This window comes from Pigmentiphaga daeguensis (assembly GCF_039523035.1).
In the GTDB taxonomy this organism is placed as follows: domain Bacteria; phylum Pseudomonadota; class Gammaproteobacteria; order Burkholderiales; family Burkholderiaceae_B; genus Pigmentiphaga; species Pigmentiphaga daeguensis.
Map to the genome: position 1 here is coordinate 1 of NZ_BAAAEN010000025.1, position 54,340 is coordinate 54,340.

General features: G+C 69.0%; 57 protein-coding genes and 1 pseudogene (1 of these 58 cut by a window edge). 38 read left to right on the top strand and 20 right to left on the bottom strand.

The genetic code is table 11. The annotated features are described in order from the left end of the window. Positions 1-373 precede the first annotated feature (373 nt). From ABD104_RS24145 to ABD104_RS24180, 8 genes are read left to right on the top strand one after another with little or no spacing between them, the layout of a single operon-like run. Positions 374-1,234 carry a branched-chain amino acid ABC transporter permease gene (locus ABD104_RS24145; protein WP_087838901.1) on the top strand — a complete coding sequence of 287 codons (861 nt, stop codon included), beginning with the start codon at positions 374-376 and terminating at the stop codon, positions 1,232-1,234. Further along, positions 1,231-2,196 carry a branched-chain amino acid ABC transporter permease gene (locus ABD104_RS24150; protein ID WP_343928358.1) on the top strand — a complete coding sequence of 322 codons (966 nt, stop codon included), beginning with the start codon at positions 1,231-1,233 and terminating at the stop codon, positions 2,194-2,196. The genes ABD104_RS24145 and ABD104_RS24150 overlap by 4 nt, the downstream gene beginning before the upstream one ends. Further along, positions 2,193-2,960 carry an ABC transporter ATP-binding protein gene (locus tag ABD104_RS24155; protein WP_087838903.1) on the top strand — a complete coding sequence of 256 codons (768 nt, stop codon included), beginning with the start codon at positions 2,193-2,195 and terminating at the stop codon, positions 2,958-2,960. The genes ABD104_RS24150 and ABD104_RS24155 overlap by 4 nt, the downstream gene beginning before the upstream one ends. Then, on the top strand, positions 2,953-3,672 hold the full coding sequence (locus ABD104_RS24160) for an ABC transporter ATP-binding protein (protein WP_087838904.1): 720 nt from the start codon (positions 2,953-2,955) through the stop codon (positions 3,670-3,672). The genes ABD104_RS24155 and ABD104_RS24160 overlap by 8 nt, the downstream gene beginning before the upstream one ends. A 54-nt stretch (positions 3,673-3,726) precedes the next feature. Next, positions 3,727-4,887: an ABC transporter substrate-binding protein gene (locus ABD104_RS24165; RefSeq protein WP_087838905.1), complete on the top strand. Its 1,161-nt coding sequence runs from the start codon at positions 3,727-3,729 to the stop codon at positions 4,885-4,887. Positions 4,888-4,898: 11 nt separating this feature from the next. Beyond that, positions 4,899-6,314: an amidase gene (locus tag ABD104_RS24170; RefSeq protein WP_132979698.1), complete on the top strand. Its 1,416-nt coding sequence runs from the start codon at positions 4,899-4,901 to the stop codon at positions 6,312-6,314. Further along, entirely contained in the window at positions 6,307-6,711 is a 405-nt protein-coding gene (locus ABD104_RS24175) for a RidA family protein (RefSeq protein WP_132979697.1), read from the top strand. Before ABD104_RS24170 ends, ABD104_RS24175 begins: the two co-directional genes overlap by 8 nt. A 9-nt stretch (positions 6,712-6,720) precedes the next feature. Continuing rightward, positions 6,721-7,230, top strand: a complete 510-nt coding sequence (locus ABD104_RS24180; RefSeq protein WP_087838908.1) for a 3-hydroxyanthranilate 3,4-dioxygenase — start codon at positions 6,721-6,723, stop codon at positions 7,228-7,230. 73 nt (positions 7,231-7,303) lie between these two features. Here ABD104_RS24180 and ABD104_RS24185 read toward each other — a convergent pair whose 3' ends face one another. The 3 genes and pseudogenes from ABD104_RS24185 to ABD104_RS24195 form a co-directional block, all read right to left on the bottom strand. Next, positions 7,304-7,732, bottom strand: a complete 429-nt coding sequence (locus ABD104_RS24185; RefSeq protein WP_087838909.1) for a Bug family tripartite tricarboxylate transporter substrate binding protein — start codon at positions 7,730-7,732, stop codon at positions 7,304-7,306. Positions 7,733-7,745: 13 nt separating this feature from the next. Beyond that, positions 7,746-8,747, bottom strand: a pseudogene (locus ABD104_RS24190) (amidohydrolase family protein); the annotation flags it as partial. Positions 8,748-8,920: 173 nt separating this feature from the next. Next, positions 8,921-9,754, bottom strand: a complete 834-nt coding sequence (locus ABD104_RS24195; RefSeq protein WP_087838910.1) for an IclR family transcriptional regulator — start codon at positions 9,752-9,754, stop codon at positions 8,921-8,923. 184 nt (positions 9,755-9,938) lie between these two features. Between ABD104_RS24195 and ABD104_RS24200 the strand changes: the two genes are divergently transcribed. The 7 genes from ABD104_RS24200 (at position 9,939) to ABD104_RS24230 (ending at position 15,704) form a co-directional block, all read left to right on the top strand. Then, positions 9,939-10,913 carry a Bug family tripartite tricarboxylate transporter substrate binding protein gene (locus tag ABD104_RS24200; protein ID WP_087838911.1) on the top strand — a complete coding sequence of 325 codons (975 nt, stop codon included), beginning with the start codon at positions 9,939-9,941 and terminating at the stop codon, positions 10,911-10,913. Between the two features lie 132 nt (positions 10,914-11,045). Beyond that, on the top strand, positions 11,046-11,195 hold the full coding sequence (locus tag ABD104_RS24205) for a hypothetical protein (protein WP_165963137.1): 150 nt from the start codon (positions 11,046-11,048) through the stop codon (positions 11,193-11,195). A gap of 35 nt (positions 11,196-11,230) precedes the next feature. Continuing rightward, positions 11,231-11,986, top strand: a complete 756-nt coding sequence (locus tag ABD104_RS24210) for a maleate cis-trans isomerase family protein (RefSeq protein ID WP_087839104.1) — start codon at positions 11,231-11,233, stop codon at positions 11,984-11,986. Between the two features lie 10 nt (positions 11,987-11,996). Further along, positions 11,997-12,632, top strand: a complete 636-nt coding sequence (locus tag ABD104_RS24215; protein WP_132979695.1) for an isochorismatase family protein — start codon at positions 11,997-11,999, stop codon at positions 12,630-12,632. Further along, positions 12,623-13,675: a 2,5-dihydroxypyridine 5,6-dioxygenase NicX family protein gene (locus ABD104_RS24220; protein WP_087838913.1), complete on the top strand. Its 1,053-nt coding sequence runs from the start codon at positions 12,623-12,625 to the stop codon at positions 13,673-13,675. Before ABD104_RS24215 ends, ABD104_RS24220 begins: the two co-directional genes overlap by 10 nt. 33 nt (positions 13,676-13,708) lie before the next feature. After that, positions 13,709-15,106, top strand: a complete 1,398-nt coding sequence (locus tag ABD104_RS24225; protein WP_338617053.1) for an amidase — start codon at positions 13,709-13,711, stop codon at positions 15,104-15,106. 70 nt (positions 15,107-15,176) lie between these two features. After that, the gene (locus tag ABD104_RS24230; protein ID WP_087839105.1) at positions 15,177-15,704 is read left to right on the top strand and encodes a P-loop NTPase family protein; all 528 of its coding nucleotides are present in this window, start codon (positions 15,177-15,179) and stop codon (positions 15,702-15,704) included. Here ABD104_RS24230 and ABD104_RS24235 read toward each other — a convergent pair. Beyond that, on the bottom strand, positions 15,667-16,932 hold the full coding sequence (locus ABD104_RS24235; protein ID WP_165963136.1) for an FAD-dependent monooxygenase: 1,266 nt from the start codon (positions 16,930-16,932) through the stop codon (positions 15,667-15,669). The genes ABD104_RS24230 and ABD104_RS24235 overlap by 38 nt on opposite strands. A gap of 213 nt (positions 16,933-17,145) precedes the next feature. After that, the gene (locus ABD104_RS24240) at positions 17,146-18,579 is read right to left on the bottom strand and encodes a DEAD/DEAH box helicase (RefSeq protein WP_343928384.1); all 1,434 of its coding nucleotides are present in this window, start codon (positions 18,577-18,579) and stop codon (positions 17,146-17,148) included. A 425-nt stretch (positions 18,580-19,004) separates the two neighbouring features. Here ABD104_RS24240 and ABD104_RS24245 point away from each other — a divergent pair, with 425 nt between their 5' ends. The 5 genes from ABD104_RS24245 (at position 19,005) to ABD104_RS24265 (ending at position 23,778) form a co-directional block, all read left to right on the top strand. Next, positions 19,005-19,541, top strand: coding sequence for a cupin domain-containing protein (locus ABD104_RS24245; protein WP_087838916.1), 537 nt, complete (start codon positions 19,005-19,007; stop codon positions 19,539-19,541). A 340-nt stretch (positions 19,542-19,881) separates the two neighbouring features. Beyond that, complete coding sequence (locus tag ABD104_RS24250; RefSeq protein WP_343928359.1) at positions 19,882-20,775, top strand: alpha/beta fold hydrolase; 894 nt, start codon at positions 19,882-19,884, stop codon at positions 20,773-20,775. Positions 20,776-20,777: 2 nt separating this feature from the next. Next, the gene (locus ABD104_RS24255; protein WP_087838918.1) at positions 20,778-21,578 is read left to right on the top strand and encodes an IclR family transcriptional regulator; all 801 of its coding nucleotides are present in this window, start codon (positions 20,778-20,780) and stop codon (positions 21,576-21,578) included. A 28-nt stretch (positions 21,579-21,606) separates the two neighbouring features. Next, the gene (locus ABD104_RS24260) at positions 21,607-22,413 is read left to right on the top strand and encodes an aspartate dehydrogenase (RefSeq protein ID WP_087838919.1); all 807 of its coding nucleotides are present in this window, start codon (positions 21,607-21,609) and stop codon (positions 22,411-22,413) included. Between the two features lie 360 nt (positions 22,414-22,773). Beyond that, positions 22,774-23,778: a Bug family tripartite tricarboxylate transporter substrate binding protein gene (locus tag ABD104_RS24265; protein ID WP_087838920.1), complete on the top strand. Its 1,005-nt coding sequence runs from the start codon at positions 22,774-22,776 to the stop codon at positions 23,776-23,778. Here the strand turns inward: ABD104_RS24265 and ABD104_RS24270 are convergent. Continuing rightward, a complete protein-coding gene (locus ABD104_RS24270; protein WP_343928360.1) occupies positions 23,765-25,030 on the bottom strand; it encodes a citrate synthase family protein in 1,266 nt (421 codons plus the stop codon). The genes ABD104_RS24265 and ABD104_RS24270 overlap by 14 nt on opposite strands. 83 nt (positions 25,031-25,113) lie before the next feature. Between ABD104_RS24270 and ABD104_RS24275 the strand changes: the two genes are divergently transcribed. Both ABD104_RS24275 and speE read left to right on the top strand, forming a co-directional pair. Further along, on the top strand, positions 25,114-26,205 hold the full coding sequence (locus tag ABD104_RS24275; RefSeq protein WP_343928361.1) for a citrate synthase/methylcitrate synthase: 1,092 nt from the start codon (positions 25,114-25,116) through the stop codon (positions 26,203-26,205). Positions 26,206-26,389: 184 nt separating this feature from the next. Then, entirely contained in the window at positions 26,390-27,628 is a 1,239-nt protein-coding gene (speE, locus tag ABD104_RS24280) for a polyamine aminopropyltransferase (RefSeq protein WP_132979693.1), read from the top strand. Positions 27,629-27,646: 18 nt separating this feature from the next. On the opposite strand, the gene ABD104_RS24285 is transcribed toward speE, so the two are convergent. The 4 genes from ABD104_RS24285 to ABD104_RS24300 all read right to left on the bottom strand — a co-directional run bounded on the left by ABD104_RS24285 (position 27,647) and on the right by ABD104_RS24300 (position 30,924). Further along, the gene (locus ABD104_RS24285) at positions 27,647-28,621 is read right to left on the bottom strand and encodes a tripartite tricarboxylate transporter substrate-binding protein (RefSeq protein ID WP_343928362.1); all 975 of its coding nucleotides are present in this window, start codon (positions 28,619-28,621) and stop codon (positions 27,647-27,649) included. Continuing rightward, a complete protein-coding gene (gene cnbZ, locus ABD104_RS24290) occupies positions 28,618-29,388 on the bottom strand; it encodes a 2-amino-5-chloromuconate deaminase CnbZ (RefSeq protein ID WP_343928363.1) in 771 nt (256 codons plus the stop codon). Before cnbZ ends, ABD104_RS24285 begins: the two co-directional genes overlap by 4 nt. A 95-nt stretch (positions 29,389-29,483) precedes the next feature. Further along, positions 29,484-29,828: a MarR family winged helix-turn-helix transcriptional regulator gene (locus ABD104_RS24295; RefSeq protein WP_087838926.1), complete on the bottom strand. Its 345-nt coding sequence runs from the start codon at positions 29,826-29,828 to the stop codon at positions 29,484-29,486. A gap of 151 nt (positions 29,829-29,979) precedes the next feature. After that, positions 29,980-30,924, bottom strand: a complete 945-nt coding sequence (locus ABD104_RS24300) for a LysR family transcriptional regulator (protein ID WP_243724502.1) — start codon at positions 30,922-30,924, stop codon at positions 29,980-29,982. 96 nt (positions 30,925-31,020) lie between these two features. Here ABD104_RS24300 and ABD104_RS24305 point away from each other — a divergent pair, with 96 nt between their 5' ends. The 4 genes from ABD104_RS24305 to ABD104_RS24320 are packed head-to-tail and all read left to right on the top strand — an operon-like array spanning position 31,021 to position 34,218. Next, positions 31,021-31,659, top strand: a complete 639-nt coding sequence (locus ABD104_RS24305) for an HAD family hydrolase (RefSeq protein ID WP_087838927.1) — start codon at positions 31,021-31,023, stop codon at positions 31,657-31,659. A 42-nt stretch (positions 31,660-31,701) separates the two neighbouring features. Continuing rightward, positions 31,702-32,679, top strand: coding sequence for a Bug family tripartite tricarboxylate transporter substrate binding protein (locus ABD104_RS24310; RefSeq protein WP_343928364.1), 978 nt, complete (start codon positions 31,702-31,704; stop codon positions 32,677-32,679). Between the two features lie 13 nt (positions 32,680-32,692). After that, positions 32,693-33,826 carry a DSD1 family PLP-dependent enzyme gene (locus ABD104_RS24315; protein WP_087838929.1) on the top strand — a complete coding sequence of 378 codons (1,134 nt, stop codon included), beginning with the start codon at positions 32,693-32,695 and terminating at the stop codon, positions 33,824-33,826. Then, a complete protein-coding gene (locus ABD104_RS24320; protein WP_087838930.1) occupies positions 33,826-34,218 on the top strand; it encodes a RidA family protein in 393 nt (130 codons plus the stop codon). The genes ABD104_RS24315 and ABD104_RS24320 overlap by 1 nt, the downstream gene beginning before the upstream one ends. 7 nt (positions 34,219-34,225) lie before the next feature. Here the strand turns inward: ABD104_RS24320 and ABD104_RS24325 are convergent, their stop codons facing one another. The 5 genes from ABD104_RS24325 to ABD104_RS24345 are packed head-to-tail and all read right to left on the bottom strand — an operon-like array spanning position 34,226 to position 39,100. Beyond that, complete coding sequence (locus ABD104_RS24325; protein WP_343928365.1) at positions 34,226-35,215, bottom strand: Bug family tripartite tricarboxylate transporter substrate binding protein; 990 nt, start codon at positions 35,213-35,215, stop codon at positions 34,226-34,228. A gap of 53 nt (positions 35,216-35,268) precedes the next feature. Continuing rightward, entirely contained in the window at positions 35,269-36,372 is a 1,104-nt protein-coding gene (locus tag ABD104_RS24330; RefSeq protein ID WP_343928366.1) for a cupin domain-containing protein, read from the bottom strand. Positions 36,373-36,412: 40 nt separating this feature from the next. Further along, positions 36,413-37,144, bottom strand: coding sequence for an alpha/beta hydrolase (locus tag ABD104_RS24335; RefSeq protein ID WP_140416863.1), 732 nt, complete (start codon positions 37,142-37,144; stop codon positions 36,413-36,415). Positions 37,145-37,200: 56 nt separating this feature from the next. Beyond that, on the bottom strand, positions 37,201-38,151 hold the full coding sequence (locus ABD104_RS24340) for a LysR family transcriptional regulator (RefSeq protein WP_087838934.1): 951 nt from the start codon (positions 38,149-38,151) through the stop codon (positions 37,201-37,203). A gap of 40 nt (positions 38,152-38,191) precedes the next feature. Next, positions 38,192-39,100: a LysR family transcriptional regulator gene (locus tag ABD104_RS24345; RefSeq protein ID WP_279818780.1), complete on the bottom strand. Its 909-nt coding sequence runs from the start codon at positions 39,098-39,100 to the stop codon at positions 38,192-38,194. 97 nt (positions 39,101-39,197) lie between these two features. Between ABD104_RS24345 and ABD104_RS24350 the strand changes: the two genes are divergently transcribed. Then, positions 39,198-40,412 carry an MFS transporter gene (locus tag ABD104_RS24350; protein WP_087838936.1) on the top strand — a complete coding sequence of 405 codons (1,215 nt, stop codon included), beginning with the start codon at positions 39,198-39,200 and terminating at the stop codon, positions 40,410-40,412. After that, the gene (locus ABD104_RS24355; protein WP_343928367.1) at positions 40,409-41,155 is read left to right on the top strand and encodes an SDR family oxidoreductase; all 747 of its coding nucleotides are present in this window, start codon (positions 40,409-40,411) and stop codon (positions 41,153-41,155) included. The genes ABD104_RS24350 and ABD104_RS24355 overlap by 4 nt, the downstream gene beginning before the upstream one ends. On the opposite strand, the gene ABD104_RS24360 is transcribed toward ABD104_RS24355, so the two are convergent. From ABD104_RS24360 to ABD104_RS24370, 3 genes are all read right to left on the bottom strand, one after another. Beyond that, the gene (locus tag ABD104_RS24360) at positions 41,113-42,102 is read right to left on the bottom strand and encodes an alpha/beta hydrolase family protein (RefSeq protein ID WP_087838938.1); all 990 of its coding nucleotides are present in this window, start codon (positions 42,100-42,102) and stop codon (positions 41,113-41,115) included. The two genes, ABD104_RS24355 and ABD104_RS24360, sit on opposite strands and share 43 nt — an antisense overlap. Before the next feature lie 24 nt (positions 42,103-42,126). Beyond that, positions 42,127-42,552: a Bug family tripartite tricarboxylate transporter substrate binding protein gene (locus ABD104_RS24365; protein WP_343928368.1), complete on the bottom strand. Its 426-nt coding sequence runs from the start codon at positions 42,550-42,552 to the stop codon at positions 42,127-42,129. A 126-nt stretch (positions 42,553-42,678) separates the two neighbouring features. After that, entirely contained in the window at positions 42,679-43,602 is a 924-nt protein-coding gene (locus ABD104_RS24370) for a LysR family transcriptional regulator (protein WP_087838942.1), read from the bottom strand. A 131-nt stretch (positions 43,603-43,733) separates the two neighbouring features. On the opposite strand from ABD104_RS24370, the gene ABD104_RS24375 reads away from it, so the two are divergent. The 9 genes from ABD104_RS24375 to ABD104_RS24415 all read left to right on the top strand — a co-directional run bounded on the left by ABD104_RS24375 (position 43,734) and on the right by ABD104_RS24415 (position 51,977). Beyond that, the gene (locus ABD104_RS24375) at positions 43,734-44,339 is read left to right on the top strand and encodes an NADPH-dependent FMN reductase (RefSeq protein ID WP_087838943.1); all 606 of its coding nucleotides are present in this window, start codon (positions 43,734-43,736) and stop codon (positions 44,337-44,339) included. Between the two features lie 19 nt (positions 44,340-44,358). Then, on the top strand, positions 44,359-45,528 hold the full coding sequence (locus tag ABD104_RS24380; protein WP_343928369.1) for an ABC transporter substrate-binding protein: 1,170 nt from the start codon (positions 44,359-44,361) through the stop codon (positions 45,526-45,528). A gap of 18 nt (positions 45,529-45,546) precedes the next feature. Beyond that, positions 45,547-46,431: a branched-chain amino acid ABC transporter permease gene (locus ABD104_RS24385; protein WP_343928370.1), complete on the top strand. Its 885-nt coding sequence runs from the start codon at positions 45,547-45,549 to the stop codon at positions 46,429-46,431. Next, positions 46,428-47,423 (top strand): branched-chain amino acid ABC transporter permease, encoded by a 996-nt coding sequence (locus ABD104_RS24390; RefSeq protein ID WP_343928371.1) that lies wholly within the window; start codon positions 46,428-46,430, stop codon positions 47,421-47,423. The genes ABD104_RS24385 and ABD104_RS24390 overlap by 4 nt, the downstream gene beginning before the upstream one ends. Continuing rightward, positions 47,420-48,202, top strand: coding sequence for an ABC transporter ATP-binding protein (locus tag ABD104_RS24395; protein ID WP_279818809.1), 783 nt, complete (start codon positions 47,420-47,422; stop codon positions 48,200-48,202). The genes ABD104_RS24390 and ABD104_RS24395 overlap by 4 nt, the downstream gene beginning before the upstream one ends. Next, positions 48,195-48,920: an ABC transporter ATP-binding protein gene (locus tag ABD104_RS24400; protein WP_087838948.1), complete on the top strand. Its 726-nt coding sequence runs from the start codon at positions 48,195-48,197 to the stop codon at positions 48,918-48,920. Before ABD104_RS24395 ends, ABD104_RS24400 begins: the two co-directional genes overlap by 8 nt. Positions 48,921-48,957: 37 nt before the next feature. Then, positions 48,958-49,485 (top strand): VOC family protein, encoded by a 528-nt coding sequence (locus ABD104_RS24405; RefSeq protein WP_343928372.1) that lies wholly within the window; start codon positions 48,958-48,960, stop codon positions 49,483-49,485. Positions 49,486-49,507: 22 nt separating this feature from the next. Then, positions 49,508-50,686: an alpha/beta hydrolase family protein gene (locus ABD104_RS24410; protein ID WP_279818815.1), complete on the top strand. Its 1,179-nt coding sequence runs from the start codon at positions 49,508-49,510 to the stop codon at positions 50,684-50,686. A gap of 163 nt (positions 50,687-50,849) precedes the next feature. Then, positions 50,850-51,977, top strand: coding sequence for a porin (locus ABD104_RS24415; RefSeq protein ID WP_343928373.1), 1,128 nt, complete (start codon positions 50,850-50,852; stop codon positions 51,975-51,977). A 30-nt stretch (positions 51,978-52,007) separates the two neighbouring features. Here the strand turns inward: ABD104_RS24415 and ABD104_RS24420 are convergent, their stop codons facing one another. Then, positions 52,008-52,991: a Bug family tripartite tricarboxylate transporter substrate binding protein gene (locus tag ABD104_RS24420; RefSeq protein WP_343928374.1), complete on the bottom strand. Its 984-nt coding sequence runs from the start codon at positions 52,989-52,991 to the stop codon at positions 52,008-52,010. Positions 52,992-53,021: 30 nt separating this feature from the next. Further along, positions 53,022-53,780, bottom strand: coding sequence for an alpha/beta fold hydrolase (locus ABD104_RS24425; RefSeq protein WP_343928375.1), 759 nt, complete (start codon positions 53,778-53,780; stop codon positions 53,022-53,024). A 75-nt stretch (positions 53,781-53,855) separates the two neighbouring features. Here ABD104_RS24425 and ABD104_RS24430 point away from each other — a divergent pair, with 75 nt between their 5' ends. Next, positions 53,856-54,340, top strand: partial view of a LysR family transcriptional regulator gene (locus ABD104_RS24430; protein ID WP_343928376.1) — the 5' portion only. The gene runs 427 nt beyond the window's last position; only the first 485 of its 912 coding nucleotides appear in the window; the start codon lies at positions 53,856-53,858; its stop codon lies beyond the right edge, outside the window.

Genomic DNA, 54,340 nt, shown 5'->3' on the forward strand with positions numbered 1-54,340 from the left:
TGCAGAACATCTACATCCGCAAGGTCGAACGCCGCGGCAACCACTTGTACAACGTCGAGTTCTCGCATCTCGACGCGGTCAAGGACCCCGGCAAGGCCAAGTAAACGCAGCACGCGCCCGGTCCGCCCGCTTCGGCGGGCCGGCATAAGTTTTTTAGACCGGTGAAAAAGCATACGCGGCTGGATCGGCCGCGGCCGGGCGCGGACAATGGCAACACCGCCCAGAAGGACCCTGCATGAAGCCGTCTTGCCGGTCTGCCATGGTCCCTGCGGCGGAGCGATCTGCAGGAGATCATGGACTGTCCTAACCGCATTCCGCGGCCCGCCTTCGTCCGGGCCGCCATCTTCCCCCCGCACGTCACCTGGAAGCACACATGGGCATCGTAATCTTCGACGGCCTGGCCTACGGCATGTTGCTGTTCCTGATCGGAGTCGGCCTGTCGATCACCATGGGGTTGATGAACTTCGTCAACCTCGCCCATGGAGCCTTCGCCATGGTGGGCGGCTACGTGGCCGCGCTGGCCATGAGCCGCCTGCAGGTACCGTTCGTCGCCAGCCTGGCACTGGCCTTCATCAGCGCGGCCGTGGTGGGCGCGCTGCTGGAGTTCGTCTTCTTCCGCCGGCTGTACCGCGCGCATCCGCTGGACCACGTGCTGCTGTCCATCGGCATCGTGTTCGTGTTCGTGGCGGGCGGCACCTACCTGTTCGGTCCCACCATGCAGCCCTTCACCGCGCCCGAATGGCTGCGCGGCCAGATCTCGCTGCTGGGCATGGACGTGGGCGCCTACCGGCTGTTCCTGATCGTCGTGGGTTTTGCCGTGCTGGCGGCGCTGCTGCTGCTCATCAACAAGACGCGCTACGGCGCCATGGTGCGCGCGGCGGTGGACAACCAGCGCGTGGCCGCGGGCCTGGGCGTGCGGGTGGACCGACTGTTCTTCCTGACCTTCTCGTTCGGCTGCGGCCTGGCGGGGCTGGGCGGCGCGCTGGGCCTGGGCATGCTGGGGCTGGATCCGTCCTTCCCGCTGAAATACATGATCTATTTCCTGATCGTGGTCTGCGTGGGCGGGGCTGGCACCATCGTCGGTCCCTTCGTCGCAGCCGTGCTGGTGGGCATCGTCGACGTGGGCGGCAAATACTACATGCCCGAACTCGGCGCCTTCCTGATCTACGTGTTCATGGTGGTCGTATTACTCGTACGCCCCCACGGCCTGATCCCCAAGAAGGGGCTCGTATGACCAAACTCAATCTGAATCCGCGCCAGATCGTGGCGCTGGAAGTGGTGTTCTGGCTGGCGCTGGCCTCGACCTACTTTCTCTTGCCCGAGAAGCTGGTCCTGATCACGCAGATCATGATCACCGGCCTGTTCGCGATCGCGCTGGACATCGCCCTGGGCTACGCCGGCATCCTGACGGTGGGCCATGCGGCGTTCTTCGGCATCGGCGCGTACCTGGCGGGCCTGCTGGCCAAGTACGGCTGGGGCGAACCGTTCTCCGGGCTGCTGCTGGCGCTGGCGGTGTGCGCGATGCTGGGCTATCTGCTCAGCTACCTGATCGTGCGCGGCAGCGACCTGACGCGGCTGATGATCACCATAGGCGTGTGCGTGCTGTTCTTCGAGCTGGCCAACCGCCTGACCCCCATCACCGGCGGCGCCGACGGCCTGCAGGGCGTGAACATGTGGCCGGTGCTGGGCCAGTTCCGCTTCGACCTCTGGGGCAAGACGGCCTTCATCTACACCTTCTGCATCGTGCTGCTGATGTTCCTGGCGGTGCGCCTGATGCTCAAATCGCCCTTCGGGCTGGTGCTGCGGGGCATCCACGACAACCGGCGGCGCATGCTGGCCATCGGCTCGCCGGTGGATTCGCGCCTGCGCCTGGCCTATTGCTTCTCGGCCGCCATCGCCGGCGTGGCCGGCGCGCTGTTGGCGCAGACCACGCAGTTCGTCGGGCTGGAGATGCTCAGCTTCAACCGCTCGGCCGAAATCCTCATCATCCTCATCCTGGGCGGCACCGGGCGTCTGTACGGCGGCCTGATCGGCGCCCTGCTGTACATGACCGTGCATGATTTCTTCTCCGACTTCGATCCGAAGTTCTGGATGTTCTGGCTGGGCATCTTCCTGATCCTGGTGGTCATGATCGGCCGTGGCGGCGTGCTGGGCGTGCTGTCCAAGGCCTTCAAGGTAAGGGAGCAACGCCCATGACGACCGCGACCCTCGCGACGCCCGCGCTGCGCACCCGGAACCTGACCAAGCGCTTCGGCGGCTTCACCGCCGTCAACGGCGTGACGCTGGACATCGCGCCCGGCTCGCGCCAGGCGCTGATCGGACCGAACGGCGCCGGCAAGACCACGCTGATCAACCTGTTGACCGGCATCCTGCGTCCGACCGAAGGGCGCATCAGCCTGGACGATGACGACATCACCCACCTGCCGGCGGACAAGCGTGTGCACCGCGGGCTGGTGCGCACCTTCCAGATCAACACGCTGTTCCCGCGCCTGACGCCGCTGCAGGCGGCCTCGCTGGCCATCTCCGAGCGCGAGGCGCTGGGCAAGGTCTGGTGGCGCACGCTGCGCAGCTGCTCGTGGGTGGCCGACGAAGCGCACGCGCTGCTCAAGCAGTTCAACCTGGCCCAGTACGCCCACGTCGACACCGCCGAGCTGCCCTACGGCAAGCAGCGCCTGCTGGAGATCGTGCTGGCGCTGGCCGCCCAGCCTCGCATCCTGCTGCTGGACGAGCCGGCCGCCGGCGTGCCCGAGGACGAAAGCGGCGAGTTGTTCGAGGTGATCGCCGGGCTGCCCAGGGAAATGACGGTGCTCTTCATCGAGCACGACATGGACCTGGTATTCCGCTTCGCCCAGCGCATCTCGGTGCTGGTGGCGGGCGCCGTCCTGGTGGAAGGCACGCCCGCGGAAATCGCCGCCGACCCGCAGGTGCGGGCGGCCTACCTGGGGAATTCGCGTGTCTGATTTCCTGCAAATCGAAAACCTCACGGCCGGCTACAACGACGCGGTCGTGCTCAGCGACCTGTCGGTCGCGATCGAACGCGGCCAGAGCCTGGCCATCCTCGGGCGCAACGGCGTGGGCAAGACCACGCTGCTCGAGACGCTGATGGGCAACACCACGGTCAAGCGCGGCCGCATACGGTGGCTGGGCGAGGACATCACCCGCCTGCGCCCGGCCGACCGCGCGCGCCGGGGCATAGGCTGGGTGCCGCAGGAGCGCGAGGTGTTCCCGTCGCTGACTGTGCGCGAGAACCTGGAAGTCATCGCGCGCGGCACGCACTGGACGCTCGAGCGCGTGTACGGGCTCTTTCCGCGCCTGCGCGAGCGCGCCGGCAACTACGGCGGGCAGCTCTCGGGCGGCGAACAGCAGATGCTGGCCATCGGCCGCGCGCTGATGACCAACCCGCAGTTGCTGCTGCTGGACGAGCCCATGGAGGGCCTGGCTCCCATCATCGTCGAGGAGCTGTCCGAGGCGGTGCGCCGCATGTGCGCCGACGAAGGCCTGACCGCCATCATCGTCGAGCAGCATCCGGTCCTTGCGCTGTCCATGTCGCAACACGCCATCGTGCTCGAGCGCGGGGTGGTGGCCTATGCCGGCGGCAGCGCCGAGCTGGCCGCCGACACGCAACTGCTGGACCAACTGCTGGGTGTCGGCAAGCGCGCCGCGGTTTCCTGATTCGAATCTCCGGCGCAGTCGGTGCCGGCTCTCACGGCAAGGAGTCGTCTGATCATGAAAGGTAGACAAGCGGGATTGCGCTGCGGGCTGGCCGCGGGCGCGTTGATGGCGGCCGCCTGCGCGCAGGCGCAGGGCGTCGTGAAGGTGGGCTTCATCGGCGAAATGTCGGGTCCGTTCGCCGAGTTCGGAAAGCAGATGGAAACGGGCGTGCAGCTCTACCTGAAAGAGCATGGCGACACCGTGGCCGGCAAGAAGGTCGTGGTCATCGTCAAGGACGTGGGCGGCCCCAACCCCGAGCTGGCCAAGCGCCACGCGCAGGAACTGGTGGTGCGCGACAAGGTGGACTTCATCGCCGGCTTCGCGTTCTCGCCCAACGCGCTGGCGGTGGCGCCGCTGGCCACCGAGGCCAAGAAACCCATGGTCATCATGAACGCCGCCTCGGGCAGCCTGCCGTCCACCTCGCCCTACATCGTGCGTACCTCGTTCTCGCTGCCCGCCATCGTGCCGCCCATCTCGCAATGGATGATCAAGCAGGGCTACAAGACGACGTACTCGATGGTGGCCGACTACTCGCCCGGCCACGAGGTCGAGGCGGCCTTCATGGATTCGTACAAGAAGGCCGGCGGCACGGTGGTGGGTTCGGTGCGCACGCCGCTCAGCACCATGGACTTCTCGGCCTACATGCAGAAGATCAAGGACCTGAAGCCCTCCGCGGTCTTCGCCTTCGTGAACGGGGCCGACGTGGCGCAATCCTTCATGCGCGAGTACCGCGCCCGCAACCTGGCCGAGGGCGGCATCGCCATGGTCGGCACGGGCGACATCACCGACGAACCCACCATCGATTCAATGGGCGACACGCCGCTGGGCGTGGTCACCGGCTATCCGTACTCCATGGACCACGACTCGCCGCTGAACAAGAAGTTCGTGCAGGCCTTCAAGGCCGCGCGCGGGCAGCAGGCCCGCCCCAACATCATGGCGGTGGCCGGCTACGACGGCATGGCGCTGATCTACGAGGCCCTGCGCAAGACCCAGGGCAAGACCGACGGCGACGCGCTGATCGCCGCGATGAAGGGCGTGAAGCTGGAAAGCCCGCGCGGCCCGATCGAGATCGACGCGGCCACGCGCGACATCAAGCAGCGCGTCTACATGCGCAAGGTGCAAAGGGTCGACGGCCGGCTGGCCAACGTCGAATTCGAGACCATCGAACCCCGATAGGAGGCTCGCCCATGTCCGCAGCGGACTCCGCCTGGCTGTCGAAGACGGCGGCCGAACTGCACGAGGCCTATCGCGCCCGCGCGCTGTCGCCGCTCGACCTGGCCACGGCGCTGATGGACGCGGTGGCCGACGATGCGCGGGAGCTGAACGCCTTCTGCCTACTGGACCGCGACGCCGCGCTGCAAGCCGCCGAGGCCTCCGCCCGGCGCTGGCGTAGCGGCACGCCCATCGGCCCGCTGGACGGCGTGCCCGTGTCGATCAAGGACCTGGTCGACGTGGCCGGCTGGCCCACGCGGCGCGGCTCGGCCATCACGGCCGGCGCGCCGCCCGCCGCCGCGGACGCGCCCAGCGTGGCGCTGCTGCGCCAGGGCGGAGCGGTGCTGTTCGGCAAGACCACCACCACCGAGTTCGGCTGGCTGGCCGACTCCGAGTCGCCCTATACGGGCATCACGCGCAACCCGCTGGCGCCGGACCGCAGCGCCGGCGGCTCGAGCATGGGCGCGGCGGCGCACGTGGCCAAGGGCTGGGGGCCGCTGGCGCTGGGCAGCGACGCCGGGGGCTCGATCCGCATCCCCGCCTCGTACTGCGGACTGGTCGGGCTCAAGCCCACCTTCGGCGCCATTCCGTCGGGGCCGCGCCTGAGCGCCTTCGCCGAGTACGCGCACCTGGGCCCCATCGCCCGCACGGTGGCCGATTGCCGGCTGGCGCTGCAGGTCATGGGCCGGCCGCACCCGCTGGACCCCCATTCGCTGTATGCGCGCGCGCAAGAGCTGCCGCCGCGCCGGCCCGCCATCGGCTACCTGACCGACGCCGGCCCCGATACGGGGCTGGATCCCCGGGTCGAATCAGCCGTCGAGGAACTGGCGCAGCGGCTGGGCCGCAGGGGCCATTCCGTCGTGCGCCTGCGCATGGACTGGATGTCGCTGGCCGAGAACGCCTGGGCCCTGTGGGAGAACCGTCTCTACGAGTCCTTCGTCGATGCCGCCCCTGGCCAGCGTGCCCAGCTCGACCCGCGCCTGCAACAGCTGTGCGAACGCGGCGCCGCGCACGGCGCCGAACGCCTGGCCCGGGCGCGGACGCAGTTGCGCGATGTGGCGACCCAGCTCACGCTGACCTTCGCCGACGTCGACCTGCTGCTGACCCCCGCCAGCCCGGCCGGCGCGCCGCGGGTGGGCGCGCTGTGCGCCGACGATCATCCGCTGCGCGACCACATCCGCCAGACCTTCAACTGGCAACTGGCGAACCCCTATACCTTCCCGTTCAACCTAAGCCAGCAGCCGGCCCTGTCCATGCCGCTGACCACCGACGCCGGCGGCCTGCCCGTCGGCTTGCAGATCGTCGGCCGCAAGTATCGCGACGACGATGTGCTCGACTTCGCGCAAATGCTGGAGTCCACTCATCTTTTCCAGGAGTCCGAACATGCCTAAGATAATCGTGCAGTCCGCGCAGGCCCCCGTCACCGGGTTCACCGACAAGAGCACCCCCTCGCCGCTGGCCCAGGGCATCCGGGCGGGCGACTTCCTCTACGTCTCGGGCCAGGGCCCGCTGGACCCGGTTACCAAGGAAGTCGTGTCCGACGACATCCGCGAGCAGACGCGGCGCACCTTGCAGAACCTGATGGCGGTGCTGGAGGCGGGCGGCGCCACCGCGGCCAACATCGTCAACATGCGGGTATGCCTGCGCGACGTGGCGGATTTCCCCGCGTTCAACGAGGAATTCCGCGCGTTCATGGGCGGCGAGAAGGTCACCCGCACCTGCATAGGCGGCACGCCGCACCGCCCGGGCGTACGCGTCGAGATCGACTGCGTCGCCTACTTCGGCTGAGGAGGTCCTATGTTCAAGATGCCCATCGTCGACCTGATGAAGCAGGGCGACGAGCTGGCCGCCAGCGGCAAGCGGGTGGCCGTGCTCTGGCAGGAACCCGAGTCCCTCGTGTTCCTGGCCCGCGGACGCGAGTACCGCAGCGAGTTCCACATCAACCCCAGCGACGAGATGATGTACATGGTCAAGGGGCAGATGAACCTGCACTACCGCACGCCCGACGGCAAGGAAGAGATCGCCGTGCTGCCGCAGGGATCGGTCATCTACACGCCGGCGGGCATCCCGCACTCGCCGCGCTTCCCGCCCGACGCCTACCTGCTGGTGCAGGAACGCAAGCGCAAGCCGGAGGAGATCGACCGCTTCCAGTGGTTCTGCCCCAGTTGCGACACGCTGCTGCACGAGGAATCCTGCCACGTCGCGGACTACAAGGCCGACCCCGTGTCCAAGGCCTACCAGCGCTTCTTCGACAGCGAGGAATTCCGCACCTGCAAGTCCTGCGGGACGGTGATGCCCAAGCCCTGAGCCGGACTTTTTTATTGCCCCCCTGGGGTGCAGCGCCGCCGCGATGCGGCAAGCGTGGGGGCTTTTTCCACCGTCAGTCGGGCTTGACCCCCGCCGCCTTGATGATGTCGCGCCAGCGCGCGGTCTCGGCGGCGATGAAATCGCCGAACGCGCGCCCGGTCAGGGCCTTGCCTTCGCCGCCTATCCCGGCCATGCGCTCCTTGAACTCGGGCATCCGGGTCACCGCTTCCAGCTCGCGCTCCAGCCTGGCCACCGCCTCCGGCGGTGTGCCGGCGCGGGCCAGCACGCCGAACCAGCCGCCGGCGACGAAATCGGGCACGCCGGCCTCGGCCATGGTCGGCACTTCGGGCAGCATGGGCGAGCGCTCGGCGCTGGTCACCGCCAGCGCGCGCAGGGATCCGTCCTTGATCCGCGGCGCGACCGCCGCCACGGCCGAGGGCATCATCTCGATCTGCCCACCCAGGAGATCGGTCACCGCCGGACTGCCGCCCTTGTAGGGCACGTGCGCCGAGGTCGCGGATCTCCTTGACCGCGCGTCCCGCCGACCGGTAGGGGAAGTCGCTGCCCATCAGGATCTGCGTGGCCGGCACCAGCTGGCGCAGCGCCGCCATCGCGGGCGGATTCAGGATGGCGGCCGTGTCGTAGTGCAGGCGCCGGAATTCGTCCATGGCGCGGGTCGGCCAGCGCGGCGCGGTGGGCGAGCCCGCGAACAGCGCGTCGATGCGGCTGGCGAAGCTGGGCAGCGACCCGCCGCCGTGCGACAGGATGAAGCGGATGTCCGGGCAGCGCGACAGCACACCGTTGATGTAGAGGCTGGCCGCGCAGCGTGTCGTGTCGGTCGGGTACTCCAGCGACACCTTGGTCTCGGGCACCAGGTTGCCGCAGCAGTTGGCGGCCGTGGGGTGGAAGTAGACCGTGGCCTTGCGCCGGTTCAATTCCTCGAACACCGGGAAGAACGCCGGATCGCCGGCCCAGCGGTCGCCGTAGCTGGTCAGCAGGCCCACGCCGTTGAGCTTGAGCTCGTCCAGCGCATGGGCGATCTCGCGCAGGCTGCCCTCCACGTCGGGCAGCGGCACGGCCGCGAACATGCCGAACCGGCCGGGATGATCGGCGATCATCTTCGCGCCGTATTCGTTGCACTCGCGCGCCAGGCGCCGGCCCTGCGCTGCGTCGCCGAAGAACACGCCCGGCGTGGAAATCGACACGATGGCCGTGGCCACGCCCTGCCTGTCCATGTCGTCCAGCGACTTGCGCGGCGACCACTTGTCGAACATGTCGGCGGGCGCGCCGGGCGACGAATCGACCACGCCGTCGCGCGCGGCCGCCAGGTAGGCGGGCGGAAAGATGTGATGGTGCGTATCGATGCGATGAGGGGCGGCGCCCTGCGCACCGGCGCGGCCCGACAACGCCAGGCATCCGGCGCACAGCGAGGCGTAGCCCGCCAGTCCCTTCAGCGCGCGCCGGCGGCCCGGCTGCGCGAGCGTCGGCGCGGCGATTGCATGGTGGTCGGTCGGCATTGCCCGGTTCCTCGTTCGGTCATCGACGGGCGCATCTTATGCCGCGGCTCCACGCGTGTCGCATTGCAAATAATCATGGATCTATGAGCAAAAACGGGGGCGGAAAAACGCGGGCGCGAGCGCGTCCGGGCGTCGCGGACGAACGACGGCGACGCGTGGCGACAAGGGGGAAATCAGCCGCGGAACTTCAGGCCCTGGCGAATCTGCGCGGCCAGTTCGGCCAGCCGGGGGCCGACGTGTTCCACCAGGCGCTGGCGATCGACCACATAGGAAGAACCGCCCAGGATCAGGGCCATGGGCGGGTTGCCGTCGTTCAGTTCCAGCGGCACGCCCACGGCGTTGATTTCCTTTTCCCAGTCGCCCAGGGACAGCGTGAAACCACGCGCCTGGTAATCCTTCAGCCCTTCCTGGATGCCCTTCAGGATCCTGGGCCACTGCGCGCCGTAACGGACCTTCTCGGCGGCGAACAGCTTGTCGCGCTCGCCGCGGTCCATGACCGCGATCAAAGCGCGGCCCATGGCGGTCGTCACCAGGGGAGTGCGCGATCCCGATTGCACGCTCATGATCAGCGCGCCGGAACCGCGCGTATGTTCCAGGTACACCGCGTCGGCCTCGTCCCGGTAGCCCAGGGCGCAGCACAGGTTCAATTCTTCGGACACCCGCTCCATCAACGGCTTGGCGACCTGCCGGATGTAGGACCCGGCCATCGCCCAATACCCGAGCGCCAACGCCGACGTGCCCAGTTCGTAGCGGCCGGTCTGCGGCGAACAGGCCAGGTAGCCCAGGCGGGTCAGGGTATAGGTCAGGCGCGACACCGTGGGCTTGGTCAGGCCCGTGCGCTCGGCCAGCTCCTGGTTGCCCAGCGACGTGTCGCCCTGGGTGAAGGCCTTGAGGATGCTCAGCCCCCGGGCCAGCGCGGTCACGAATTGCCTGCCCGGATCCTCGTCGGCATCCGGCTCGGCAAATGGCACCGGGCTGATCGCCCTCGATTGGGAAGTTCCTCTCATCCGAGCTGCTCGCAAACTTCGTTGACACGCGCAAAAGTTGTTGGGTAGGATACCCCAAAAGTTTGCGAAACTTAGTTTCGCATTGCGAACCACCAGGGAGACTAGGCCGCCCACGGCCTGGAATGCATAACCGTCCCGCGGGCAGGGGAGCCGCGGGCTTCGTCACGACAATGAAGGGTCGAGCATGAATGTCAAAGCTGTCTTGAAGGCCGCCATCGGGACCATCGCGCTGGCAACCAGCCTGGGCGCCCACGCCGAATGGCCGGAACGCCCCATCACCCTAGTCGTGCCGTGGCCGCCGGGCGGCGGCGTGGATGCGGCCGCGCGCGTGGCCGGTCCCATGCTGGCCAAGCAGCTCGGCCAGCAGGTCGTCGTGGTCAACCGGCCCGGCGCCACCGGCAGCATAGGCGCGGAGTCCGTCGCCAAGGCCGAGCCCGACGGCTACACCTTGCTGTGGAGCTCCCTGACCAGCCATGCGATCTACGCCTCGCTGTACGAACGCTCCACGCCCTTCGACCTGGAGAAAAGCTTCACGCCGGTCTCGGTGTTCGGCAGCATTCCGTTCGTTATCGTGGTCAATCCCGGCGTCAAGGCGAACTCCGTCCAGGAACTCGTCGCGCTGGCCAAGGCCAGGCCGGGCGCGCTGACCTTCGCCTCCAGCGGCAATGGCTCGGTGCAGCATCTGGCCGGGGAAATGTTCAAGCGCGCGGCGGGCGTGGACCTGCTGCATGTCCCGTACAAGGGCATCGCGCCGTCGCTGCTCGACCTGGTGGGCGGCCAGGTGAACATGAGCATCGAAAGCCTGGCGGCCACGCTGCCCCACATCCGCAACCAGAAGCTGCGCGCGCTGGCCGTCGCCTCGCCCGAGCGCATCAGTCTCCTGCCCGACGTGCCGACCGCCGCCGAGGCCGGCCTCAAGGGCTACGACGTCAGCGCCAAGCTGTTCGCGCTGGCGCCCGCCGGCACGCCCGCGTCCGTCATCGACAAGCTCGACCGCGCCTTCAAGCAGGTCTTCTCCGACAAGGCGGTGCAGGAACCGCTGCTGGCCCAGTCCATCATCACGCGCTACGCGTCGCCGGCTGAATCGGCCAAGCTCATCCACGATGAACTGGCCACCTTCAAGACCGTCATCCGCGAAGCCAACATCCGCCCCGAGTGACCGCCAAGATCCGCTACCTTCCCGAGCAGACCGATCCGGCGCACCTGTACAAGCTGGTGGCCGGCCTGGTCGTGCCCCGGCCCATCGCGCCGCAGCTACACCCTGGTCCTGGGCGAGGCCGTCGCCATCCACGTGGATCCCGACGTGGTCGACCCGGAAGGCCGCATCGACATGGCCGCATTGCGCGGCGTGGGGCGGCTGGCCGGCCGCGAATACTGCCGGCTGGGCGATGCCTTCCGCCTGGAACACGATTCGTTCAACCGCTACGGACGGCGGCCATGACCGCGTCCCAAGCCCACCATGGAAACTTCATCGACATGAGCAAGCCGGTGTACCGCATCGGACAGATCGTCCCCAGCTCCAACACCACCATGGAGACCGAGGTGCCGGCCATGTTCCGCGCGCGCGAGACCGTGGCTCCGGAACGCTTCACCTTCCATTCCAGCCGGATGAGAATGATGAAGGTCAACAAGGAGGAACTGGCCGCCATGGACGCGCAGGCCGACCGCTGTGCGGCCGAGCTCAGCGACGCCGCCGTCGACGTCATCGGCTATGCCTGCCTGGTCGCCATCATGTCCATGGGCAAGGGCTACCATCGGGTTTCCGAAGAAAAGCTGACGCGCATCGCCGCTGCGGGCCATCCCGATACGCGGGTCGTGACCAGCGCCGGCGCGCTGCTCAACGGCATCCGGGCGATCGGTGCCCGCAAGGTGTCCGTCGTCACGCCCTACATGAAGCCGCTGACCCAGCTCGTGGTGGACTACATCGAATCCGAAGGCATCGAGGTGCTGGACGCGATCTCGCTGGAGATCGACGACAACCGCGCCGTCGGCAACCGCGACCCGCTGGCCCTGGTGGAAATCGCCGACAGGCTCGATGTCCGGGGCGCCGATGCCATCGTACTGTCGGCTTGCGTGCAGATGCCGTCGCTGGCCGCGATCCCGGAGGTCGAGGCTCGCCGCGGCCTGCCGGTCCTGTCGGCCGCGGTGGCCACGACCTACACCATGCTGCAGCGCCTGGACCTGCCCCGACATGTCCCGCGGGCCGGCGCGCTGCTCAACGGCTCCTATTAGGGCGAGAACGATGAACGACACCGCCGCGGCGGTCTATCGCAAACAGGGCCTGGGCGCCCGCAGCGGCTGGGGCCGGAAGCCGGCCCTGGTCGTGGTCGATTTCGTCAACGGTTTCAACGATCCCGACGTGCTGGGCGGCGGCAATATCCCGGACGCCATCGCGGCCACGGTCACGCTGCTGGCCGCCGCCCGGCGCGCGAAGCTGCCCGTGGCATTCACCCGCATCGTCTACGCCCCGGGCGCCGACAGCGTCTTCTGCATGAAGATACCGGCCCTGGCCTCGCTGCACGAGGAGAACCCGCAAAGCCACGTCGTCCCGCAGCTGGCAGTCCGGCCCGAGGATGCCGTCATCCGCAAGACCCAGCCGTCGGCCTTCTTCGGCACCGACCTGGCGGGATGGCTGATCCGGCGCGGCGTGGACACCGTGCTGGTGGCCGGCAGCACCACCAGCGGCTGCGTGCGCGCCACCGTGGTGGATGCGATGAGCTTCAACTTCCGCCCCGTGGTGGTGGCCGACTGCGTCGGCGACCGCGCGCTGGCCCCGCACGACGCCAGTCTCTTCGACATCGGCCAGAAGTACGGCGAGGTGCAATCCCTGGCCGAGGTGCTGGCCACGCTCGACACCCTGGAGGCCCCATGCCACTGAGTCCTTCGCAACTGACCCGCTGCTGGACGGAAGTCCTGGAGCTCTCGAAACTGGCCCCCGGCGAGAACGTGCTGATCCTGACCTCGCAGAACTCCGACCCGCGCGTGGTCGATGCCGCCGCCCGGGCGGCCGCCGCGCTGCAGGCGCGGGTGGTCAAGCTGGACATCGCGCCCAACTGGGATACCTGCGAAGTGGGCGCCGATCCCACCGTGGTCAGCGGCGCCTCGCCCATCGACGACGACCCCATGGCGCTGGCCGCGATGAAGGCGGCCGACCTGGTCATCGACACCGTATTCCTGCTGTTCACGCCGGGCCAGCGCGCGGTGCTGGAGTCCGGCACCCGCATGCTGCTGGCCTACGAACCCCCGGAAGTCCTCGCGCGCGTGATGCCGTCGCCGGACGACCGGCGCCGCGTGCTGGCCGCGCGCGACGCCTATGCGCGGGGACGCCGGATCACCGTCACCTCCGCGGCGGGCACGCGGCTGACGGCGTCCATCGGCGCCTATCCGATCACGGCGGAGTACGGCTACGTGGATAGCCCCGGCCGCTGGGACCACTGGCCCAGCGGCTTCGTCGCCCGCCTGCCCGACGACGGCACGGCCGAGGGCGTGGTCGTGCTGGCGCCCGGCGACATCATCCTGCCGTTCAAGAACTACGTGCAGTCACCCATCACCCTCGAGATCGAGCGCGGAACCATCGTGCGCATCTCGGGCGGGCTGGATGCCGAATTCCTGGACACCTACCTGCGCGGCTTCGACGATCCCGACGCCTACGCCGTATCGCACCTGGGCTGGGGCCTGCAGCCCAAGGCCCGCTGGACCTCGCTCGGGCTGTACGACAAGGCGGCCACCATCGGCATGGAAGCCCGGTCGTTCTACGGCAACTTCCTGTTTTCCACCGGCCCCGGCGGCAGCCGCCGCACCAAGGCGCACCTGGACATTCCCATGCGCAAATGCTCGTTCCACGTCGATGGCCAACCCATGGTCGTGGACGGCGACGTCGTGGCCCCCGACCAGCGCGTCGACGGCGCGCGGCCGCAGTAGCGTGCCATCGACCAACCCAGGATTCCCCACAGCATGCCAGACCTGCCGTTCCTATCCCTAGCGCAACTTGCCCGCTCCTTCGAACGCAAGGAAATATCCCCGGTCGAGGCGCTCGAGGCGCAACTCGACCGCATCGCCGCGCTGAACGAACGCATCAACGCGTTCACGATCCTGGATGAAGACCGCGCCCGCGCGGCGGCACGCGCCAGCGAGGCGCGATGGCTGCGCGGGGCGCCGCTCGGGCCGCTGGACGGAGCACCCTTCACCGCCAAGGACAACCTGATGGTGGCCGGGCTGCCCCATCGGCGCGGCTCGCGCGCGATGCCCGCCGATCCCGTGCCGGACACCGCGCCCGCGGTACTGCGCTGCCAGGAAGGCGGCGCGGTGCTGCTGGGCCTGACCACCATGCCGGAACTGGGCGCGGGCCCCGTCACCATCAGCCCACTCACCGGCGCCACCACCAACCCCTGGGACACGAGCAAGCAGGCCGGCGGCTCCTCGGGCGGCGGCGCGGCCTCGGTGTCGGCCGGCTTCTGCCCCTTCGCGCTGGGTTCCGATGCGGGCGGATCGCTGCGCATCCCCGCGGCCCTGACCGGCGTGGTGGGCTTCAAGGCCACTGGCGGCCTGGTACCCATGTATCCGCCCAACGTGGCCGGCGGCCTGTCCTGCGTCGGCCCGCTGGCCCGCAACGTGCGGGACACCGCCACGGTGCTGGACATCATCGCCCGGCCCGACGCGCGGGACGCCATGGCGCTGCCCTGGCGGCCCGACAGCCTGGGCGGAAATCTCGAACAGGGCGTGCGCGGCAAGCGCGTCGCCCTCAGCCTGACCCTGGGCTACGCCCCCCGGGTGGATCCCGAGATCGCCGAGGCCTTCCGGCAGGCGGGGCAACGCCTGGCGGCGCTGGGCGCCATCGTCGAGGAAGCCGATCCTGACATCGACAACCCTATCGACGACTACCTGGTCCTGCTGCAGGCGGGATACCGGTACGCGCTGCAGCACATGCCGGCGGAGCGGCGCGCGCTGCTGTCGCCCGTCATGGCGGGCATCCTGGAGGACGGCGCCGGCCTGGCGCTGGAGGACTACATGGGCGCGCAAGCGCGCTGCCAGGACCTGGCACGGCGTCTGCACGCCTTCCACCAGCGCTTCGATCTGCTGCTGACCCCCACGGTCGCGGCCCCCGCCTTCGACGCGAACCTGAGCTATCCGAAGGAATTCGAGGAATTTCCCAACCGGCGCGCCTGGACGCCCTACACCTCGCTGTTCAACCTGACGCAGCAGCCCGCCATCAGCATCCCGATGGGACTGACCGCCGCCGGCCTGCCCATGGGCCTGCACATCGCCGCACCGCGGGGCCACGATGCCCAGGTATTGCAAGCGGCGCACGCGCTGGAGGCGGTGTTGGGATTCGAGGCACGCCCGCCGATCTGATCTCCGCCGGACTGGCCAGTGCGCACGCCATCGAATAAAAAGGTGCCTGGATGTGAAGGACACCTTTTTCATGAAGCTTGCGAGCCTGGGGCCGCGCATCTGCATCGTCGGGCCCTCCAACAGCGGGAAGTCCACGCTGGCCGAGGCGATCGCCCGCAAATGCGCCCTGGAGCCGGTCCACCTCGACCGGCTCTACCACCTGCCCCACACTGACTGGGAACCCCGCCCCACGCAGGAATTCACCGCCCTGCACGACGCGGCCATCGCAGGCGAGCGCTGGGTCATGGACGGCAACTATTCCAGCTGCATGCCGCAGCGCCTGCGGCGCGCCACCGGCGTGATCCTGCTGGACATCTCCACGCCGCTGAGCCTGCTGCGCTACCTGCGCCGGACCTGGTTCGAGCGCGACCGTCGCGGCGCCCTGGACGGCGGCCGCGACAGCGTCAAGTGGGCGATGATCCACCATATCGCCGTGGTCACGCCGCGCAACCGCCGACGCTATGTCGAGATGATCGAAGGGCTCGACCTGCCCACGGTGATGCTGCCGTCGGCGGCGGCGATCAGGCGATGCTATCGGCGGTGGGAGCTGGCACGCTAGCGGACACGGTGCCCAGCTTCGCGGCCACGGCCTCCCGACAATCGTAGCTGTACAGCCAGTCGACCCGGCGCCATTTCTCCTGGCTGTTGGTCAGAGCGGCCCAGCGGAACTTCAGGTTGCGCATGAACTTCTTCAGCGGATCGGTCTGGTGGAACATGCGACCCGCCTCGCGCGAGCCCAGTTGCACGCGCGCCGTGCGCGCGGTGCGCAGCTCCTCGTAGGCCTTGAGCGCGGCGGCCGGATCGTGCGGCAGCCCGGCCAGGCACAGCGCCAGCACAAGGCCGTCCTCGATACTTTGCGAACCGCCCTGCGACAGGAAAGGCACCATGGGATGGGCCGCGTCGCCCAGCAGCGTCACCCGGCCCCGGGTCCACACCGGCCAGGGATCGCGGTCGTACAGCGCCCACTTGAACACCTCGTCGGTCGCCTCTATCAGGCCACGCACGATGGGGTGCCAGCCTTCGAACTCCTTCAGCACCTCGGCCTTGTCGCCGCGCGCCGACCACGATTCGAGCCGCCATTCCCCCGCCGGCACGATACCTATCCAATTGATGCGCCGGCCCGCCGACACGTAGTAGTTCACGAAGTGCCGGTGCGGCCCCCACCAGGCGTTGACGTTCTTCTCGATGCCCAGGTGGCGGGCGCGGTCCGCATCCGCCATGCCCCGCCAGGCAAGCAGCCCGGTGAAGCGCGGATCCTGCCCTTCCAGCAACTGGCCGCGCACGACCGAGTGCACGCCGTCGGCCCCGACCAGCACGTCGCCTTCCACGGTCTCGCCCGACTCCAGCACCACGCGCACACCCGCCGCGTCCTGCGCATACGTCTTGACGCGCTGCGCCAGCCGCACGTTCTCGCGCCCGTACGCATCGATCAAGGCATTGTGCAGATCGGCGCGGTGCACATGGTAGTAGGGCGCGCCGTAGCGCTGCGCGCACTCCGGCCCCAGCGGGAAATCGCGGATGGTGCGGCCGCTGGCCCAGTCGCGCGACCGGGTGGCAAGCGGCGCCACCGCCACGGCTTCCAGCGCCGGGGCGATGCCCAGGTCGTGCAGGACCTTGACGGCATTGGGGCCGAGTTGGATGCCCGCGCCGACCTCCTTCAGTACCGCTGTCTGTTCCAGCACCTCGACGTGGCGAAAGCCCAGTTTCCTGAGAGCCAGGGCCGTCGTCAGCCCTCCTATGCCCGCGCCGGCGATCAGGATGCGCGGTTGGTCGTATGAGGCTTTCATGCGTGCTGTTTCTCGCTGTAGGACATGGGGTGATGACCGGATACGATATGTTCGCATTGCGAAACTAAGTTTCGCAAATAGTGTACGAGCGTAGCCAAGCGGCGTCAACGCGGGAAGAGCCCGATACGGAACGCGGACGAAATGAAAGCGGAGAGAAGAAAACGATGGCACGCGCCGCCGAACCGCGCAGGCAGTCCGGCGGCGCGGGGAGACTCAGCCCTGGGGCTTGGGCGTGAAGAGGGCGGGGCGGCGGGCGCCGCCGTTGCGGGCTTCGCCGGCGGGGCGCGCCGCGCCCTGGGAAGCCGGCGCGGCATGGCGCGGCTGGGCTGGCCGGGCCTGGCTGGGTTGGGACGCGGCCGGCCGGCTGGCCGGGCCTTGCCCGCGCGCGGCGCCCTGTCCACGGCCACTCCCGGACGGCTGGCGGCCGCCTGAACCATGTGCTGACTGTCCACGACCGCCGTCACGCGGCGCGCCCTGGCGTCCCTGGCCTTGGCGCGGCGCATGCGAGCGCGGCGGGCGTTCGGCGCGCTCGTCGCGATCGGGCGCCGACACGGTGAAGGCGGGCAGGGGCTCTCGATCGATCTTGCGCTTGATCAGCTTCTCGATGTCGGCCAGCAGCTTGCCTTCCTCGCCGTCGACCAGGGACACCGCCGCGCCCGTCGCACCCGCGCGGCCGGTGCGGCCGATGCGGTGCACGTAGTCCTCGGGCACGTTGGGCAGTTCGAAATTCACCACCTGCGGCAGTTGGTCGATGTCCAGGCCGCGCGCCGCGATGTCGGTCGCCACCAGCACTTCCACCGAGCCGTCCTTGAATCCGGCCAGCGCCTTGGTGCGGGCGGACTGGCTCTTGTTGCCATGGATGGCGGCGGCGGGAACGCCGTCCTTGACCAGTTTCTCGGCCAGGCGATTGGCGCCGTGCTTGGTGCGCGTGAACACCAGCACCTGCTTCCAGCCGTTGCTACGCACCAGGTGGCTGAGCAGGTCGCGCTTCTGTTCCTTCTGCACCAGCAGCACCGACTGACGCACCAGCTCGGACGCGGTGTTGCGCCGCGCGACCGAGACCTCGCCCGGATCGTTCAGCACGCCCTTGGCGAGCGCGCGGATGTCACCGGAGAAGGTGGCCGAGAACAACAGGTTCTGGCGCTTGGCCGGCAGCAGCGCGAGGATCTTGCGGATGTCGCGGATGAAGCCCATGTCCAGCATGCGGTCGGCTTCGTCCAGCACCAGGATCTCGACGCCGGACAGGTCCAGCGTCTTCTGGCCCACGTGGTCCAGCAGGCGGCCGGGGGTGGCGACCAGGATGTCCACCGGCTTCTTCAGCGCGCTGATCTGCGGATTGATGTTCACGCCGCCGAACATCACCATGGATTTAAGCGGCAGGTACTTGCCGTAGATCTGGACGGATTCCTCGACCTGCGCGGTCAGTTCGCGCGTGGGCGTCAGGATCAGGCAGCGCGGCCGGCCCGGGCGCATCTGCGCGGGCCGGTTCGACGACAGCAGGTGCAGCAGGGGCAGGGTGAAGCCCGCGGTCTTGCCGGTGCCGGTCTGCGCGGCGGCCAGCAGGTCGCCGCCCTTGAGCACCTGGGGAATGGCCTGGGCCTGGATGGGGGTGGGATGGGTATAGCCGGCATCGGCGATGGCGCGCATCAGCGGCTCGGCCAGGCCGAGGTCGGCAAACGAAATATCGGAAGTAATCAAGACAACTCCAGCGACGGCCCGTCGCTCAAGCTGAGTGACTCCAATCGAGGCTGACGTACGTATTAACTGGGGATAGGCCGGCCGGAAAACGGCTGTCCGGGTGGAGCCCGGAAGACATGGCGCGCGGCGCCTGGCCGGATGCACGCCTGGATTGGAGCCAGGCGCGAGCCGCGATTGTACCCGGTAATGGCGACCTAGTGTTTACCCTAGTGACGATTTCACCAAGAGGGCGTATATTTACCCTTGTTTCACTATTAAATCCGCGTTTTAAATATAAAACGCGTGGCAGTGACAGCGAACACACCGCGGCGGGCCCTCCCGGACCCGCCTCCACCCGCTCTCGCGGCGCCTAGCCGCCCATGCAGGAGTACACCATGACGGATATGTCCGAACAACAGCAAGTCGCCCGCAGCTGGGACCGCCCCGAAGGCGCTGACTTCGAGACCTGGATGAACTCGCGCGTCGCGCGGTTCTCGACCCGTAAGTACGACTGGGATGCCCTGAAGTTCCAGGCCGACTTCGATCCCAAGTACCGCCGTGCGCAAATGCGCTATGTCGGCACGGGCGGCACCGGCGTCGCCGCCGATTCGAACACCGTGCCTTCCGAGCACTTCACGTTCTCGACCATGGTGATCCCGGCCGGCCACGAAGGCCCCCCGCACCTGCACACCGACGTCGAGGAAATCTTCTTCGTCATCCGTGGCAAGCTCAAGGTGATCCTGGAGAAGGACGGCGAGCGCTTCGAAACCATCCTGACCGACCGCGACCTGGTGTCGGTTCCCCCGGGCGTGTACCGCGAGGAAATCAACATCGGCGACGAAGACGCTCTGATGTGTGTGATGCTGGGCGCCAAGAAGCCCATCACCCCGACCTACCCGCCCGAGCACCCGCTGGCGAAGATCAAACGGTAATAGGTCCCCCCCTACGCGCTTACGCGCGCCCCCCAAGGGGGCGATGCGGGTGGACCGGCGGAGCCGGATCCACCGCATCCTGGGTCTAGTGCCGCTCTCTTGGGTTGTGGCACCGTTGCTATCGCTGGCTGCCAGCGGTAGCAACGATGTGGCGTACCAAGAAACAGGTACTAAACCCAGGGCGCCGCGGATCCGGCTTTGCCGGTCCGCCGGCGCCGCCCCTCGAGGGGAGCGGCCATAGGCCGCGTGGGGTGGGCTTTCCCTCCGGTCCGCCAGCGCCGCCCCCTTGAGGGGGCCCGCGTAAGCGGGTACGGGGTGGATTTTTTCTGGATTTAGGACGATGCAGACCGATACGTTGGCGCCGGAACCGTCGCCGGAAACGCTGGAGTTGCTCAATAGCCGTTTCGCCGAAAAATCGGTGCAGACGGCCGGGGGCGTGCAGTGTTATCGCGAGGCGGGCACGCCGGGCGCGGACGGCATGGCCATCGTGCTGTTGCATGGCATCGGCTCGGGCGCGGGCTCGTGGCTGCATGCGGCGCTGAAGTTGGCCGAACGCGCGCGCGTGGTCGCCTGGGACGCTCCGGGCTACGGCAATTCGGCGCGGCTGGCGCCGGCCTCGCCGGGCGCGGAAGACTATGCCGGTCGGCTGGACCAGATGCTCGATGCGCTGGGCATCGATCGCTGCGTGCTGGTCGGCCATTCGCTCGGCACGCTCATGGCCACCGCCTATGCGCATGACCTGGGCAAGCAGCGGGCCGCGCGCCTGGTGCTGCTGAGCCCCACGCGCGGCTACGGCAATCCCGCGCTGGCCGAGCGCCAGGAAGCGGTGCGCGCCGAGCGGCTGCGCACGCTGGAACAGGTCGGCATCGCCGGCATGGCGCGCACGCGCCCGGCCAAGATGCTGTCGTCCGAACCCAGCGCCGAGGCCCTGGCCTGGGTCCGCTGGAACATGGAGCGCCTGGATACCGCCGGCTACCGCCAGGCGATCGAGATGCTGTGCAATGCCGACATGGCCGCCTACGCGCCGGCCGCGATGCCGGTCGAGGTCCATTCCGGCGACCAGGACACCGTCACGATCCCGGCCAACTGCCGCGCCATCGCCGAGATGTTCGGCGCGCCCTACGGCTCCATCGCCGTGGCCGGCCACGCCTGCCACATCGAGCGGCCGGAGGCCGTCGCGACCATACTGGAAGGCGCGCACGCCGCGGCCATCGCCGACGCCACGCCCCGCTGACCATGAACGACGCCGCCATCAGCGAAGACATTCCCGAGCGCTACATCGTCCCGGGCCTGGAGCGAGGCCTGCGGCTGCTCAGCCACTTCAGCCGCCAGAACCGGACACTGTCGGCGCCCGAGTTCGCTCGAAAGATGGGGCTTCCACGCTCCACCGTGTTCCGGCTGCTGACCACGCTGGAAGCGCTGGGCTTCATCGAGCGCACCGAGGGCGGACGCAACTACCGCCTGGGCATGGCGGTGCTGAGCCTGGGCTTCGAATACCTGGCCTCGCTGGAGCTGACCGAACTGGGATCGCCGCTGCTGCAGCGCCTGCGTGACGAGATCGGCTATTCGTGCAACCTGGTGGTGCGCGACGGCCGTTCCATCGTCTACGTGGCGAAGGTCTCGGCGCCCACGCTGTTCCCCAGCGCGGTCAACCTGGGCACGCGCCTGCCCGCGCACGCCACCGTGCTCGGCCGCGTGATGCTGACCGACCTGGACCATCGGGAAATGAGCGAGCTCTATCCCGACGAGGAACTGGAAGTCTATTCGCCCAGCACCCCGTCCACCCTGACCGCGCTGCAGGGCCTGCTGGCGCAGGACCGGGCCAACGGCTACGCCATGGGCGCCGGCTTCTACGAACCCAGCATCACCAGCATCGCCACGCCGGTGCGCGACCACACCGGCCGCGTGGTCGCGGCGCTGGGCGCCGCCCTGCCATCGTCGCGCGTCGAGCAAGCGCGCGTATCCGAGCTGATCGGCCGCGTGCGCGGCACCGCCGACGAGCTGTCGCGCCTGCTCAACTATTCACCGTCCCATTGACCGGGCAACGCATCGCCCAGGAGCCAACATGCTACGAATCACGATGATAGGGTCGGGGGCCATCGGCCTCTCCGTCCTGTCGCTGCTGAAGAACGATTCCGACGTGTCGATCGACAGCGTCATCGTCGCCCCCGACACGCTGGACCAGGCCCGCGAGCAGGTCGCCGCGATCGCTCCCAAGGCCCAGGTCGTGACCGGCCTAGCCGAGGTCGCCCAGCGCCCCGACCTGCTGGTCGAATGCGCCGGCCACGGCGCGCTGCGTGCCCACGTGCTGCCCGCGCTCGAACAAGGCATCCCCTGCGTGGTGGTGTCCATCGGCGCGCTGTCGGATGTCGAACTGGCGCGCCAGCTGGAAGATGCCGCCAAGCGCGGCAAGACCCAGGTGCAGCTGCTGTCGGGCGCCATCGGCGGCATCGACGCGCTGGCCGCGGCCAAGATCGGTGGCCTGGACTCGGTGGTGTACACCGGCCGCAAGCCGGCCCTGGCCTGGAAGGACACGCCGGCCGACGGCCAGTTCAAGCTCGAGGCGCTGACCGAGCCCACGGTGATCTTCGAAGGCCCCGCCGGCGAAGCCGCCCGGCTCTTCCCGAAGAACGCCAACGTCGCCGCCACGCTGTCGCTGGCCGGCCTCGGCCTGGACCGCACCCAGGTGCGCCTGATTGCCGACCCCTCCAGCAAGGAAAACGTGCACCACGTGGAAGCCAGCGGCGCCTTCGGCAGCTTCGAGATCACCATGCGGGGCAAGCCGCTCGCGGCCAACCCCAAGACTTCCGCCCTGACTGTCTATAGCGTCGTGCGCGCCATCGGCAATCAGGCGCATGCAGTGGCCATATAACCCCCCTACGCGCTGACGCGCGCCCCCCAGGGGGCGATGCGGGTGGACCGGCAAAGCCGGATCCACCGCATCCTGGGGTAACAATAGGCAGACGGAGAACAGTGTTTTTCTTGTCGAGGCCTATATGCGAGAGGGTCGGAGGAGCAGATCCATCTCGCCCTGTCTGAAGCTCATTACTCGGCGTAAGACTGAGCTCGGTCAGGTTATTCAAGGCGGGAAAAACGCCATTTTCCGCCAGCCTGGTTTTACCCCTGGGCGCCGCGGATCCGGCTTTGCCGGTCCGCCAGCGCCGCCCCCTTGAGGGGGCGCCCGTCAGGGCGTAGGGGGTGGGCACTTATTGTCATGGAGTAGTAGTTCATTATGTTTAAGACTAGCACTCGCCTGGCTGCCGGCGCGCTGTTCGCGGCGGTCGCCACGGCTTCTTTCGCCCAGGCTCCCGCGGCCGACGACGCTGCCGCCAAGGCCTCGCTCAAGCACGGCCAGTTCCGCATCATCGCCCCGTTCCCGCCGGGCGGCCCCGTCGACGTGCTGGCCCGCCTGCTGGGCACCGGCCTGCAGAATGAATACGGCCAGAGCGCCGTCGTGGACAACCGTCCCGGCGCCAACGGCAACATCGGCATCGACGCCGTCAAGCGCGCCGCCGGCGACGGCCACACGCTGCTGGTCGTGCCGGCCGGCAACATGACCATCAACCCGACGCTGATGGCCAACCTGCCCTACAACGTGGACAAGGACTTCACCGCGGTTGCGATGATGGCCAAGGCGCCCAACGTGGTCGCCGTGTTCCCCTCGGTTCCCGCCAAGAACATCCAGGAACTGATCGCGCTGACCAAGTCCAAGCCCGGCACCATGGCCTACGGCTCGCCCGGCGTGGGCAGCGGCCTGCACCTGGCCGGCGAACTGTTCAAGGAAGCCACCGGCGCCGACCTGCTGCACGTTCCGTACAAGGGCACGACCCAGGCGCTGAACGACGCGCTGGGCGGCCAGATCCAGGTCATCTTCGGCGCGCTGCCGACCCTGATGCCCCAGATCAAGTCCGGCAAGCTGCGCGCGCTGGCCCTGACCGGCTCCGAGCGTTCGCCCATCATGCCCGAGATCCCCACCCTGGCCGAGACCGGCGTGAAGGGCGTGAACGTGGTGTCGTGGTATGGCCTGTACGTGCCCAGCTCGACGCCGGCCAACATCTCGGGCCAGCTCGCGCGCGACGTGACCAAGATCCTGAACGAGCCCGCCACGCTGGAGACGTTGAAGGCCCAGGGCCTGGAGCTGTCGCCGCTGCGCCTGGAAGCCTTCCGCAAGTTCCAGGCCGACGAGACCAAGACCTGGGAAAAGGTGATCAAGTCGCAAGGCATCACCGCCGGCTGACGAGCGCTTCGGGGCTTGCGCCCCGCGCATGCATCACCGACGACCCCTCGCCCCGGCGAGGGGTTTTGTTTTTGCGCCGCGGCCCGGCGTGGCCCGCTTCGGGCGGGGGTCCGACATAGCGGGCCCGCGGCCGGATCAGGTGGCCGGAGCCGGCCTGCTCCAGCGCGTGGGCCAGCCATCCCACGCAACGTCCCATGGCGAACAGCGCCAGGGGCGCGTGCGGCGGCAGGTCGTGCACGTCGGCCAGCACCGCCAGCGCGAAATCGATATTGGGCGATTCGCCCACCAGCCGCTCGACCTGGCGCGCAAGATGCCTGTAGGCGGCCGGCACGGCCAGGCTATCGAGCAGCGCGGCCGCGCGGGGATCGCCTTCGGGATACAGCGGATGCCCGAAGGCCGGGAATCCCTGTCCCAGCCGCAGTCGCTCGCGCACCTCGGCCTCCATGTCGGCGCCGGCCGCCGCATCCATCCACGCCTTCAGGGCCATGGGCGCGCGGCCATGCAAGGGGCCGGTCAGGGTGGCTAGTCCAGACAGCACGCCCGCCGCCAGGCTCGCGCCGGTCGAGATCGCGACGCGCGCGGCGAAGGTGGAAGCATTGAGTTCATGGTCCGCCATCAGGCACAGCGCCTGGCGGATGGCGGGCTCGGCGCGCGGCCGCTCCCACGCGGCGGCCACCTGCTCGCTGATGGTGCCGCCCGCGCGCAGTACCCGCGTGCCGAACATCGCCCCGGCCAGCGTTGCCAGCACGGCCCGCGCCTCGTCCTTCAAGGCCGCGGCCGCCCGGCCATGCGTAGGCAGGTCGGCGGCGGCGCGCGTGGCCATGGCAACCAGCCCCAGGTGCACGGCGCCGGCTTCGTCCCGTGCCGGCGCCGCGCGCGCACGCGTTCCGGCCATGCCAGGCGCCGCATCGGCGTCCCACAGCAGCCTGGCCACGTCTTCGAGCTGGCTGCCCCGCGCAAGCTCGACGGCGTCCAGGCCGCGGTACCACAACCGGCCATCCTGGACGGTGGAAACGGCGGAGGGCAGCACCGGCGCTCCCCATTCAAGCGTCTCGCCCGCGATGGCTTGCGCATTGCGCTGGCCACGCGGCCGCCCCGCCATGCGCACCACGTCGTCGCGATGATAGAGGCTGCGGCGCGGGTCCTTGCCGTCGCGCTTGCAGCGGACCTTGCCCCGGCTGACATAGGCATACAGCGTCTGCGCGCGCACCCCGGTCAGTTCGATCGCTTCCTGCGCCGTCATCCAGGCCATGGCTTGCCTTTATATTGACAAAATAAATCAAGATTGACGTCAATACTATTGCATACCAACATCCAGCCAGCAACAAGGAGAGCATGATGACGATTGGTCTGGATGATGTGATTGCGGCGGAAACGGTGCTGTCGGACGTGGACGGCCTACAGGGCAGGCTGGTCATGCGGGGCCGCTCGCTGGACGACCTTGCCGGGCACGCCGACTATGAGGCGGTGATGGCGCTGCTGTTCGACGGATTCTTCGAGCGCGCCCCGGCCTCGTGGCAGGCGGCGCTGGGCGCGGCGCGCCGGGAAGTGTTCGAACATCTGTCCTTCGCCGATCCGGCGTTGGTCGCTCAGGAGCCCATCGACGCGATGCGCGCCCTGACCGCCAGGATCGCCGATGGCGACGGACCCGCGACCGCGCTGCGGCTGGTGGCGGCGCCGGCGGTGTTCACGGCCGGCCTGGTCCGGCTGCGCAAGGGCCTGCGTCCCATTCCTCCGGATGCCAGCCTCGGCCACGCCGCCGACATCCTGCGCATGGCCGGACTTCCCGCGGAGCCTCTGCAGGCCCGCGCGCTGGACACGTACCTGGTCACCGTGGCCGATCATGGCCTGAACGCATCCACGTTCGCGAGCCGGGTCGTCGCATCCACCCGCGCCGGGCTGGTGTCGTCGGTGCTGGCGGCCATCAGCGCCCTGAAGGGCCCCTTGCACGGCGGCGCGCCCGGACCCGTGCTGGACATGCTCGATGCCATCGAACGAGCGGACCATGCGCGCGCATGGCTGGAGGCCGCGCTGGACCGCGGGGACAGGCTGATGGGCTTCGGACACCGGGTCTATCGGGTCCGCGATCCGCGCGCCGACGCGCTCAAGTCCGCCTTGGGCCCGCTGCTCCAGGACGGCCGCGCCGACCGCGAACGCGCCGCGCTCGCGCAGGCGATCGAAGCGGCGGCCCTGGATACGCTGCGCCGGCGCAAGCCAGGCCGGACCCTGGAGACGAACGTGGAGTTCTACACCGCGCTGCTCCTGGATGCGCTGGGATTCCAACGCGACACCTTCACCTGCGTCTTCGCGATGGGACGCGTCGCCGGATGGATCGCGCATGCGCGCGAGCAGGCCTCGACGGGACGCTTGATCCGCCCGCAGTCCCGCTACGTGGGCCCGCCGGTAGGCGAGGCGCAAGAACGCTGACGCATGGACCTCGCGGCTCCTCGTCTCGCGCATCCTGGTGGGTTGGGGTAGACTCGGCCATTTTGCCCAGCCGTTCCGCAAGGAACGGGCCGTTGTCACTCGAATCGGAGGCCATTGGTCTTCCGGGCTTTCGTTGTGCCCATCCCCTTGGTCGCAAGACTCTTTTCCAAGGAGCATCGACACCATGCAAGGCCTGCACCTTACCGCAGATCTTTATCACTGCGCCTGCGAGTCCGCCCTGATGACGGACGCCGACACGCTGGCGCGCCTTTGCCGCCGCCACACGCTCGAAGCCGGCCTTACGCTGGTCGACGAAAAGTGGCACACCTTCCCCGACTTCCAGGGCCAGCCCGGCGGCGTGACGGGCATGCTGCTGCTGGCCGAATCGCACCTGGCCGTCCATACCTGGCCGGAACGAAACGGCGTGACGCTGGACGTCTATGTCTGCAACTTCCAGGAAGACAATTCGCGCAAGGCCGAGGCCCTCATGAAGGCCATCGTGGAAGCCTTCCGGCCGAGCGACATGCAGCGCCAGCATCTGAACCGCGGCGACGTCGACGGGCCCGCGGACGCGGGCGAACTGGTGCTCGAGGACGTGGCCGGCCAGGCGTATTTCGGCTTCCGGTTCGAGCGCCGCATCCTCAACCGTCAGACCGCGTACCAAAGACTGGAACTGCTGGAGTCGGCAACGCTGGGCCGCACGCTGCGACTGGACGGACGCTACATGACGTCCGAGGCCGAGGAATTCTTCTATCACGAAGCCCTGGTGCATCCGGCCGCCACGGCGCATCCCGCGCCCCGGAACGCCCTGATCATAGGCGGAGGCGACGGCGGCGCGCTGGAGGAATTGCTCAAGCACCGCGGCATCGAACGCGTCACGCTGGTCGACCTGGACGGCGAGGTCATCGACGCGGCACGCCGCTACCTCGAGAAGATCCATCGGGGCGCCCTGGACGATCCACGCGCCACGGTGCTGGTCGAGGACGGCGTTGCCTTTCTCGCACGCACGTCCGACCGCTACGACCTGATCCTGCTGGACCTGACCGATCCGGACACGCCGGCCGGCCCGCTCTACACGCCCGGATTCTTCCGCCGCTGCAAGCACGCCCTCGCGCCCGGGGGGGCGCTGGTGCTGCACATGGGCTCGCCCTTCCACCAGCCGGAGCAGGTTCGCGAGCTTTGCGGCACGCTGCGCGGCCAGTTCGCGCACGTGCGGCCCTACGGCGTGCACATCCCGTTGTACGGCACGTACTGGGGCCTGGCGGTGGCGTCGGATGCGCTGGACCCGGACACGGTGCCGGGCGAGACGATCCACGCCCGCCTGGAGGAACGCCGGATCGGCGACCTGGAGTACTACAACGCGCGGGTGCACGGCGCGCTGTTCGCGCTGCCGAACTTCTACCGCCGGCTTACCGCGAACTGAGCCGCGCGCTGGCGCCCGTCATTGCTTGACCCACCCCGAGGCGGCAATGATGGGCTCCCATTGCTCCAGCTCCGCCGCAATGCGCTGCCGCAAGGCCGACGGCGAGCCCGGCCGGGGATCGAACACCACCGCCGCCATGCGCTCGCGCACCTTGGGCACGTCCAGAGCCTTGTTCAACGCGGCGTTGTACCGGGCGATCAGCGGTTGCGGCGTTCCGGCCGGCGCGAACAGGCCGACCCAGAAATCCAGCCGCAGCGGATAGCCCGACTCGGCGGCCGTGGGGATCTCGGACAGCAGCCCGGAGCGGCGCTCGCCCGTCACGGCGATCACGCGCAGCTTGCCGGCGCGATGGAACTCCAGGAAATCGCCCAGCGCCGTGATGCCCGCCGCGATGTGCCCGCCGGCCAGGTCCTGGACCATGGGCACCGAACCGCGATAGGGCACCGCGGACAGCGGCAGTTTCTGCGACCTCGCCAGCGCGTCCAGCTGGAATTGCGGCTTGCTGCCAGGCGCGGACACGCCCACGCCGCCCGACGCCGGATGGGCCTGCACGTAGCGCATCAGGCCGGGCAAGTCCTTGATGCCGCTGGCCTGGCTGACGGCCAGCGCGCCCGCGTAGTCGGCCACCATGCCGACCGGCGCGAAATCCGTCCGGCTGTCGAAGCCGGGCCTGGCCACGGTCAGTGGCACGATGACGGCGGTGTGGTCGGGCGCGACCATCAGCGTGCGGCCATCCGGCGCGGCACGCTTGAGCGCCTGGGCCGCCAGTTGTCCGCCGGCGCCGGCCAGGGTCTCGACCACCACGGGCACTCCCAGGTCGCCCTGCATCTGCTCGGCCACCAGCCGCGCGACCACGTCTATGGTGCCACCGGCGGGAAAGCCGACCAGTATCCTGATCGGCCCCGGCACCTCGGGGCCGGCGGCCGCGACGGCGCAAGGCAGCGCCAGCAGGGTCGTGGCAAGCAGGTGACGCAATGCGCGCAGCGATTTCATGAGGCACTCCGGGTGGATGACAGCAGCACCTGGCGCGACACGCGCCGGGCATCGACTTCTATCTCGATGTCGCGCACCGGCGGCCGTACCCAGTGCCATTCCAGCCCGCCCGCCAGCAGGCCGCGGCGCGCGAACTCCGACGCGATGGCCGGATACAGGTCATGGACGGTGTACAGGTTCATGCCCGTGACATCGGGCGCCGACACCCCCAGCGCGTCGAAGCGCGATTGCAGGTCGCCCAGCGCGAAGCGCAGCTTGTCGAGCAACGCGTCGGGCGAGGTTTCCCCCAGCCGCACGATGCTTGCGCGGTAGTTGGGCCGGTCCGGGCATTCGGCCGCGCCCGAGGTCACGAAGTCGGGCGGACCCTCCGTTTGCGCGGGCACGGTATAGCTGAACGCGTAGAAACCCGGTTCGGCGGGCGCGTCGGCCTCCGGGATCAGGTTGCAGCGCGCGACGGGATTGGCCTCGTCCTTGAAAAGCCCCCATTCGGCCAGCGGCTGCACGTAGCGGCGGTTGAAAGCGATGAACTCGGGCTCGCTCATGGGCGCGGGCGAGCGCAGCTCGCAGGCGCACAGGGCGGTCAGCGGCCGGCCCACGGCGGCCAGGTGGTCGCGGATGCGGGCGAAGCCCTCGGCCAGCGGCACCGGCCGGGCAAAGCGCGCGCGCTCGATGACATGGCCCGCGTCGGCGATGACGGCGGCGCTGTACTGGAATCCCCCTGGCAGGTAGCGGTAGTTGCCGGGAGCGAATGCAATGAGTTCCGCCATGGATGCGAGCCCTTCGTCGAAGACATGCGATGCCGCATTTAATACGAATACGTAGTTTCTTGCGATCAGGAAAATCCCGGAAACGTCGGCGGCTGCTAGTCGTCGAAACCCAGCATCTTGCGCAGCAGGGCGGTAAGCTGTTCGCGTTCGTCCTTGTCCAGCCGCTGGGCCAGCCGGGCCTGGTACCGGGGCGCGACAGCGACCGAAGCCGCCATGACCTCGCGGCCGGTTTCCGTCAGGTCCAGGCAGAAGGTTCGCCGGTCGGTTTCCGAGCGGCGGCGGACCAGGTAGCCTTTGGCGGCGGTGCGCGCCACGAGATCGCTGCACGTGTTCAAGTCCAGCCCGATGGCCTGCGCGACCTGGCTTTGCGAGGCGCCGGGCATCTGGTGGACGGCCACCAGCAGCGCCATCTGGCGTGACGTCGCGCCCTCGTCGGACATGCTGGCGAACAGCGCCTCGGCCTCGAAATGGGCGCGGCGCAGCAGATGGGGGAGATGGCGGCGCAGGTCGAAATGCTTGGGGGATTTCAGGGCGGGCCTCCGGGTGGCAATGCGCAGGCATTGTAGAGGACGGGTCCGGGCGTTCGCGCCGTCATGCCGCGCGCCATGGCGGCCGGGGCCGGAAGGCCTTCTTCAGCATGTCGACGAACAAGCGGGCCCGTGCCGAGGCGATGCGCGACTGCGGCACCAGCGCCGTCACGTCGGCGTCGGGCAGCCGATGACGCGGCAGCAACGCCACCAGCGATCCGTCGGCCACCGCGGAGGCGACGTCCCATTCCGAGCGCACCATGATGCCCCGCCCGGCCAGGCACCACTGGCGGATGACTTCGCCGTCGTTGCTTTCCATGGCCGGATGCACGCGCACCGTGTGCAGGCGGGGTTCGCCCCTGCCTTCGCGCTGGGTGAAGCGCCACAACGTCACGTCCTCGTCGTTCTCGCGCAGCACCAGGCAGGCGTGGCGCGCCAGGTCGGCAGGACTGTCGATGGGGGGCGCGCCGCGCAGATAGGCCGGCGCGGCGCACAGGATGCGCCGGTTGGGCGCGAGGCGGTGCGCCACCCAGCGCGAATCGGGCATCTCGCCGATGCTGACCAGCACATCGAAGGCATCGCGTCCGTGCACGGGCTGGCTGGGCAGCATGAGGTTGTCGGACAGAAAGAGCTGGACCTCGACCTGCGGATGGCTGGCTCGAAACGCATCCAGCAGCGGCGCGAGATGCCGGCGGCCGAAACCGAACGGCCCATGCACCTTCAGCTTGCCCGCCACCACCTGGCTGCGCTGCTGCAAGGCTTCCTCGATGGCCTGCATGCGTTCGATGACTCCGGTGGCATGCTGGGCCAGCAGGTGTCCCTCGTGCGTCAGCTGCAGGCGGCGCGTGGTGCGCATTGCCAGCCGCACGCCCAGCCGCGCCTCGAGCTGGCCGAGGCGCTTGGTGACCGCGGGCGGAGTGACGTTCTCCTCGCGCGCCAGGGCGGCCAGGCTGCCTACCCGGTCCAGCGCCAGGACGAAGCGCAGGTCGTCGATGTCCAGCTTCATCATTAACCTTTTGGTGAATGAAGAAATTCTATTCCATTAACCACAGATGACCTTGGGGCTCCTACACTGGCCATCACTCACCGACCTTGCCCGACTGCCATGACCCGCCAATACGACTTCGTCCTGTTCGACCTGCTGACCGCGCTGCTGGACTCCTGGACGCTGTGGAACAGCGCCGCCGGCGGCGAGGAAGCGGGCCGCGCCTGGCGCGCCGCCTACCTGAAGCGAACCTATGCCTGCGGCGCCTACCGTCCCTACGAAACCCTGGTGCGGGAAGCCGCGGCCGAGACCGGCCTGCCGCTGGCCGTCGCCGACGCACTGGAGGAACGCTGGTCCGAACTCGCCCCCTGGGACGGCGTGGCGACGGTGCTGGAAAGCCTGCGCGGCACGCACCGCCTGGGCGTGGTGACCAATTGTTCGGAGAGGCTGGGCCACCTGGCCGCCGGCCTCCTGAACGTTCCCATGGACGTGGTCGTGACCTCGGAACGGGCCGGCTACTACAAGCCCGATCCCCGCCCCTACCGCATGGCGTTGCAGGAACTGGGCGCCCGGCCCGGCAACACGCTATTCGTGGCCGGGTCGGGCTACGACCTCTTCGGCACCTCGGCTGTCGGCATGGACACCTTCTGGCACAACCGCGTAGGCCTGGCGCTGCCCGACGGCGCGCCGGCCGCGCGCCAGGAAGCGCACGGCATCCTGCCGGTGCTGGAACTCGCCAACAGCCCCCGGCGCGGCTGACAACCCCAACGCCGCCGGACCTTTCCCCTTCCAGGAGTCCCCATGAGAATCGCCGCCATCGCCGCGGGGGCGCTGTTCGCGCTCGCCGCCACCTCTTCCGCCCGCGCCCAGGCCTGGCCCGAGAAGCCCATCACCCTGATCATGCCCTTCCCCGCGGGCGGTCCCAGCGACGCGCTGGGGCGGGCCGTGGCGGCCAGGCTGGGGCCTCGGCTGGGCGTCCCGGTCGTGGTCGAGAACGTCGGCGGCGCAGGCGGCTCGATCGGCATGCAGAAGCTGGCGCGCGCCGCCGCCGACGGCTATACCATAGGCTTCGGCACCATAGGCACGCATGCGGCCAACATGATCATGTATCGCAAGCCGCTGTACGACGCACGCAAGGATTTCGAACCCCTGGGCCAGGTCGGGTCGGCCCCGCTGTTGCTGCTGGTCAAGCAGAGCCTGCCGGTCAACGACTTCCCGCAGTTCGCCGACTACCTCCAGGCCCACAAGACCACGATGTCGTACGGCAGCGCGGGCGTAGGCTCGATCGCGCACCTGGCCTGCCTGCTGCTGCTGAGCGACATGAAGGCCGAAGTCATGCACGTGCCCTACAAGGGCGTGGCGCCCGCCATGACCGGACTGATGGGTGGCGAGACCGACTTCATGTGCGACCAGACCACCACCTCGCTGGCTCAAGCGGCCAGCGGACGCGTGCGCGCCGTGGCCGTGCTGACGCGCGAACCCTTCCCCGGCCTGCCCAAGGTCGCCACGGCGCAAAGCAGCGGCAGGACCACCATCGACTTCCGCTCGTGGAACGCGCTGTTCGCGCCCCGCGGCACGCCACCCGCCATCGTGGACAAGCTCAACGCCGCCATCAACGACGCCCTGGCCGACCCCGCGCTGGTCAGGCAGATGCGCGACGTGGGCGTGGAATTCCCCGCCCGCGCCGACAATACGCCCGGCCACCTCGCCCGGCTGGTGGACAGCGAGATCGCCCGCCTGCGCCCCATACTCGAGGCCAAGAACGTCTACATCGATTGAACCCAGGCACATCATGCAACTGAACGAACTCGAAACCCCGGTCCTGGTGCTGGACCGGAACAGGATGGACCGCAACATCGCGCGGCTGCGCGAGCGGCTGGCTCCCTTCGGCGTCGCGCTGCGGCCGCACGTCAAGACCAACAAGTCCGCCGACGTCGCTCGGCGCCTGGGTCCGCCCGGCACACCCATCACCGTCTCCACGCTGAAGGAAGCCGAATACTTCCTGGACCACGGCTGGACCGACATCCTCTATGCCGTCGGCATAGCCCCTTCCAAGCTGCCCCACGTGGAGCGCCTGGCGCGGCGGGGAGCCAGGCTGACGCTCATCCTGGACAACGCCGAGGCGGCGGTGGCCACCAGCGCCTACGCGCGCGACCACGGGCTGGAACTACCCGTGCTGGTCGAGATCGATACCGACGGACACCGGTCCGGCGTCAAACCCGAGGACCCGGCGCTGCTGGAGATCGCCGCCCGCCTGTCCGCGCGCGAAGGCGAGGGCGCCTGGGTCGCGGGCGTGCTGGCCCATGCCGGCGATTCCTACAACTGCCGCTCCACCGAGGCCATCGTCGCCATGGCCGAGCAGGAGCGCGCGGGGGCGGTCCGGGCCGCGCAGCGCCTGCGCGAGGCCGGCCACGCGGCGCCGGTGGTCAGCGTGGGCAGCACCCCCACCGCGCATTTCGCGCGCTCGCTGGACGGCATCACCGAAGTGCGGGCCGGCGTGTTCGTGTTCTTCGACCTGGTCATGAACGGCCTGGGCGTCTGCCGGACCGACGACATCGCCCTGTCCGTGCTGTGCACCGTGATCGGCCATCAAGAGGAAAAGGGCTGGCTGATCACCGACGCGGGCTGGATGGCCATGTCGCGCGACCGCGGCACGGCCCGGCAACCGGTGGACCAGGGCTATGGCCTGGTGTGCGACCTGGATGGCAAGCCGCTGCAGGACCTGATCATGATCGATGCGAACCAGGAACACGGCATCGTCCGCCACCGCGCCGACCCCGCCGCCACGCCCATGCTGCCGGTGGGCACCCTGCTGCGCATCCTGCCCAACCACGCCTGCGCCACCGCCGCCCAGCACGGCGCCTATGCCGTGGTGGCGGGAGACACCCGCGTCGAGGCCCGCTGGCCGCGCTTCGGAGGATGGTGATGGGCGAGGTCGCGTCACCGGCCGTGGCGGGTCTTGCCGCGCCGCGCGGCCATTACTCGCACGTGGCCACGGGCGGTGGCCTGGCCTTCGTATCGGGACAACTGCCGCTGGACGCCTCGGGCGAACCGCGCGCCGACCTGCCGCTGGACGAGCAGGCCGCCCTGGCCCTGTGCAACGTCGAAGCCGCGCTGGCCGCGGCGGGCTGCGGCTGGCGCGACGTGATGAAGGTCACCGTCTACCTGGCCGGGGTGGAACATTGGCCGGCCTTCGACCAGGCCTATCGCCGGATGCTGGGCGATGCGCGGCCGGCGCGGGCGGTCGTGCCCGTGCCGGCGCTGCACTATGGCGTGCTGGTGGAGGTCGAGGCCGTGGCGCTGCGGCCCGCGCCATAGCCGTCCTTCAATCCAGCACGATATTGGCCTCGGCCGCGATCCGGCGGAACTTCGCGATGTCCTGCACGACCTGCCTGGCCAGGACATCGGCCGGTTCGTACTGCACGTTCAGCCCGATGTCGTAGGCCTTGGCGCGGAAGGCCTCGTCCCTGGCCAGGGCCTGCGTGGCGCGCGCCAGCCGCTCCACCACGGCGGGCGGCGTGCCGGCCGGCGCCATCAAACCTTGCCACCAGGTCATGTCGTAACCCTTCAGGCCCGCCTCGTCCACCGTGGGGACGCCGGGCAGGCGCAGATCGCGCGCGATCCCGGTGGTGGCGATGGCCTTGACCTTGCCCGCATCGACGTAGGGCTTGGCCGCGCCGTCGTGGGTACAGCTGACCTGCCCGGCGATCACGTCCTGCAGCGCCGGGCCGCTGCCGCGATAGGGCACGTGCACGATCTTCACGCCGGCCATCACGTTGAACAGCTCGCTGGAGAAATGATTGCCCGTGCCCGGACCGGCGCTGGCATAGCTCAGCTTGCCCGGATGGCCCTTGGCGTAGGCCACGAGCTCGGCCACGGTATTGGCCGGCACCGAAGGGTGGCAGACGATGGTGCTGGCATACCAGAACAGCTTGGCGATGGGCGTGAAGTCCTTGACCGGATCGAACGGCAGCGAGACGGCCGTGGCCGGCAGGGTGCCATGCGTGATGGAATTGGCGTACAGCAGGGTATAGCCGTCGGGCGCGGCGCGCGCCGCTTCCGACGCCCCGATGCGCGTGCCGCCGCCGCCCTTGTTCTCCACGTACACCGTCTGGCCGAGCAGCTCGCCCAGCTTCTGCGCGACCAGCCGCGCGGAAACGTCGGTCACGCCGCCCGGTGCATAGGGCACGATCAGCTTGATGGGCTTGGCCGGATACGGCTGGGCATCCGCCCGCCCGGCGGCCAGCGCCAGGCCCGCCGCGAACAACGTGGCCAGGTGCCGCCTGCGTCCCGGCACGACAAGTCCTTGCTTCATCTCCACTCCTCCTTTGCCGCGCGGCCTCTCTGCGGAGGCTGGCGGATCATGGTTCAGGCGCGTTCGGCGTCGAACGTGATGTTGACCTTGCGGAAGGCCTCGACCACCTCGGGGCCGAAGCGCCGGCTCACCTCTTTCCCCACCTCGGGGGAATAGACGACGGTATCGCTCATCCGCTCCTGCCCCTGGATGATGACGAACAGCCGCGCGGTCTCCCTGCCCGTGTTGCGAAAGGACCGCATCGCGCCGGTGGGCACGCCGACCAGGTCGAAAGCGCGCACCGGCAGGCGATACTCGTCCTCGAAGCCCCAGGTGATGTCCCATTCGCCGTCCAGCACGAAGAACGATTCCTGCGTGTCGAAATGCGCGTGCGGCAGCGGGCCGTCGTCGGGCACGCATTCGGCGATCGCCACGTACAGGCCCGGGCCGCCCTTGAGCGGCGCATCCTGCGAGCGGCCGACGTGTCCCTCCGGCACCAGCAGCGGGAACACCGAACTGGCGGTCAGCCATTCGGTGGCCTCGGCCGGGATGGCGCTGCGCGCGTTCAGGGCGCGCTTGTACGGCACCAGCGTGGCGAAGCGCGTCACGCGCTGCGCCATCATGTCCGGATCGACCTCTCGTCCCCGCCCCGGCTCGACGCGCGCATTCAGCGCGGCCAGTTCCCGCGCATCGACCGCCGTGGGCAACGGCCCGGGGAATACCGCGGGATAGGCGCAATCGGGTTCGCCGTTGAGCAGCAGCAGCGCTTTGGCGCCGTCCGCGCCATGGCAGGAAACCTCGTGCAGCACGTCGGCGGGTATCGACAGCATGTCGAAGCGTCCCAGGCGGATCTCGTGCGTCAGGTCGGGTCCGAAGCGCACGCGCAGCGTGCCCGCCAGGCACAGGATGTTCTCCATGGCGTCGGGGTTGCGATAGGGCAGCGAGCCGCGGCCCGCCTCCCACGCCGCATAGCCTGTGCAGGCTCGGGCGGGGCTGGGCACGCGGGGCTCGGCGAAGCGGCCGTGCGTGTTGCGGGCCCCCATCAAGGCCACCAGTTGCCCGCCCCACAGCGCCCGCACGGCGTCGGCACGCGCGCCTTCGCGCTCCGCGCCGGCATAGTCGTCGAACCGCGCCGTGCGGGCGCCCATGGCTTCGTACGAGACATCCAGGGTTTTCATCCAGGCTCCATCGAAAGGGAATAGGGCCGGCCACGGCCGGCTAACAGGCGGCGCGCAGCCGCGAGACGAGAAAGGCGGCGGCATCGTCCAGCCTCTCTCCGGAAAGTTCCAGGTGGGGGCCCGGGTAGGCCACCAGCCGCTTGTCCTGGCTGCCCAGCGCGTCGAACAATTCGGCCACGCCCGCGCGGTCGAAGACCTCGTCGTCCCACTGCTGGGTGAACCAGACCGGGATGCGCAGTCGCCGCGCGGCGGGTGCCAGGTGCTCGCTGGCGGGATACGAAGCGCCCCACAACCCCAGCACGGCGGCGCGCACCCGTCCGTCCGCGGCCAGGTAGGGCAATCCGTAGGCCGTGCCCATGGAAACGCCGATGTAGCCCACAGGCCGGCCCGCCAGCGTCGGCCACGCCAGCAGGGCATCCAGGAAGGCGCGCCAGTCGGCCGTCATGCCGTCGCGCGCGAAACCCTCGCGCCACGCGGTGCGGAAATCGGCCTTCGCTTTGCCCGGATCGCGCGAGCCGTCGGCGCGGCGCTCGCCATGCGCCGGGCCGTCGATGGCGGCGACCGCATAGCCCTCGGGCAACAGGCGGTCGCGAATGGCGAGCACGGCCGCCGATTCCTTATGGCCACTGCCGCCATGACAGGCCAGGACCAGCCCGGCACAGGAGGTCTCGGGCAGCCAGGCGATGCCCGGCACGGCGCGGCCCTGGACGGCAAGCCGCAGCCGCTCTTCCCGCCACGGACGGTCCACAGGAGAAATCAGGTGATCTTGCATGCCGGCGATTACAGCAAGCCGGCCCCGCGCGGCACAATCGCGCGCCGCCGATACCGCTATTGAGGACCGTCGATCGCCGCGTCCTGCCGCAGCTGCGCGGCCACGTCGCGCATCACGCCTCGCAGCCAGATATGCGCGGGCTCGCGGTGCACGCGCTCGTGCCACAGCATGCTCAGGTCGGCGCGATCGGTGTCGAAGGGCAGGGGCAGTATCTGCAGCGGCAGGGTGCGCGCCGCGTCGCAGGCGATGCGCTGGGGCACGATGGCCAGCATGTCGGTCACCGCCACGACATCGGCCGACAGCAGCACGTTGGGCACCCGCAGTCCCACGTCGCGGGCCAGGCCGCGCCGCTCCAGGATGTCGTCCACCATGACCTCGATGGTCGGATAGGGCACCGGCCCCGTCCCCCACACCACGTGCGGATAGGCCAGGAACTGCTCGAGCGTGAGCGAGCCCCGGATGCCGGCGTGGCCGGCCGCGGCGATGCAGACGATGCTCTGCGGATACAGTACGGTCTGGTGCAGGTCCTGCGGCACCTGGCGGACATAGCCGATGACGAGATCGCCTTCGGCGTCGCGCAGGTACTCGTGGGTACGGCGGATGTCCACCGGCCGCGAGGTGAAGCGCAGCCGCGGCGCCTCGCGCCGGGCGCGGGTCATCAGGCCCGGCAGGAACTGGCGCGCCACGCCCTCGGACGCCAGGATGCGGAAATGCCCCTCGGCCACCGCGGGCACGAACTCGTCGGTGCCGCGCGTGGCCGCATCGATCAGCTCCAGCGCCTCGTGCACCTTGCGCGCGAGCTCCATGCCTCGCGCGGTGGGCTCCATGCCCGACGAGGTCTTGACCAGCAGCGGGTCGTGGAAGATCTCGCGCAGCCGGGCCAGCGCGCTCGACATGGCCGACTGGCCGATGCCCACCCGCTCGGCCGCGCGCGTCACGTGCCGCTCGCGCATCAGGGCGTCGAGATAGGTCAGCAGCTGGAGGTTGATTCGCTTGTGGTCGGACATGCGGCTGGGGTGTTCCGGATCCGGGAACCGGCGATGCCTGTCATTGTAGCCATCGGGCCTCCTTGCGGCCGCGCAATCCCAGGACCGCTTCGCTGACCAAGCCCAGGGCGCGGTTGAGCGGCTTGTCGCGCCGCATCACCCAGGCCAGCGTGCGTTCCAGGCCGGGCGCGAGGCGGATCACGTCCAGTCCGCCGCGTCGGCCGGGCGGCGCCACCGCAAGCCCGGGCAGGATGGACCATCCCAGGCCGGCGGCGACCATTTCCTTGATCGCCTCGACGCTGCCCAGTTCCATGACCGGCTTCACGCGGCAGCCCGCGCGCGCGAACCACTCATCGATCAGCCGCCGGGTGTTGGCGCCCGTCTCGAACAGCACCAGCGGCCGACGCGCCAGCGCCTGGGGCGAGATTCGCCGTACCGGCGCCTCGCCCTTCGGGGCGATGGCAACGAAGGCGTCCTGGACGACGGGCGTGATGTCCAGGCTGCGTCCGGTGGCGGGCAAGGTCACCAGCGCGGCATCCAACGCATTGTCCTCCACCCGCCTCAGGATCTCGGGCGTGTTCCCGGTACTGACCACGATATCGATGGCCGGCATCCTGCGCTTGAGCTGGCGCAGCACTGGCGGAAGCAGATGGATGCACGCCGTGGCGCCGGTACCCACGCGCACCAGCCCGCCCGGCGTGCTGGCATGGCGCTGCATGGCCGCCTCGGCATCGTCCAGCGCCAGCTTGATGCGCGCCGCATGCTCCAGCAGCAGTGCGCCGGCCTGCGTCGGCGCCACCCGGCGTCCCACCCGCTCGACCAGTCGCAATTGCAGGCGTCGTTCCAGTTCGCGGATCTGGTGGCTGACGGCGGGTTGGGTCATGCCCGCCCGTTCGGCGGCGGCGGTGAAGCTGCCCAGTTCCATCGCGCTGCTGAAAGTCAGCAGATAGGCGGGATTCAGCGATTTCATAGAAGTCGTTTATGCATTGCATAAAGGGATGTCGATTCATTTATGTAACGCCTGACGCTAGAGTTCGGCAACGACCTGCCTCATTTCCTCCGCCACGATGTCCGATCCCGCCGCCAGGCCCCTTCGCCCGTCCGCCACCGGCGGCATCACGGCCACCCTGGTCGTGTGCCTGGGATGCGCACAGATCGTTTCCTGGGGAACCATGCATTACCTGGTGTCCGTGTTCGGGCCGGCGATACAGGCGGAACTGGGCTGGAGCGCCGGTTTCGTCCACGGCGGCTTCTCGTGCGCGCTGGCCGTCATGGGCCTGTCCTCGGTCTGGGTAGGCCGCAGGATCGACAGACATGGCGGCCGCGCCCCGATGATGGCCGGCTGCGCGCTGGGCGCCGCCGGCTGCGTCACGCTGGCCGCCGCCCACCATGGCGCCGTCTACTACATGGGCTGGGTGCTGCTGGGGCTCGGCATGCGGCTCGCCCTGTACGACGCGGCCTTTGCCGCGCTCGCCCACCTGGGCGGCCCGGCGTCGCGCCAGACCATGTCCCAGGTCACGCTGTTCGGCGGACTGTCTTCCACCATCTTCTGGCCATTGGGCCAGTGGCTGGGACAGGAATGGGGCTGGCGCAGCGCGCTGGCCGTCTACGCCTTGCTGCTGCTGGCCTCGTCGCTGTTGTACCTGGCCCTGCCGCGCGGCCACGGGCCGGATACCGCCGGCACCGCACCGGGCCGGGACGCACCGGATCGGCCGGCGGTCCGCGCGGACGTGCTGTTGTACGGCTGCATCGCCACCCTGGCCCTGTTCATCCAGACCGGCATGTCGGCGCACCTGCCCGGCATCCTGCGCGGGCTGGGCTGGACGCCCGGCATGGCGGTCTCGCTGTCCGCGCTGTTCGGCATCGGCCAGGTCGCGGGCCGGGTGGGCATCGCCGCGATGGGACGCCGCGCCCGGACGCTGACGGTCAACCTGCTGCCATGCCTGTTGTTGTGCCTGTGCTTCGCCGCCGCCCTGGCGGCGGGCGCGACGCTGCCGGGCGCACTGGCCTTCACGCTGCTGTATGGCGCCGGCAACGGCATGGCCACCATCATGCGCGGCGCCATTCCGCTCGCCCTGTTCGACGCGCGCAATTATGGACGTATCGTGGGGGGCGTGCTGCGCCCCGCGTTCATGCTGAGCGCCGCCGCGCCGGTATGCTTCGCCCTCGTCATCGGGCATGTCGGCCACGCCGGGCTGCTGGCCGCGGCGCTGGCCATGGCCACGGCGCAGCTCGCGGCAGCCCTCTTCCTTCGTCACCGCCACCAGGATTCCCCATCATGACTCATCCCGGCACCCTCATCATCACCGGCGGCAGCCGAGGCATCGGCGCGGCCGTCGTGCGGCTCGCCGCGGCCTCGGGCTACGACGTCTGCTTGACCTACCGCGAACAGGCCGACGCGGCCCGCGCTCTGGTCCAGGACATCCGGGCCATGGGGCGGCAGGCGTGCTGCGTCCAGGCCGATGTCGCGGACGAGGCGGCGCCCGGACTGGCCTTCGACGCGGCGGCCGCGCTGCCCCATCCGGTGACCGCTCTCGTGAACAACGCCGGCACGACCGGCCCCATCGGAGCGTTTTCCGCCGTCGAGACGTCGGTGTTGCGGCGCGTACTCGACGTCAACGTCCTTGGCACCATGCTGTTCAGCCGACAGGCCGTGCGGTACTGGGCGGGCAGGAGCATGGGCGGAAGCATCGTCAACATTTCCTCCGTCGCGGCCACGCTGGGCGCGCCTCACGAATACGTGCACTATGCCGCGTCGAAGGCGGCGGTGGAGGGCTTCACGGCCGGGCTCGCGCGCGAGACGGCAGGCCTGGGCATACGGGTCAACGCCGTGTCCCCGGGTACCACGCTGACGGACATCCATGCGGCCGCGGGCGAACCGGACCGGCCTTCGCGCATCGCCGCCCGGGTGCCCATGGGAAGGGTGGCGCGGCCGGAGGAAATCGCCGAGGCGGTCGTCTGGCTGCTGTCTGAAAAGGCCGGCTACGTCTCCGGCGAGATCCTCAAGGTGGCCGGCGGCCTGTAGACACCGACGGGCACAGGCCGTGCTGCGTGATCGCCGCCGGCGCGCAGCCACTCCAGGGCCAGCGGCCACAACAGGTCCTGGTAGTCGCTGTGGAAGAACGCGAAATGCCCGATCGCCTTGCTGCCCACGTCCTCGGGCGCGATGCGCAGGTGCGTGCGTTCGCTGCGCGTGAAGTAATCCAGGGTGCGCTCGATGGCCGCCACCGTGCCGAAGGGATCGTCGGTCAGGCTGATCGCCAGGATGCCGGCCCGCGCGGAGGCGGCAGGCAGCGCGGCGCCGCCGAAGGCCCGGCGGGCGCTGGGCCGGTCTTCGTAGCGTGGCGTAGGCGTGCTCCAGTCCAGCGCGACACCTGTGGGCGTATCTTCCAGCCAGCCCAGCCTGCGGCCGGGGAAATAGCCACATGCCCGGGCCAGCAGCGGCATGGCCAGATGCCACTTGGCCACCATGCGCCAGCGTACCGAGGCATCATAGTCCCGCCAGTACGCGAACTGGGCGCCCACGGTAACCATCCTGCCGATCCGCGAACAGGACGCGGCCAGCGCGGGGGCCCAGCCGCCGAAGCTGTGCCCCACGAGATGGATATCGCGGCCCGGCCACATGGCCGCGGCATAGCCCAGCACGGCCTCGCAGTCCTTCGCGCCCCAGTCGGTCCAGCTTGCCTGGAAACCGCGCAGGCGGTCCGGACGCGACTCGCCTATGCCGCGGTAGTCGTAGGCGACGACGTCCATGCCGTTGTCATGCAGGTACTGGGCGAAGCGGAAGTAATAGCGGCACTTGACCGAGGTGGCCGCGTTGATGATCACCACCGGCCTCGTCACCGCGCCCACGTCGACCCCGCGCCAGACAAAGCCGCCCAACGGATAGCCGTCGGCGGCATGAATGACGACGGGCAGCGCGGCGGCGGGCCGGTCGAAGCCGGCGGGCGGGGGCTTGGGCAGGGCGCTCATGGTGGCTTTGGATCGAACAACGCCCTACGATACCCCGCTCGCCCGGACCGCACCAGCCCGCAAGGCGTGCGGTCCGCTCACGCCGACCGGCTTCAGGTCGCGCTGGACGTCGACGCGCATCGAATACAGGTACGGATTGACCGCCAGGTTGCCCATCGTCGCCATCAGGGTGGTGTAGCCATCGGGCGCGGCCTTCGCCACGTTCTCGGTGCCGATCACGCCGCCTGCGCCGGCCCGGTTCTCGACCACGACCGATTGGCCCAGCAATTCGGCCATGCGGGGAGCCACCAGCCGGGCGACGATGTCCGTCCCGCCCGCCGGGGCGAATGCGACGACCATGCGGACCGGCTTGTCGGGATAGGTCTGCGCGCTGGCCGGACCGGCCGCGGCGGCCGCGGCCATGGCCCACGCGGCGTGGCGGAAGGGGGAAGAAGAAAGGATCTTGCGCATGGCGTGCTGTCCTGGACGGAATGATGAGACCGGGAAACAGCCGTTCCCGGAGCGACGCCGCACTCTAGCCCTGGCCGGCGGCACCGTCCAATTCGAAAACACGCATCGATTGAGTCGCCCCGGCACTCAATCGGCGCGGCGCGCCACGGTCAGCCCGGAGGTCTTGTCGTAGACGATCTGCCGCAGCCAGCGGTACGCCGGTTCGGCATGCAGGCGCTCGTGCCAGTACTGGTGTATCTGGAAATTGGCCAGTTCCAGCGGCGGCGTGAAGATCCTCACGTCCAGCAGCCGCGAGAACAGCGTGCCCAGGTCCTCGGGCACGGTCGCGATCAGGTCGGCCTGCGCCACCAGGAAGGGCAGGGCCGAGAAGCGCGGCACGTGCAGGATGACGTCGCGCGTCAGGCCCCGCTCGGCCAGGGCCTGTTCCATGGCGTAGTACTGCGAGCCGCTGTTCACGTACATGGCATGGCGGCAACGCAGGAATTGCTCCAGCGACAGCGAGTCCCGGATCTCGGGATGATGGCCGGCGACCATGCAGACGTAGCGCGTGGTGCGCAGGTTCTGCTGGCGCGCCCAGTTGGGCATGCCCAGGAAGTAGCCGATGGCCAGGTCGATGTTGCCGCTGTCCAGGGCGTCGACCACCTCGTCAGGACGCAGGTCCACGATGGTCAGGCGCGCGTGGGGCGCGTGCTTGCGCAGATGCGCGAGCACCTGGGGCATCGCGACGATCATGCCGACGTCGTTGATGTAGACGCGGAAATTGATGGTGGTGCTGGCGGGCGTGAATTCCGACGAAAGGTCCACCCCCTTGAGCACTTCCAGCACCTGCGCGATCTTGGGCGCGATGCCGTCCGAGAACGGTGTGGGCCGCATGCCGCGCGAGGTGCGCACGAACAGCGGATTGTCGAAATGGGCGCGCAGGCGCTTGAGCGCGGCGCTGACCGCCGGCTGGGTGAGATTGAGTTCGTCGGCCGCGGCCGACAGGCGCTGGTGCCGGTAGATGGCGTCGAAGCACAGCAGCAGATTCAGGTCGAAGCGCAGCAGGTCCATGCCGGAGTGATATCAACGCCGTTGATATTGAAGATAAACCATTTTGCTAGGAATTGATATCGCTCGGTCATAGACTGGCTTCGCCATCACGAAAAACAGGCGCCCACGAAGGCGCCACGGGAGACAGACGCTTGGACGCTCATACGACGCCTGGCGCGCATCAGGCCGGCCGCCTCCAGATCCTGGGGATATGCGGCAGCCTGCGGCGCCGTTCCTACAACCGCATGGCGCTGCTCGCCGCGCACGACCTGATGCCGGTCGAGTTGTCGCTGGAACTGGCCGAACTCGACGGCATTCCCATCTACAACGGCGACATGGAGGCCGAAGGCATTCCCGGGCCGGTGCGGCAGCTGGCCGATCGCCTGCGCGCCGCGGACGGACTGCTCATCGCCAGTCCCGAATACAACTTCTCGGTCAGCGGCGCGCTCAAGAACGCCATCGACTGGCTCTCGCGGCTGGATCCCCAGCCCTTCCGCCACAAGCCGGTGGCCCTGCTGTCCGCCACCCAGGGGCCGGTGGGAGGGGCGCGCAACCAGTACGACCTGCGCAAGATCCTCGGCTGCCTGGAGGCGCAGGTGCTGCTGCGGCCCGAGGTATTCATCGGTTCCTGCCACACCAAGTTCGACGCCAAGGGCCGGCTGGCCGACGAAGCCACGCGCAAGGTGCTGGGCGACCAGATGACGGCCTTCGCCCATTGGGTCCGGCGCCTGCGCGCGCTGGACCAGGCGCGCGCCTAGAACAACAGGAGGAGACACCATGAAAATCGCATCCCCCCGGTCCGGCCGCATGGCCGGATTCGCCCTGCGCGCGGCCCTGGCCGCCGCCGCCCTGGCCATGGCCCCCGCCATGGCCCAGCCCATCAAGATAGGCATCATCACCGACAAGGTCGGTCCCGCCAAGCCCTATGCCGAACCGGTAACGGCCGGCGCCGTCTTCGCCGCCAAGGAGCTCAACGCCAAGGGCGGCATACTGGGCCGCCAGGTCGAGCTGCTGATCGAGGACGACCAGGCCCGACCCGACATCTCGGCCACGGCCGCGCGCAAGCTGGTGGAGGCCGGCGCCACCTTCATCCTGTCGCTGTCGCTGACACCGTCGACCCAGCAGGTGCAGACCGTCACGCTGGAAACCAAGACGCCGCAGCTCACGCCGTCCAACAGCGGCGACACCCTGACCACGCAGATCGACAATCCCTATTTCTGGCAGACCGGCCCCCTGGGCTCGACCCAGATCGCCACCCTGCTGGCCTACGCCGCCAACCGCAACTTCAAGCGCGTGGCGCTGGTGGGGGAAAACTCCGACCTGGGCCAGCTGACCAACCGCTCGTTCAAGGCCGGACTGGAGAAATCCGGCGCGCAGATCGTGGCCGAGGAAGTGGTCCCGCGCGGCTCGACCACCGCCGACCCGCAGATGCAGAAGGTGCGCGCGGCCAAGCCGGACGCCATCTTCCTGACCGGCGTCACTACGCCCGAGAACGTGCTCATCCTGCGTTCATACCGTCAGCTCGGCCTGAAGATGCCGGTGCTGGGCAATTTCAACCTGTCGGTACCGCAGACCGCGGTGGTGGCCAAGGGACTGCTGGACGGCGTGGTGTTCGTCGACGCCTTCGACCCGGCCAAGCCGGAAGCGCGCCGCTTCATCGAGGCCTACAAGAAAGAGAACGGCGTCGAACCCTACAACCTGAATGGCTACGGCTACGACGGGCTGATGCTGGTGGCCGACGCCATCAAGCGCGCCGGCGGCACCGACAAGGAAAAGGTGCGCGCGGCCATGCAGGCCACGCAGGGCTACGTGGGCGTGCTGGGCGCGGTGGGGTCTTCCTATGGGTTCTCCGGGGGCAAGCGCACGGGCTTCGACCGCAACGGCATGGTGGTGCGGGTGTACGAGGGCGACAAGCAGGGCAAGGTCGTCTTCTCGGGCGCGCAGTGACGCGGGTGCAGGGGCCTCATGACCGATCTACTCGAACTTCTCGTCAGCGCCACCGCCAGCGGCTGTATCTACGGACTGGTGGCGCTGGCCTACCTGCTGATCACGCGCCCGACCGGCATCATCAACTTCGGCGTGGGTGAATGGGCCATGGTGGCGGCCTTCGGCGCCTATGTGGCGCTGTCCCGCGTGGAGCTGCCCTATGCCGTGTCGATTGCGCTGGTGGCCGCGCTGATGGTGGCCGTGGGCTGGCTGACCGAACGGCTGGCCGTGCGGCCGCTGGTGGTCAGGGGCGCGCCGCCGCTGGCGCCCGTGCTCGCGCTGCTGGGCATGCTGGTGGTGTTCCGCGAACTGGTATCGCTGGGCTTCGGCCCCGATCCGCAACCCGTGCCGCCGGCCTTCGGCTTCGGCCGGCTGGAACTCGGGTTGCTTGCCGGCTCGTACCAGAGCTTCTTCATCATCGCGGTGGCCCTGGCGGTGTTCGCGGGCGCCTGGTACTTCTTCGAACGCACCCTGACCGGCCGGTCGTTCGAGGCGGTCGCGCTGGACCGCCGCGCCGCCGCGCTGATGGGCATCAACCTGTCTCGCGTGACGGCCCTGTCCTTCTCGGCCGGGGCGGTGGTGGCCGGACTGGCCGGCGTGCTGGTGGCGCCCAACGTCTCGGCCCACTACCTGATGGGCATGCCGCTGGCCATACAGGGCTTCACCGCGCTGGTCATAGGCGGGGCGACACGGGTCGAGGGCGCCCTGCTGGGCGGCCTGATCCTGGCCTTCGCCGAGCAGTTCACGGTGCGCTACGCGCCGGTGCCGCCGGGCCTTGCCATGGGCGTGCCGCTGGTGCTGCTGATCGCCTTCCTGCTGGTGCGCCCGGCGGGCCTGCTGCGTCCCCGGGAGGCCCGCGCATGAAGTCCTTTCTTTCCTACGCCGTGGCGGCCGTGGTGCTGTCGGCCATCGCCTTCGCGCTGGGGGCCTACCAGACCGACATCTACCGCAAGATGCTGCTGTGGATCGCGCTGGCCATCAGCTACAACTTCCTGTTCGGCATCTCGGGCCAGATCGCCTTCTCCCACTTCAGCTTCTATGGCATCGGCGCCTACACCATCGTCATCCTCGTCACGCAGGCGGGCCTGCCCCTGCCGCTGGCGGTGCTGGCCACGGTGGCGGTCTGCGTGGCGCTGGCGCTGGTGGTGGCCATACCCGCCACCCGCCTCGAAGGCTTCTACCTGGCCCTGGCCACGCTGGCCTTCGCCCAGCTCTTCATCGTCGTGCTGAACGAGGGCGGCGCGATCACCGGCGGCACCGGCGGGCTCGCCAGCTACCGGCTGCCGGACATCTTCGGCGTGCATGTCACGGGCCCCTGGTACACGGTGGTGATCGTGGTGCTGATGCTGGCGACCATGGCCATCATCGGCCGGCTGGACCGTTCATGGTTCGGCCGCGCCTGCCGCGCGGTGCGCGACAACCCCGAAGCCGCCGCGGCCATGGGCGTGGACGTGCGGCGCACCAAGGTCATCGCCTATGCCGTCACCAGCGCGCTGGCGGGCGTGGCCGGCATGGTCTACGCCTTCGTCGACAACACCGTGAACCCGCACATCTTCGGTCTGGAGAACGCCTTCCTGCTGCTGTTCATGGTGATCGTCGGCGGCAGCGGCCGCATGGCGGGCGCCATCCTGGGCGCGGTGCTGCTCTACCTGATGCCGCTGGTGCTCTCGCCCATCATCGGGCACCACCATGCCCTGGTGTTCGGCGTGTTCATGGTACTGGCGGTGCTGTTCCAGCCGCGTGGCCTGATCGGGCTGTGGGACCGGCTGCAAGCCCGTCGCCACCCGTCTCCCTCGGCCCTGCCTCGCGTGCCGGCGGTCGAGCCCACGGCGGTGAAACGGGAGGGCCTGGCATGAATTCCCCCCTGTTGCAGGCACGCGGCCTGTGCAAGCGTTTCGGCGGCCTGCACGCCGTTTCGGACCTGGACCTGGACGTGCGCGCGGGTGAAGTGGTGGGCGTGATCGGCCCCAACGGCGCCGGCAAGACCACCACCTTCAACATGATCGCCGGCGCTTTCGCGCCCACCAGCGGGACGCTGGCCTTCGACGGCCGGTCCCTGGCGGGCGTGCCCACGCACGGCTTCGCGCCACGCGGCATCGTGCGCACCTTCCAGCACAACAAGTCCTTCGACAGCCTGTCGGTGCGCGAGAACGTCATGGTCGGCATGCACACGCGCATGCCGGCGTCGCTGTGGCGCGTGCTGGCCGGAACCCCCGACTCCTATCGTGCCGAGCGCGAGGCACGGCGGCGGGCGGACGAACTGGTGGACTTCGTCGGCCTGGGCGAGTTCGCGCAGGCCGAGGTCTCCACGCTGTCGTTCGGCCAGGGGCGCCTGCTGGAAATCGCCCGCGGACTGGCGGCCGGCCCGCGCCTGATGCTGTTCGACGAACCGGCCGCCGGATTGGCACCGGGTGAATGCGCGCGACTGGAGGAGATCATCCTGGGCATCGCCCGCCAGGGCATCGCGGTCCTGCTGATCGAGCACGACATGCGCTTCCTGATGGCCCTGGCCGACCGGGTGGCGGTCCTGAACTTCGGCCGCAAGATCGCCGACGGCACGCCCGACGCGGTGCGCGCCGACCCGGCGGTGATCGAGGCCTACCTCGGCAACGTGGAGAACCTGGCCCATGCTTGAACTACGCAATGTCAGCGGCGGCTATGGCCACGCACCCGTGGTGCGCAATGTCGACCTGCGGGTCGAACGAGGCGAGACCGTCGCGCTGCTGGGGCCCAACGGCGCGGGCAAGACCACGCTCCTGGCGGCGCTGTCGGGCATCCTCGTGCAGCGCTCGGGCACGGTGAAGCTGGCCGGCGCCGACATAGGCGGACTGCCCAGCCACCGCATCGTCGAATGCGGGCTGGTCCAGGTTCCCGAGGGCCGGCATGTGTTCGCGCCGCTGTCGGTGGAAGACAACCTGCGCCTGGGCTCGGTCACGCTGGTCCGGCGCGACCGTTCGCGTGCCGAGGAACGCTTCGATTTCGTCTACCGGCTGTTTCCCCGGCTGGCCGAGCGGCGCCGGCAGCTTGCCGGCACCCTGTCGGGCGGCGAGCAGCAGATGGTGGCGATCGGCCGGGCGCTGATGTCCGCGCCGCGCGTGCTGCTGCTGGACGAACCCTTCCTGGGCCTGGCGCCGCGCGTGGTGGACGAGATCCTGGCGGTGCTGGACCGGCTGCGGGCCGATGGCCTGACCATGCTGCTGGTCGAGCAGAAGCTGGACATCGCGCTGCCCTTCACGCGCCGCGCCTATGTCCTGATGAAGGGCGGCATCGCGCTCGCCGCCGACAGCGCCGAGCTGGCCCGCCGCGACGACCTCGCCCAACTCTATTTCGATCTGGCGCGGCAGGCGGCATGAGCCCGACGCGACCCCACGTTTCATCCGGAGCAACACCATGACATCTTTCGTACCCATCCGCGGCCTGCACCACTTCGCCTACCGATGCCGCGACGCCGAGGAAACCCGCCGTTTCTACGAGGACATCCTGGGCCTGCCGCTGACGCACCTGGTCCGAGCCGAGACCATCCCCAGCACCGGCGAACACTGCCCCTACGTCCATCTGTTCTTCGAGATGACCGACGGCAGCAACGTCGCCTTCTTCGACCTGGGTGACAACCAGGCGGCCGACCCCTCGCCCAATACGCCGCGCTGGGCCAACCACCTGGCGCTGCGCGTGGACTCGGTACAGGCGGTGGAAGAAGCGCGTGCCCGCCTGCTGGCCGCCGGCGTGGAAGTCCTGGGTCCCGTCGATCACGAGGGCTTCGTGCAATCCATCTACTTCTTCGATCCCAACGGCGTGCGGCTGGAGCTGACCACCACCGTGGCCAGCGACGAGGAAATGGCCGGCTACCGGGCCACGGCGCGCGCCCAGTGCGATGCCTGGACCCGCGAGAAGGCCGCTCGCCTGGCCGCCGCGGGCTGACCACAGGGAGATCTCGCACAGCATGAGCAAGGACAGCCCCCTCCACGACACCCAGGCCGAATGGGTGCACGTCGAATTCCCCGAACAGGCCGCCTTCAAGTCGGTATACGGTTTCGCAGGCTCGCTCGGCACCATCCACCTCGAAGGCGTCCGCTACGTCCCCAAGGGCGTGAAATCGCGGACCCTGCTGGTCTTCATGCATCCGGCCACCACGCTGCAGCTGCTGCCCATGCCGCGCGCCCTGGCCGCCCGCGGCCTGCACGTGCTGTGCGCCGGCAGCCGGTATGCGCGCAACGACAGCGCCCTCATCATGGAGAACGTGGCGGTGGACCTGGGCGCCTACATCCGCCATGCCCGCGAAACATGGGGCTACGAGAAGATCGTGCTGATGGGCTGGTCGGGCGGCGGCTCGCTTTCGCTGTTCTACCAGTCGCAGGCCGAACGGCCCACCATCACCCACACGCCGGCGGGCGATCCCTGCGCCATCACCACCGCCGGATTGATACCGGCCGACGCGATGATCTTCCAGGCGGCGCACGTCTCGCGCGCCGTCACCTTCGCCGACTGGATCGACCCCAGCGTCGTCGACGAGAACGATCCCGATCGCCGGGACCCGGAGCTCGACCTCTACCACCCCGATCGCAAGCCGCCCTATTCGGCCGAATTCCTCGCGCGCTTCCGCGCCGCGCAGCTGGCCCGCATCCGCCGCCGCACGGCATGGGTGAAGGAAACGCTGGAGACCTTGAAGAAGCGCGGCGGCAAGGAAATGGAGCGCGGTTTCGTCACCCACAGGACGATGGCCGAACCCCGATTCCTGGATGGCGCCATCGACCCCAACGACCGCCCCATCGGCACCTGCTTCATGGGCGTGCCCGAGACCGCCAACAACGGCCCCATCGGGCTGGCGCGATTTTCCACGCTGCGCTCGTGGCTGTCGCAATGGTCGCCGGACGACACCAACGCGCACGGCGAGAAATGCGCCGCCGGCATCCACGTGCCGCTGCTGGCGATCGAGCATTCGGCCGACGACGCCGTGCCGCAGCCTCACACCCGCCGCATCTTCGACGCGGCGGCAAGCGCCGACAAGAGCATGGCCGTGATCCGGGGTGCCAACCACTATTTCGTCGGCCAACCCGAACATCTGCAACAGGCGGGGGACCTATGCATGGACTGGCTTAGGCAGCGCGGACTGCTTGACTGACCGGCGCGCCCTCCGCCGGTCGCAGGCCCGGGGCACGGGCCTGTCCTGACCGTCCGGCGCGCCACCACACCTGACGACGGGTTTCGCATCCGGACGCCCCCGCGCGCCTGGAGGACCCTGCTTTGCCCATCGCCAGGCCATCACCAACAAGAGGGGAGACACCATGAAGACACGCATCGCGGCCTCCGCCGCGGCAGGCTGCGGACTGCTGGCAGCGGCCCTGGCCGGCACCGCCCAGGCCCAGACCAGCGTCACGCTGTACGGCATCATTTCCGAGGGCCTGTCCTACACCAATAACATCGGCGGCAAGAGCCTGACCGAGCTCAAGGCCAACGTCATGCAGGTCTCGCGCTGGGGGCTGCGCGGCACCGAGGACCTGGGCGGCGGCACGCGCGCGCTGTTCAACCTGGAAAGCGGATTCTCGCCCGACACCGGCACCTGGACCCAGGGCCGCCTGTTCGGCCGCACCGCCATCGTCGGCCTGGCCAACGACCGCTGGGGCCAGGTCACCATCGGCCGGCAGATGGACGCCATGTCGCAGACCCTGGTGGGCTACGAATCGGCCATCCAGTTCGCGTCGATCGGCACCCACATCGGCGACAACGACAACCTGTTCCCGGTGGCCCGCATCAGCAACTCGGTGCAGTACATGAACAAGTTTGGAGGATTCCAGTTCATCGGCGTCTACGGCGCCGCCGAGAAACCCGGTGACTCCACCGACAACCGCAGCATCAGCGCCGGCCTGGGCTATATCCAGGGGCCCTGGTCGGTGGGCGTGGCCTACCACGACATGCGCCGGCCCAACAGCGCCACCAACCCCAACGGCGCGATTTACGGCGACTGGGGCATCACCTCGCCCTTCGTCACCAGCCCTGGCGGCGCGGGCGTGAACCGCCAGTCCATGTACGGCGCGGGCGGATCCTACTCCATCACTCCCGCGCTGAAGGTCTCGGCCCTGTACACCCACAGCAAGTTCGACTACTTCGACAACAGCGACCTGAAGCTGTCGAACTACGAGGGCACGATCACCTACTTCATCAATCCCAGCACCCTGGTGGGCGCCGGCTATATCTTCACCGACGGCAAGTACAGCAGCAACGGCAACAAGCCCAAGTGGCACCAGCTGAATCTGGGCGTGGACTACTTCCTGTCCAAGCGCACCGACGTCTTCCTGGTGGGCATCTACCAGAAGGCCGCCGGCGACGCCCGCTACGCGCAGATCTTCAGCAACCTGCCGTCGGACTCGAAGACGCAGATGTCCGTCATCGCCGGCATACGGCACAAGTTCTGACGCGGCTTCCGCGCCGGCGCGGGTCCCGTCTCAGTTGGGCGGGATGTTGGCCATGCGCACCCAGTCGCGCCAGCGCACGATGTCCGCCGCGATGAAGGCGCCCATGTCGCGGGCGGGCAGGAAGCCCGCCTGCATGCCCTTGGCCTCCAGCGACTGCTTGACCTCGGGGTCCGCCATGGCCTTGCCCATCAGCGCGCTCACGGTTTCCACGATGGCGGGCGGCGTCCCGGCCGGGGCGGTCAGCCCCAGCCAGCCCTGCATTTCGTAGCCGGGAATGGCCTCGGCAATGGCGGGCACGTCGGGCAGTTGCGGCAGCCGGCGCGGGGTCGTGACCCCTATCGGCTTGAGCCGGTCGTTCTGCAGGGCGGAGGCGGCCGATAGCGCATCCAGGAACGCGAAATCGAACTGCTTGCCGATCAGGTCGGTGACGATCTGCGTCACGTTCTTGTAGGCGGCGCCTTCATAGACCACGCCCGCGGCGGCCTTCAGCATTTCCGCCGGCACCTGCGATGACGAGCTGTAATAGCCGAAGCTCATGCGTCCAGGGTGCGACTTCGCATGAGCAATGAGATCCTGCACCGTCCGGAACGGGCTTTCCTTGGGCACCATCAGCACCGAGCCGTAGGTGCCGAACCGGCCCACCGGTACGAAATCCTTGACCGGGTCGTAGCGCAGGTCCTTGTACAGGCTCAGGTTGGCGGCGTGGGTCGAATTGGTGGACAACAGGAAGGTGTAGCCGTCGGGCTTGGCCTCCTTGGCAGCCATGGTGCCGATCACGCCACCGGCGCCCGGGCGGTCGTCGACCACGACGGTGGCCTTGGGATAGACCTTGGCGATATAGCCCGCGAACACGCGCGCGGAAAAATCGGCCGCGCCGCCCGCCGCCGACGGCACGATGATGGTGACCGGCCGGCTCGGCCAGTCGGATGCCTGGGCATGCACGATGCCGGTCCAGGCTACCGCGCACGCCAGCAGACCCGCCGGCGCCAGGCGCCGGATGCTTCCGAAGTTCATGTTTGTCTCCTCGTTCTTTGTTGTTTCCCGTCAGGGTTGGGTTGCGCGAAGGTGCCGCGCCAGAAACGTGTCCAGCGCCTCGTTGTAGGCGCCGGCGCAGTCCACCATGGGGGTATGGCCGCCCGGCAGCAGGACCAGTTCGGCGCCCGGAATCAGCGCTGCCAGCCGCTGCGCATCGGCCACGCGGCGACGCCGGTCCAGTTCCCCGTGCGCGATCAGCACCGGGCAGCGGAGCTCGCCCAGACCATGGCTCAGGTCTATCCGGCGCAGCCCCTCGACGGCTTCGAGCAGCGCTTCGGCCGGCAGCTCGCCCAGGTAGCGTTCGAGCTCCCGCATCAGGGCGGGCGGCGGCTCGTGCGCGAAGCAAGCTTGCAGGAAGGCGCGCCGCGTCTGCGGGGTCCATTGGTGGCGTATCCGTTCGGGCAGCGAGTTGTCGCCGTGGTCCCGCGTGTGCGGACCCGTGTTGGAGATGACCAGCGCCTGTACGGCGGACGGACGGGCCAGGGCCGTCAGCAGCGCGATCACCCCGCCCAGCGAGTGTCCCAGCAAGACCGTCGGCGCGGTACGCGGCGTCAGCGCATCGGCCAGCCGCCGCGCGGCCGCCGGCGGCGTGAACGGTCCCGCCCCCCGCATCCAATCCACTTCATGCAGCGCGCAGCCGGGGGCCGCGACCTGGCCGTAGATCCTTGGACTGCATCCGCCCCCGGCCAGGGCAAGGACGAGCGGGCCGGGGTGCTGGACGACGTGCGGCGCAATGAGCGGTTCGTCGGGTCGATCTGCATGATTCATCCGGCGATCATAGGCTCGTCCGCGTCATCCAAAAATTGAATAATATTGATCGAACAATAACCATATGGAATCGACATGCTGGCAGAGATCCCCATCGCCCAGTTGCGCGTTTTCCTGCACGTGCTGGATGCGAAGAGTTATCGTGTCGCCGCCGACAAGGTCCTGCGCAGCCAACCCGCCGTCTCCAAGATCATCCAGCTGCTGGAGGAAAAACTGGGCGCGCCGCTGTTCGAGGCCGACCGCCGCACCATACCCACCCCCTTCGGCAAGGTGTGCGAGCCCCTGGCCAGGGAACTGGTCAAGCACCACGACCGCATCGTCGAGACACTGCTGTCGCAATCGCGCCAGCACGCGGGCACGCTCACGCTGGCCTCCATAGGCAGCTTCGCCACCAACTGGGTGCCGGCGCTGATCAAGGATTTCATCGGCCGGCATCCCGGCGCGGCGGTCCGGCTGATCGACGACAACTCCGAGAACATCCACCGCATGGTGCTGTCGGGCGAAGTCGACTTCGGCCTGTCCAGCGAGATCTCGATCACGCCCGGCCTGGACTTCATCCC

Excerpts from the sequence above, each read along its gene's own strand:
- ABD104_RS24380 (WP_343928369.1), top strand. The coding sequence starts at position 44,359 with ATGAAAATCGCATCCCCCCGGTCCGGCCGCATGGCCGGATTCGCCCTG.
- speE (WP_132979693.1), top strand. The coding sequence starts at position 26,390 with ATGCAAGGCCTGCACCTTACCGCAGATCTTTATCACTGCGCCTGCGAG.
- ABD104_RS24230 (WP_087839105.1), top strand. The coding sequence starts at position 15,177 with ATGAAGCTTGCGAGCCTGGGGCCGCGCATCTGCATCGTCGGGCCCTCC.
- ABD104_RS24170 (WP_132979698.1), top strand. The coding sequence starts at position 4,899 with ATGTCCGCAGCGGACTCCGCCTGGCTGTCGAAGACGGCGGCCGAACTG.
- ABD104_RS24250 (WP_343928359.1), top strand. The coding sequence starts at position 19,882 with ATGCAGACCGATACGTTGGCGCCGGAACCGTCGCCGGAAACGCTGGAG.
- ABD104_RS24305 (WP_087838927.1), top strand. The coding sequence starts at position 31,021 with ATGACCCGCCAATACGACTTCGTCCTGTTCGACCTGCTGACCGCGCTG.
- ABD104_RS24390 (WP_343928371.1), top strand. The coding sequence starts at position 46,428 with ATGAAGTCCTTTCTTTCCTACGCCGTGGCGGCCGTGGTGCTGTCGGCC.
- ABD104_RS24415 (WP_343928373.1), top strand. The coding sequence starts at position 50,850 with ATGAAGACACGCATCGCGGCCTCCGCCGCGGCAGGCTGCGGACTGCTG.
- ABD104_RS24265 (WP_087838920.1), top strand. The coding sequence starts at position 22,774 with ATGTTTAAGACTAGCACTCGCCTGGCTGCCGGCGCGCTGTTCGCGGCG.
- ABD104_RS24210 (WP_087839104.1), top strand. The coding sequence starts at position 11,231 with ATGAGCAAGCCGGTGTACCGCATCGGACAGATCGTCCCCAGCTCCAAC.
- ABD104_RS24325 (WP_343928365.1), bottom strand. The coding sequence starts at position 35,215 with ATGAAGCAAGGACTTGTCGTGCCGGGACGCAGGCGGCACCTGGCCACG.
- ABD104_RS24400 (WP_087838948.1), top strand. The coding sequence starts at position 48,195 with ATGCTTGAACTACGCAATGTCAGCGGCGGCTATGGCCACGCACCCGTG.
- ABD104_RS24255 (WP_087838918.1), top strand. The coding sequence starts at position 20,778 with ATGAACGACGCCGCCATCAGCGAAGACATTCCCGAGCGCTACATCGTC.
- ABD104_RS24360 (WP_087838938.1), bottom strand. The coding sequence starts at position 42,102 with ATGAGCGCCCTGCCCAAGCCCCCGCCCGCCGGCTTCGACCGGCCCGCC.
- ABD104_RS24420 (WP_343928374.1), bottom strand. The coding sequence starts at position 52,991 with ATGAACTTCGGAAGCATCCGGCGCCTGGCGCCGGCGGGTCTGCTGGCG.
- ABD104_RS24245 (WP_087838916.1), top strand. The coding sequence starts at position 19,005 with ATGACGGATATGTCCGAACAACAGCAAGTCGCCCGCAGCTGGGACCGC.
- ABD104_RS24220 (WP_087838913.1), top strand. The coding sequence starts at position 12,623 with ATGCCACTGAGTCCTTCGCAACTGACCCGCTGCTGGACGGAAGTCCTG.
- ABD104_RS24425 (WP_343928375.1), bottom strand. The coding sequence starts at position 53,780 with ATGAATCATGCAGATCGACCCGACGAACCGCTCATTGCGCCGCACGTC.
- ABD104_RS24335 (WP_140416863.1), bottom strand. The coding sequence starts at position 37,144 with ATGCAAGATCACCTGATTTCTCCTGTGGACCGTCCGTGGCGGGAAGAG.
- ABD104_RS24320 (WP_087838930.1), top strand. The coding sequence starts at position 33,826 with ATGGGCGAGGTCGCGTCACCGGCCGTGGCGGGTCTTGCCGCGCCGCGC.
- ABD104_RS24150 (WP_343928358.1), top strand. The coding sequence starts at position 1,231 with ATGACCAAACTCAATCTGAATCCGCGCCAGATCGTGGCGCTGGAAGTG.
- ABD104_RS24315 (WP_087838929.1), top strand. The coding sequence starts at position 32,693 with ATGCAACTGAACGAACTCGAAACCCCGGTCCTGGTGCTGGACCGGAAC.
- ABD104_RS24165 (WP_087838905.1), top strand. The coding sequence starts at position 3,727 with ATGAAAGGTAGACAAGCGGGATTGCGCTGCGGGCTGGCCGCGGGCGCG.
- ABD104_RS24355 (WP_343928367.1), top strand. The coding sequence starts at position 40,409 with ATGACTCATCCCGGCACCCTCATCATCACCGGCGGCAGCCGAGGCATC.
- ABD104_RS24155 (WP_087838903.1), top strand. The coding sequence starts at position 2,193 with ATGACGACCGCGACCCTCGCGACGCCCGCGCTGCGCACCCGGAACCTG.
- ABD104_RS24300 (WP_243724502.1), bottom strand. The coding sequence starts at position 30,924 with ATGATGAAGCTGGACATCGACGACCTGCGCTTCGTCCTGGCGCTGGAC.
- ABD104_RS24180 (WP_087838908.1), top strand. The coding sequence starts at position 6,721 with ATGTTCAAGATGCCCATCGTCGACCTGATGAAGCAGGGCGACGAGCTG.
- ABD104_RS24345 (WP_279818780.1), bottom strand. The coding sequence starts at position 39,100 with ATGAAATCGCTGAATCCCGCCTATCTGCTGACTTTCAGCAGCGCGATG.
- ABD104_RS24175 (WP_132979697.1), top strand. The coding sequence starts at position 6,307 with ATGCCTAAGATAATCGTGCAGTCCGCGCAGGCCCCCGTCACCGGGTTC.
- ABD104_RS24295 (WP_087838926.1), bottom strand. The coding sequence starts at position 29,828 with ATGTCCGACGAGGGCGCGACGTCACGCCAGATGGCGCTGCTGGTGGCC.
- ABD104_RS24410 (WP_279818815.1), top strand. The coding sequence starts at position 49,508 with ATGAGCAAGGACAGCCCCCTCCACGACACCCAGGCCGAATGGGTGCAC.
- ABD104_RS24145 (WP_087838901.1), top strand. The coding sequence starts at position 374 with ATGGGCATCGTAATCTTCGACGGCCTGGCCTACGGCATGTTGCTGTTC.
- ABD104_RS24235 (WP_165963136.1), bottom strand. The coding sequence starts at position 16,932 with ATGAAAGCCTCATACGACCAACCGCGCATCCTGATCGCCGGCGCGGGC.
- ABD104_RS24215 (WP_132979695.1), top strand. The coding sequence starts at position 11,997 with ATGAACGACACCGCCGCGGCGGTCTATCGCAAACAGGGCCTGGGCGCC.
- ABD104_RS24240 (WP_343928384.1), bottom strand. The coding sequence starts at position 18,579 with ATGCGCGCCATCGCCGATGCCGGCTATACCCATCCCACCCCCATCCAG.
- ABD104_RS24395 (WP_279818809.1), top strand. The coding sequence starts at position 47,420 with ATGAATTCCCCCCTGTTGCAGGCACGCGGCCTGTGCAAGCGTTTCGGC.
- ABD104_RS24365 (WP_343928368.1), bottom strand. The coding sequence starts at position 42,552 with ATGCGCAAGATCCTTTCTTCTTCCCCCTTCCGCCACGCCGCGTGGGCC.
- ABD104_RS24385 (WP_343928370.1), top strand. The coding sequence starts at position 45,547 with ATGACCGATCTACTCGAACTTCTCGTCAGCGCCACCGCCAGCGGCTGT.
- ABD104_RS24310 (WP_343928364.1), top strand. The coding sequence starts at position 31,702 with ATGAGAATCGCCGCCATCGCCGCGGGGGCGCTGTTCGCGCTCGCCGCC.
- ABD104_RS24330 (WP_343928366.1), bottom strand. The coding sequence starts at position 36,372 with ATGAAAACCCTGGATGTCTCGTACGAAGCCATGGGCGCCCGCACGGCG.
- ABD104_RS24370 (WP_087838942.1), bottom strand. The coding sequence starts at position 43,602 with ATGGACCTGCTGCGCTTCGACCTGAATCTGCTGCTGTGCTTCGACGCC.
- ABD104_RS24405 (WP_343928372.1), top strand. The coding sequence starts at position 48,958 with ATGACATCTTTCGTACCCATCCGCGGCCTGCACCACTTCGCCTACCGA.
- ABD104_RS24340 (WP_087838934.1), bottom strand. The coding sequence starts at position 38,151 with ATGTCCGACCACAAGCGAATCAACCTCCAGCTGCTGACCTATCTCGAC.
- ABD104_RS24195 (WP_087838910.1), bottom strand. The coding sequence starts at position 9,754 with ATGAGAGGAACTTCCCAATCGAGGGCGATCAGCCCGGTGCCATTTGCC.
- ABD104_RS24285 (WP_343928362.1), bottom strand. The coding sequence starts at position 28,621 with ATGAAATCGCTGCGCGCATTGCGTCACCTGCTTGCCACGACCCTGCTG.
- ABD104_RS24200 (WP_087838911.1), top strand. The coding sequence starts at position 9,939 with ATGAATGTCAAAGCTGTCTTGAAGGCCGCCATCGGGACCATCGCGCTG.
- ABD104_RS24260 (WP_087838919.1), top strand. The coding sequence starts at position 21,607 with ATGCTACGAATCACGATGATAGGGTCGGGGGCCATCGGCCTCTCCGTC.
- ABD104_RS24225 (WP_338617053.1), top strand. The coding sequence starts at position 13,709 with ATGCCAGACCTGCCGTTCCTATCCCTAGCGCAACTTGCCCGCTCCTTC.
- ABD104_RS24350 (WP_087838936.1), top strand. The coding sequence starts at position 39,198 with ATGTCCGATCCCGCCGCCAGGCCCCTTCGCCCGTCCGCCACCGGCGGC.
- cnbZ (WP_343928363.1), bottom strand. The coding sequence starts at position 29,388 with ATGGCGGAACTCATTGCATTCGCTCCCGGCAACTACCGCTACCTGCCA.
- ABD104_RS24270 (WP_343928360.1), bottom strand. The coding sequence starts at position 25,030 with ATGGCCTGGATGACGGCGCAGGAAGCGATCGAACTGACCGGGGTGCGC.
- ABD104_RS24275 (WP_343928361.1), top strand. The coding sequence starts at position 25,114 with ATGATGACGATTGGTCTGGATGATGTGATTGCGGCGGAAACGGTGCTG.